Genomic DNA, 57,671 nt, shown 5'->3' with positions numbered 1-57,671 from the left:
TTACCCTGAGCGTGGTAATCCAGCCCCCACAACTCGCAACCAAGCGACTCCACTACAGGCTTTAACAATTCATCTAATTGTGAGTACTTACTTGCCACGTTTGTATTTGCCTCAGTCACACAATCCAGAAATAAAAAATGGGCACTAAGCCCACCTCACAACATTCGGTTTTGAAACAACGTCAAATCCCGGCAAGCATTTTAGACTATTTCCAGAGCCAGCCCCACATCAAGTGCCGCAACTAATGCTCCAGATACGAAAAAACCCCATATAGGGGCTTATCGAATAGCGTAACAAACGCCAACTGCTGTCCGCTGACACCCTATATAGTGTTCAGCTTAATGCCGAAAGATGACGACACTAATCAACTTTGCAGAACGAATAGAAATTCATTTCTTTCTGCCGACACCGAGCAACAAAAATGTTGGTACTCAATGCCTTTTAATAAGTTGGTAGCGGGGGCTGGATTTGAACCAACGACCTTCGGGTTATGAGCCCGACGAGCTACCAGGCTGCTCCACCCCGCACCTGCTTTGTTGCCTTCTCTACTTAGCTAAGCCATAAACCCTTAGCAGCAGAGGGGGCGCATTATAGGGGCGGGCGCTTTGGGCGTCAAGGGGGTTCAACCGCTATATTCCGATATAAGCGAAATAAATATTTATCCGCCAAACAATTTCTTTTTTAGCTCATCTTTAACTTTGTCTTTCTTTTCATCCACCGCCTGGTCAATTGCCCCACCAACAGCTCCACTTAACTTTGCACTCATCATTTCGGTCAATATATTTTCGCGCTGATCGGCGCTAGCGCTTAGACCCTGCCAGCTAGCTAGAACGGTAGTAACCTCAGCACTCGGACCGGCAGCTTTTGCATCGAGCTTTTGTCTCAGCTCAGCAAGAGCCACTTTAGCCTCACCACTAACCGAAGCTGCCACAATAGCGGCGACCTGCTCGTCAAGATTAGAGCCGAGTGATATGTGCGGCGCGTTATAACGCCCAGTCACACCCAGCTGAATCTTTATTTGCTCGAGATTATCGACTACACCAGCGATACGCTTACCGACCACCTCGGTGGAACTGGAACTCAGCCGAAGCGGACTTAGATTAACACTGCCCGCACCATCCAGTTCGCCGGCGGTCACTTCTAGCACCCCACTAGAGGCTAATTTCGCTGCGACCACATCACTCCGCAACACATCACTATTTATCAAACTAATATCACTGAGCTCGACGCCGCTCGCCTGCCAACGCTGCTCTGCATTTAAGCCGGCATCCGTAAAAGAAAAACGGCCATTGAGTTCCAAGGTTAAATCACCGCCAACTTGCGCGGACGCCAAAGTGTAGCGCGTGGCGCGGCCCAACGCTTTATGATCTCCAGTAACGTCCTGCCAGCGCGATACAAAATGCTGCTGCGAGAACTCCAAGTCAACATCCGCCTCGCGAATCAAGAAACTCGGCAGCCCTCCATCGTCAGAAAAACTCACCCAACGACCCAGGACACGCTGACGCGCAGCGTCCTGCTCGGCTCGATGCTGGAGAAGCGGGGCCACGGTTTCCAGCGCAGAGAGTGTGTAACGCCCCCAACGCCGCACGGACTCGCCGAACAGACGCTCAGTTAACGCATCCAGCGACGTCGCGCCAGTAAGCGACCTTTTAAGCTGATCATAATCGCGCCTAGGCGCCGCCTCCAGCTGAGCTAGAGCGTCTCGCCCATCACGCTGAGCGGCGAGCAAAACATCTTTCGCTTGGGCGACCTTATCGCGCTCCCGCTGCACCTCTTTTTTAAATGCATCCAAACGCTCCTTACCAGAAAGTAGCTCTGCGGGCGTACGGTAATCGGCATCGCGGATAACGCTCAAGTCTTCGGCTAAACGCTTTAACCGGGGCTCATCAGGCAGTTGCTCGTAGGCCTGCCGCACCTCTACTTTATATTTCACGGTAACCGCTTCAACACGATTAATTGCTGCCGTAGTCTGCAAATCTTCCGCAGCAATAAGTTCGTCTACACTCGGCAGCGCAAGACGCGCCTCTATATCACGTGCAACGCCGCTATCGGCGACCCGCTCAACGCGCTTCTTTAATGAGAGATCAATACTATAAAGCCTACCCGGCGCAGCGCGCTCAGTACCAAATTTTGCACCCGTCATCGCCAACTTATCGATGATAATCTTATCGCTAAAAAACGGCAGGAACTCGATGCGCGCCGCCAACTCATCAGCCTCAAACAAATTACGCTCCGGAGAGCTGGCATCCGTAACCTGCAGCCCCCGTAAGATAATGGAAAAGGGTGAAAACTGATGGTCAACCTTTGCGACGTTAACCTCAGCACCAACTACGCGTGAACCAAACGATTCCACACCCCATTTCACCGAAGTGTCAAAGAACAACTCGACAACCAGCGCAAGCAAAACCAGCGCGACACCAAACCCTAGCAGCCCCTTCCAGCGAACAATCCTCACAGACTTCCTCCTGACCCAAACCCAACTGAACTTATACTCAGTCAGCCAAGGCCTGATACCAACGATACACACCACTCGCCTTTAACAATCTCGCAATACGCAAACGATTGACCCAAGCTCGCAGACGATTACGATACTGCCCCACCAAGAAACGGGTGGCGATCAAAACAAACGGCGCAAGCAACAGAGAAACGCTCAGCGATCCCAACGTGAGAGTGTGGTTAAACTGCCCCAAACGAGCGAGATTGTTAGCGTAGAGCTGAGTCCAAAAGGGCTGCAAAGACTCACTAGCCAAGAGCCCCTCACCTACACCAATCATTGCAGGGTCAAACAGATAGGCCAATCCAGAAAACAATGTAAGCGCCGCCAAAAAGCTTCCCAAGTTGACACGAAACCCCAACACCAAGCACAGAATAATTAAATTATGAAGGCGCCAAAACGGCGTAAGGCCGACGATCAACGCAAACATCACTGCAAACGCGATTTGCCAAGGACTGGCATCAGAATTGAGCGCCTTAATAAATTTAGCGACGATGTTCACTCACAAACCTCCTTGATCAAGTCACACGACACCAGCACCGACTATATACTTCGCGACGCACTTACACGGCATCAACAGGCGAAGTTGCTACACGCATCAAGTATTTACGACCATAAAACACGCAGAGGGCATAAGCAAGCGTCGCGCCCGACGACACCTGACAAACGAACAGGCACAAAAAAGCCCCGACTAGCGGGGCTTTCAGGACGATACTGGACAGTATCGGTTTTGCTTTTGGTGCCCAAGTCCGGACTTGAACCGGAACAGCTTGCGCCACTACCCCCTCAAGATAGCGTGTCTACCAATTCCACCACTTGGGCTAAAACGTTAAATCTATTCTTTGGATTCTGAGGCTGTATCTTTGATCGAATCCACAGCGCCGTCGACAACAGCCTTCGCGTCAACTGCAGCATCTTCTAACGCTGCTGGCACATCACTAACAGACTCTGCTACCGCCGCGGGCACATCGCTTACGGCATCGCTAACAGCGGCTGGAATTTCCATCTCTTCCAAGCCCGGCAGCGAGAACTCATCTCCCACCTCTGTTTGCTGCTTAGCGGTAACCGCCAAGGTAAAACTGGTGACAAAAAAGACTGTAGCGAAAATTGCTGTCATGCGTGAGAAAAAATTACCCGCGCCAGCCGAACCAAACAGTGTTTGAGACGCGCCACCACCAAAAGATGCACCCATATCGGCACCTTTACCCTGCTGCAACATGATTAAACCAATGATGGCAAAGGCAACCAGCAGGTGTACGACTAAAAGAATGTTTTCCATTGTTTACTCACTAAAAATTCAAGAGCAAGTGCTTATTCTGCTGCGCGACAAATCGCAACAAAGTCACCCGCCTGTAGTGATGCTCCGCCAACCAGCGCACCATCAATATCTTTTTGGCTAAATAGGCCTTCTGCAGTTTCAGGCTTAACACTACCACCATACAAAATTCGAACTTGATCACCTTCAGGCCCAAGCACTTCGCGAATATACGAGTGCACATCTTGCGCCATTTCCGGTGTAGCCGTTTTGCCAGTGCCAATCGCCCAAACCGGCTCATAAGCAACTATGCCTTTTGCAACACCAGCCAAACCACAATGCTCTACTACAGCCAACAACTGCTTGCCGACGACATCATAGGTTTTTTCAGCTTCACGCTCTTCCAAGGTTTCACCAACACAAAGCACAGGGATAAGACCTGCATCAAGCGCGGCTTGGAATTTATTCGCTACCAACTCAGATGATTCAGCGTGGTATTCACGACGCTCAGAGTGGCCGACCAAAACATAACCACAACCGACATCTGTTAGCATCTGCCCAGCAACTTCACCTGTGTAGGCACCACTGCTTTGAACGCTTAAATCCTGCGCGCCCAAACCAATATTTGTATTCTCTAACTGGTCAGCACACAAACCAAGATAAGGATAAGGGGCACAAACAGCTACTTCTGCTTGATGCACTCCGCTCCACTGGCTAGTTAACCCACCAAGTAAATCGCGGATCGAAACAGAATCCCCGTTCATTTTCCAGTTGCCGATGACTATCGGACGACGCATGGCCACTCACCTTTTCGTTAGATTTTGGTTTGTCGTCACGCCTATTAAAAAGCTCGGCGCGAAGCGGGCGCAAATGGTAGCGAAGAAAGCGCCCGCTTACAACGCCAAAATGCGTGATTTTTCACTAATTCATTTCAATTGCTAACAATGCTGGCTGTATTTTAAGCAGTCGCGTCACTGACGACCTGCGCCAAATCCTGCGCCACCGCAGAAACCAAGCTAGGCTCCTGCCCCTCCACCATCACGCGAATAACCGGCTCTGTGCCAGAAGGACGCAAAAGTACGCGCCCCTTACCTTGCATGCGTTTTTCCGCCGCAACCATCGCCGCCTGAATCTCTTCATGACTGTTAACATCAACGCGATTTGTAACGGGTACATTAATCATTACCTGAGGCATCTTATGCATACGCTGCTTGAGCTCATGCAACCCCTGATCTTCGGCCATAACCGCCTGCAGAACTTGTAACGCCGCGATCACACCATCGCCAGTGGTCGTTACATCAGCGCAAACGATGTGACCAGAGGACTCGCCGCCGAGGTACCAATCGTTGTTCGACATCGCCTCAATCACATAGCGATCGCCAACCTTGGCGCGCTCAAACGATATCCCCAAGGCTTCTAGCCCCAGCTCCAAACCGAAGTTGCTCATCAAGGTACCGACAACCCCGCGACAGCCACCGCCGTGCTTGCGGCGGTAGGCTGCGATCAAGTAAAGCAGCTGATCCCCATCTACAATTTCGCCGCGCTCATCGACAAACAGAACTCGGTCACCATCACCATCGAAGGCAATACCTATATCCGCATGACTCTCAAGCACCTGCTTTTGGAGTTGGTTTAACTTGGTTGAACCGCAATCTAGGTTAATGTTTACCCCGTCTGGAGCGTTGCCTATCGCAACAACCCGCGCACCCAACTCGCTCAACACTTTCGGCGCAATGCTGTAGTTGGCCCCATTGGCGCAGTCGACAACAATCGTGAGGCCCTTTAGGTTAAAACCCCAAGGTAACGTGCCTTTACAGAATTCAATGTAACGTCCCTCAGCATCGGGGATACGGCGCGCCTTGCCCAGCTCTGGCGCCATAGTCATGGGGATGTCTATCTGCCGCTCGATCGCGAGCTCCACTTCATCTGCAAGCTTTGTACCCTGAGTATTGAATAGTTTAATGCCATTGTCGGTATAGCTATTGTGTGAGGCGCTAATAACTATTCCGGCACTAGCTTGGAAAGTACGTGTCAAGTAAGCGATGGCTGGCGTTGGCATAGGCCCCAACAAACCGACATCCACACCCGCCGCAATCAAGCCCGCCTCAAGAGCCGACTCGAACATATAGCCCGAAATTCTCGTATCTTTGCCGATCAACACCAAGCCACGGCCATTATTGGTACGGTCGTTTTCCGCCAGCACCTTGCCCACGGCCCAACCGAGCTGCATAAAAAATTGCGGGGTTATAGGCTCTTCTCCTACACAACCTCGAATACCATCGGTGCCAAAATATTTTCGCGTCATACTTTTTCGTTTCCTTTCCCGCGCAGATAGCGCGCTACTTATTCATTACACAATTGAAAATTTTCACTATATCTCGAGTTTCTGCTACATCATGGGCTCGTATTATTTTCGCGCCATTTACCAACGCCGCATAGGCTAAAGCCAAACTACCGGCTAAGCGTTGCTCGGGCTGACGACCAAGCAAGCGACCGATCATCGACTTGCGAGACACGCCAATCAACAGCGGGTAACCCAGCTCAGCGAGCTCAGATAAACGTCGCATCAACTCCAAATTATGCTCATCGGTTTTACCAAAACCAAAGCCAGGATCCAACAGCAATTGAGGAGACGAACCTACCGAAGCCTCATGTACCGCCGCTATTCTGGCCCGCAAATAATCACCAACCTCGGTTACCACATCTTGATAACTTGGGTTTTCCTGCATAGTTTGCGGCCCGCCCTGCATATGCATTAGGCAAATCGGCAAACCGCTTGCAACAGCTGCAGCTAAGGCTCCCGGTCGCTCCAGAGCACGGACATCATTGATCAAGCCAGCTCCAGCAGAAGCCGCCTCGGTAATGACCTGAGCGGTGGACGTATCGATCGAAATGACGACATCGAGATTTGCCGCTATAGCCTCCACCACGGGTACAACCCGATCGAGTTCCTGCTGCTCAGTCACCGGTGCAGCTCCAGGGCGAGTGGACTCACCGCCAATATCAATTATCGCGGCACCTTGGCCAAGCATCGCCTCTGCAGACAGCAAAGCCCGATCAACCAACAATTTACTACCGCTAGCCGTTACGCTGTAGTGCTGGCCGCCATCATAGAACGAGTCGGGGGTTACATTGAGCACCCCCATCACTTTTGGCTCGCGCAAATCTATACGTTGCGCACCGCACCGCAACACACCCTGTATGACCGGCGAAACTTGCATATCTGGAGTTACCCTAAGCTTGAACAACAATAAACGAGACTTACCGCGCCGAGATTCACGCTGGAACTAGTCACAATCACGAAAGCAAAAAGGCCAGCAAATGCTGGCCTTCAGGAATAATACGGCGCAGGTAAACACCTAAAACTAAACCTGTTTTTACAAAACCTTTGCGCTGCTAACGCTAGTGTTCGCTAGCCGGACCACCAACGGTTGACTTATCATCACCGCTCTTCTCACTGGCTTCTCCGCCAGGACTAGCGCCACCAGCATCATTGTCGTGCCAGTCACGTGGCGGACGCACTTTACGGCGTGCCATTAAGTCGTCAACCTGGTCAGCGTCGATGGTCTCGTATTCCATTAGCGCATCTTTCATCGCCACAAGAATATCGCGATTCTCTTCAAGAATTTTGTTCGCTCGACCGTAGCAGTCATCAATGATACGTCGCACCTCTTGATCAATAACTTTTGAGGTTTCGCCGGAGTAGTGCGGGCCACTAGGGCCTGCATAAGCACCACTCTCGTCTTCGCCGTAATGAAGCGGGCCGAGCTTTTCCGACAAGCCCCACTTGGTCACCATATTTCGCGCCAACTCGGTTGCACGCTCAATATCGTTGGAAGCGCCAGTCGTTACACCGTCGGCACCCAAGGTCATTTCCTCGGCAATTCGACCACCAAACAATGAACAAAGACGTGACTCCAGCCCGCGTTTACTCTGGCTGTATTTATCTTCTTCAGGCAGGTACACCGTAACACCCAAAGCACGACCGCGAGGAATAATGCTGACCTTATGGACTGGGTCGTGCTCTGGAACTAAGCGCCCCACAATTGCGTGACCAGCCTCGTGGTAAGCCGTATTTTCTTTTTCTTTCTCGCTCATCACCATGGACTTGCGCTCGGCACCCATAATGATTTTGTCGCGTGCTTTTTCAAACTCTTCCATGGTAACCACACGCTTGTTGGAGCGCGCGGCAAACAATGCAGCCTCGTTCACCAAGTTAGCGAGGTCCGCACCGGAGAAGCCGGGAGAGCCACGAGCAATGATCGACGCTTCGACTTTGTCGTCCATTGGCACTTTACGCATGTGGACCTTCAAAATTTGCTCGCGACCACGAATATCAGGCAGCCCTACAAACACCTGACGATCGAATCGACCTGGACGCAAAAGTGCGCGGTCAAGTACGTCGGGGCGGTTAGTGGCGGCAATAACGATAACGCCTTCATTGCCTTCAAAGCCATCCATCTCGACCAACAACTGATTCAGTGTTTGCTCACGCTCGTCGTGACCACCACCATGACCGCCGCCGCGATGGCGGCCAACAGCATCGATTTCATCGATAAAAATTATACAGGGTGCCTGCTTTTTCGCTTGCTCAAACATGTCGCGAACACGCGAAGCACCAACACCGACGAACATCTCAACAAAATCGGAACCCGAAATTGAGAAAAAAGGCACTTTCGCCTCGCCGGCAATCGCCTTGGCTAGTAAGGTTTTACCGGTACCGGGAGGGCCTGCCATTAACACGCCACGAGGAATACGGCCGCCTAAGCGCTGGAAGCGAGTAGGGTCTCGCAAAAACTCCACCAACTCTTGTACGTCGTCTTTAGCTTCATCTACGCCAGCCACATCGGCGAACGTGGTTTTAACTTGATCTTCACCGAGAAGACGGGCCTTGCTTTTAGCGAAGCTCATTGGGCCGCCACGGCCTCCAGCACCACCTTGCATCTGCCGCATAAAGAATACAAAAACACCGATAAATAACAGGATCGGGAAGCTGGCAACTAGCAATTGCTCCCAAATACTCGATTTCTCAGGCTGTTTACCCTGCACCTCTACATTATGATCCAGCAGGGTGTCCATCAACTTTAAGTCGACCACCTCGGGTTTAACCACTACAAAGGTAGTATTGTCCGTGCGCACACCGCGAATAAGCTGCCCCTCTACCACCACTTGACTAACGCGCTCGTCGGACACGTCCCTCATGAATTCGGAATAGCTCAACTCGTCGCGCGGTTTGGTTTCATTAAAGTTCTGAAACACTGTAAAAAGCACTGCAGCAATAACCAACCACAACACCAAATTTTTTGCCATATCGTTCAAAGGCACATACTCCTCAAAGACTACCGCACCAGTGCGGGTAGTGTGATTTCACAGGCTCTAAGAACCCATCAAGCATTACTGCAGTATAGTCTCCGCTAGACCCGAAGTTCCAGCGGCCAAAACTCAAAGTGCCACCACTTGTCGCTATGGCACAGATAAAACACATTAATAATCGGAACGTAACATTCAAATAACTCGGCTAGCCGCCTTTAAAACCTTTAGCTACTACGTAAACCTCGCGAGAACGGGGCCTAGAAGCATCCGGTTTACGGGTGACAACTCGGTCAAAACTCGTCCGGCACAGCTTAAACCATTCGTCGAAACCTTCCCCCTGAAACACCTTACACACGAAGTTTCCACCGGGTTTGAGGACTTGCTGCGCCATATCGAGAGCCAATTCAACTAAATACATAGATTTAGGCTGATCAATATTCGTCACTCCACTCATATTTGGGGCCATATCTGAAATTACAAGATCTGCCAGTTCGCCATCCATTGCCGCAATCACCTCATGCAGCACACTTTCTTCAGTAAAGTCGCCCTCAACAAAGGTTACATCAGCAATGGAATCCATCGGTAAGATGTCTGAAGCCACTACACGACCCTTAGCGCCTACAGCGGCAATAGCCACCTGTGACCAGCCCCCCGGAGCGGCACCAAGATCCACCACTGTCATGGCAGGCCGAAATAAACGATCTTTTTTATCCAGTTCCAACAGCTTGTAGCTTGCCCGAGAGCGATAACCGTCTTTTTGGGATTCTTTAACATAATGATCTTTAAAGTGCTCTTGTAGCCAACGGTGGCTGCTTTTGGAACGCGTCATTTCAATGGTAACTCTTGATTGATAAGGGGTGATGCAAGCTTGTATCGACCTACGGAACGGCATTTAGTGCCTATTTGACAGCATTAGGGTAGACCGCGAATTTGAACCGAGGTTACCCCTCCGCGACAGCTTCTAACCCGAATTGAACAGATTCTTTTTCACAAGCCGCGAAAAGCCTTTACAATAGGCGCCCATTTGATTCCACACAAGGCACAGCCTCCATGATACTCACTCCTGATCGTATTAAACAGTTCCGAACGCTGGGTCACGCCCTCAAGCCTATTGTGACTATCGCTGGAAACGGGCTTAGTGAGAACGTATTAGCCGAACTAGAGCGTGCGCTGAGCGACCATGAACTGGTTAAAGTGAAGCTGGCGATACTCGAACGCGACACTCGCAAATCGGTCGTAGAAGATATGTGTAAGCGATGTAACGCCAAGCTCATCCAAGAAATTGGCAAGGTAGCCCTTATCTTTCGTGAAGCCGAACAGCCTGACCCAAAGAAGTCCAATATTCGCTAATTTAGAGTAATCTCGACAGCTAAAACATCACACCAACCGCTCCAACTAGTTTCGACACCACCCAGAAACACCGACGTGACCCCTCTGGAATTCTTACCGTCAAAGAATTCGCAAAAATAGTGCAACTAACGGTACGCCCCTTGCTCGCTAAAGCGCGAGCAAGGATACTGCCCATCAAATACCCCAGAATACTGGGGCACGCCCAAAACATCGGCACATCAAAACCCAAAAGCGTTAGGGCATAGCCATACGAGGCGCGAGCAGGCACCCATCTAGATGATTAAAAGTATAAAATTCAAGTTGTGGCTTACCTTCTTAATAACGCTCATCCTAAGTACCAGCGGCATGCTTGCACTGACCCACGCCAGTGTGAAACAGGGGTTCCTTGATTACGTCACCAGCCAAGCGATCGACCGCTTGCAGTATTTAGAGATTGCCGTTTCCGACATTTACGCCGATCAAATGTCGCTAGCACCGCTAATCAACAACAACCGCCTCTGGCGCCGACTAAAATACCAAACCTTTCGCGAATATGTTGAACAGCAAACCCGCGAGGCTCTAACCAATAATCAACCCCCGCCAGCACCAAGCGTTAAGGCCCACGAGCGTGCCTTTATCGAGCAACTTGTCCTAACCGACCCTGACAAAAACCTCATTGTTGGCACTGCATTTCACCAAGCTGAATACTATTGGCGCGCGCTCTATCACGAGCAAACTTTAATTGGCTACATCGGCTACATAAAGCCGCGCGACTTTATGCGCTCTGTAGACCGACTGTTCGTCAGCCAGCAACTAAAGGCATTCGCCCTCTTTAGCATTGCCATTGTGCTGGCCTCATTCTTGGTGGCTTTAATCGTGTCACGCTGGCTGGTGCGCCCGCTTGGCGAGCTTTCTCGTGGCGCGAAGCAAATAGCCGCAGGTGACTTTAGCGTAAGAATCAAACCGGAGAGCGGTGACGAACTCGGCATGCTTTGCCACCACTTTAACGATCTCGCCAATACACTCTCAGCCAACGAGCAAGCCCGCAAACAATGGGTCGCCGATATTTCTCACGAAATGCGCACTCCTCTGTCGGTACTAAAAGGGCAAATCGAAGCAATGGAAGACGGTATCCGACCAAGCTCACCGGAAAACCTCGCCCTACTGCGAGACAAGGTCAACGCCCTGAGTTCGCTTATCAACGATCTCTATGAGCTTTCTCTGTCTGACCTGGGCGCCTTAAGCTATACCAAGTCACCAGTATCCTTAAAACGACTGGTCGACACCCAAGTGCGCGATTACAAACATCGTCTGGCGAGCAAGGGGCTAGAACTTCGCATTAACAACCAACTAAATCCAAAGCTAATGCTCAGCTGCGATGAAAAGCGCTTAAATCAGCTATTTCGCAATTTATTCGAAAATAACCTGCGCTACACCGATGCCCCCGGCGAAGTACAGCTTTGCGCAGAACAAATCGAGCAAACCGTGGTCATTACTTTAGACGACAGCGCACCCACTATCGCCGCAGATCAACTTGAACGAATTTTCGAACGGCTCTACCGTGTTGAAACGTCTCGAAACCGAGCAACCGGCGGGGCGGGATTAGGGCTAAGTATCTGCCGCAATATTGTTGAAGCTCACCGCGGATCCATAATCGCATCGCAATCATCACTGGGAGGGCTGCGCATTACTGTAACCCTGCCGCTAGAGGCATAAGCGCCTAACACTTTTGAGAAACGTCGATGCCCGATTCAAGCGCCACCAAGATATTGATCGTTGAAGATGAACGAGACCTCGCGACACTCCTGCAAGACTATCTAAATGCGGCACAGTTCAGCACCGAGATTCTCGCTGATGGCAACCTAGTCGAACCCTGGTTAGCCGAGCAGCACACCGATTTAATTTTGCTGGATTTAATGCTTCCAGGTAAGGATGGGCTCGATCTCTGCCGCGCCATTCGGGCCAATCCCGACACCAAGCACATTCCAATTATTATGGTTACCGCCAGAGTAGAAGAAATCGACAGGCTCCTAGGCCTCGAGCTGGGAGCCGACGACTATGTATGCAAACCCTATAGCCCTCGCGAAATTGTTGCCCGCACAAAAGCGGTGCTGCGGCGCATAGCGCCTACGCAAGCGGACATTAACAATAGCGTGCAGGTGACACTGCTAGAAAATAGCCAGCAAATTACCCTAGCCAATAAAACTATCGATCTCACCACGATAGAATTTGCGTTATTTAAACTGCTTTTTCAGGAGCCTGGCAGAATTTTTTCTCGCCACTTTATTATGGACAACATCTATTCGGACTACCGCGTGGTAAGCGATAGAACCGTCGATAGTCACATCAAAAAACTCCGTAAAAAACTCCAAGAAACCGCGCCTGCATTTGAATTAATTCACTCCGTATACGGAGCCGGCTACAAGTACGACCCAGACCAAGTAAGCAAATAAGGTATGTGTTGACTGTTAAACAATTGCTTGCACAGACGAAATACCTATACACTCGCACAGCAAAACACCCACGCAGCAAAGAAACCAACAGCAACTAATATGAAAACAAATAGCGCACCGCAGCCCATCTGCCGCAACAGTTACGACCAATTTAATATTCGCTTCAGTCGTACCTATTGCAACTTATACCGCAATTTCGCTGCCATTGTTTTCTCTTCGATATTGGTGGCCGGCTGCGCGGGGCACAAGCTGCCAAAAAATATCGACACTCGCTTTACTACTCGGATTACCAGTAGCGGATTAAAACAGTTCGAAGTGCGTTTAGTCCCCCAAGCCATTGAAGACAAACCATTGCGAACAAAAGACTTAAGCGCAATTGCTGGGAGAGACTCTGCAATTACCAATGAGCGTGTAGCGCAAAGGGTGACATACCTACTGGAGCATGAAACACTGCAACTCATGCAGGCGAAGAAGTTTTGTCGCGAAGGTTTTTGGCTGATCGACAGCAACCCTTACGGCAACACCCCCACCCTGCGCGGCGAGTGCAATGAAATTGCCAATGATGTCGACCGCCAGCGCTTTCCAGATACGATCACCTACTGGTAGCCTCCAGCTAAAGGGCGTTCTCGCTTTACCCACATAACCGCCTCCCCCTCTCGAAGCTACGCCCCCATCAAAACTTACCAATACTTACACCCAAACTTTATTCACCAACCTCACTGACCGAGCTAACGACCGAACGTCGCGACCAACCTAGTGCGCGCCACGAGAATATCCGTTGTAATTATTTCCGCTTCAGCGTCGAAATCCACATTTCATCCACATTACTTGCCCATTTGAAGTCTAGGATAAGACCTGTTGAATCAGCGACTGTCACGACCAAGCTCCGGTACATACTGAGCATTTTCTAAGGTCACAGTGACCAAAATACTTTTAATGGAGCGCTACTATGAAACGATATTTTGCAACACTACTTGCACTACCGTTTGCTATCGCACTCGCCTATGCCGGGCAGGATGGCAAAGAGCTGCACGGGTTTAACGCCGAGCTTATTGAAAAGCTGAATCTCGACAGTGAACGTCAGCAAGTAATTTCGACGATGCTGCAGGATTCCCAGATGCAGCGGCGAGCAATTATGAAAGAAGCGCGAGCCAAAATACGGGCGCTCAATGACGAAAGTCATACGCAAATATCGCAACTTCTGAGCGCGGAAGAGTTGGCTATTTTTGACAGTGAGATCGACGCGAAGCGCGCAAAGATGATGTCGAAGCATAAGCAGTGGCGTGATGCTCGCAAGCAAGAAGACTAAATTTTACTTAAACCGACAAGATAGAAAGCTTTAGTGATTTTGATACAGCAATACCCTATTTAAATCCGGTTAGTTGTCTACTTTTCTGTATCCGTTTTTTACCTGCTTATTTCAACCAGTTTTTCCAATCTATTTCGTTAGACCTCTCTGTGCAACACCGTAGTTTGCGGGCCCTCGGGCCCGCCTTTTTCTGCTAAGCCATTTCATACCGACCTCTAGCCATTACAGAGTCGACTTATCTAGTTATCGCAACGCCGCTGAATTAATCATGAATTCATCTTCGCTTATGCTAAAGTTCGCCTATTCCATTTCTTGGAGCCTAAGCGATGGCTACAGCCTATATTACTCACCCTGCTTGCAGTGACCACGATATGGGTGACGATCACCCAGAATCTCCACAGCGTTTGGCGGCAATCAACGATGCCTTAATTCAATCTGGGGTGATGGACTTTTTACAATACCACACCGCCCCTAGCGCAACGGATGAGCAACTCGCGCTTGCCCACACCATAGAACACATTAATCATGTAAAAAGCCTCGTGCCGGAACGCGGCCTTGCCGCTCTCGATCCAGACACCTATATGAACTCGCACTCGCTATCCGCTGCGCGACACGCCGCAGGCGCCGCAATACTTGGCTGCGACTTGGTTATGGCTGGCGACGTAACCTCTGCATTTTGTGCCGTACGCCCACCAGGCCACCATGCGGAAAAGCCAAAGGCAATGGGGTTTTGTATTTTTAACAATGTAGCCGTCGCTGCTCACCACCTTTTAAAGCGCTATAAACTCACGCGCATCGCGGTGTTAGACTTTGACGTTCACCACGGCAACGGCACTGAGGATATTTTCAAGAACGATACAAGAGTGCTGCTCTGTTCATCTTTTCAACACCCGCTTTATCCGCACACTGCAGTGCAAAAAGATACTGGAAATATACTTCATGTGCCACTTCCCGCCGGCACCAATAGCGCCGATTTTCGCAGCGCGATTCGCCAGCATTGGCTACCTGCTCTCGCGCATTTTCAACCGCAGTTTATTTTAATCTCCGCCGGTTTCGACGCTCACAAACTGGACCCGCTCGCAAATCTTAATTTATCGGAAGGTGATTTTGGCTGGATTACTGACGAGATAAAAACCGTCGCGGCGCGTTATGCCAATGGCCGCATAGTATCGACGCTGGAGGGTGGTTATGATTTACATGCTCTCGGTATTTCGGTCGTCGCCCATCTGCGTTCACTCGCATCACTCGGCAACGCATTTTAGAAATACCACGACGTATTTATGCTTAAACCCGTACCGTTTTGTTTCTGTACAACTCAATCCAGTATCGTTTAGAACCAGCACAATTTGCCACAGCTCTACAGCTTTTTACGCAAAGTTAGCGTGGTTGAATCATCTCGACTTTGTTTAGCAATAAAACCCAGTTTTTTCGCAAGCTGTATCATTTGTAAGTTATCCGCGAGCACATCACCCATCATATAGCGCAACCCACGCGTACGAGCACAACCTATAATCGCCTCCATTAATCGGTGCGCGACTCCTTTTCCGTGCCATGCATCTGTCACCACTATGGCAAACTCACAGCTATCCGCGTCGGCATTAATCACATAGCGACTGACTCCAATCTCTTTTTCAATACCGCGCTCTGTAACAACGGCAATAAAGGCCATCTCGCGGTCGTAATCGATCTGAGTAAACTTCGCTAGCATATCCGCGGGGATCTGACGGAAGGTGTTCATAAACCGATAGTGTTTTGAGGTGTCCGACAAGCCTTCGACAAAGGTCCGCTCAAGCTCTGCATCCTCGGGACGAATGGGTCGAATTTTACAGCGCACTCCTCCGGTCAACATAGCTTCCTCGGAGAGATGTGCAGGGTAAGGATGAATAGCGGTATGCGAATAATTACGCTGACTATTGTAGTAATGGCCAACCACAATGCGCGCATCGACGGCGATAACCCCTCGCTCATCGGCAATTAGTGGGTTGATATCTAGTTCAAGTACCGACGGTAACTCGCAGGCTATCTCAGAGATACGCAACAAGACATTTTCAACATCGCGAATCGCGGCCGCTGGCTTATCTCGGTGCGCATCTAGCATTTTTGCAACGCGGGTACGAGAAATCATGTCGGCTGCCAACAAACGATTTAGCGGCGGCAAACTAACTGAACGGTCAGCGATTAGCTCGACGGCCGTACCACCAGTACCAAAGGTAATAACAGGGCCAAAGACGGGGTCGCGGGTTATACCGACTAACAGTTCACGTCCATTCGCGCACTTAATCATGGGCTCTATTACCACACCGTCGACATGAGCGTCCGGAGAGTTTTCAGCAACGGATTCTAACAGCTCGCGGAAGGCCGTTTGCACTGCGGCAGCGTTGGTAATGTTTAAACGCACGCCGCCAATATCCGATTTATGAGTGATAGTTTTCGAATAGATTTTCATCGCTACCGGGAAGCCTATATTTTCGGCAACCACAATGGCATCGGTAATACTGTTTGCAACAACTGCAGACGCAATGGGAATGTGGAAAGCCGCCAGTATTGCCTTCGACTCTATCTCGGTTAACACGCTGCGCTTTTCCGCCAGCACGCTATCGATTATAAGTTGTGCTCCTTCCGTATCCGGCGCTTGCGCCTCGGAAAGTGGGCCGGGAATTTGTAACAGCAATTTTTGGTTGCGATAAAAATTAGTGAGAAAGCCGAAACCTTGGACTGCATTTTCAGGTAAGCGATAGGTGGGAATGCCATGATCAGTAAATAATTTACGCGCGCTCTTCACCTGCTTTTCGCCCATCCAGCAAGTTACGATAGGTTTGGTCGCCGTGCTATTTAGTGCGACGACACGCTCGGCTACCGCCAGAGGATCAGTCATAGCTTGCGGCGTTAGCAACAACACCACGCCGTCGATATTGGCATCACCTAAAATGGTCTGCGTGACTTTTTCGTAGGTGTCTGCGGTAGCATCACCAAGAATATCGATCGGATTGCCGTGGGACCACATGCTCGGTAACTGGTTATTAAGCTCCGCCAGTGTTGACTCACTTAATTCCGCTAATGGGATATCTAAGTCGCTCGCCTTGTCACAGGCCATGGCAGCTGGGCCACCACCGTTGGTGACTATGGCTAAACGTTCACCTTTAGCCCGCAGCCCGTGGGAGAGTACCGTCGCCGCGGAAAACAAGTCCCCCACATGCATGCCTCGTACAACCCCTGCGCGGCGCAGTGCCGCATCGAATACGTCGTCGGCACCAACCATTGCACCGGTATGCGAAACCGTCGCCTTAACACTCGCTTCGTGGCGTCCCGCCTTCACCACGACTACCGGTTTAACCCGCGCAGCCGCGCGCAAGCCGCTCATAAACGCGCGCGCGTCACGAACACCTTCTATGTACATCAAAATACTGTGGGTTTTGGGGTCGGTAATTAAATAGTCGAGGATTTCACCGAAGTCGATATCAACGGAAATCCCTAGAGAAACAACTGCGGAAAAACCAATATCCTGGCTTTCGGCCCAATCGAGGATCGCCGTACAAAGTGCCCCAGATTGAGAGATAAGCGCTAAATTGCCCGGCGCGACATCACCGCTTGCAAATGTCGCATTAAAACCCGCATCTGGACGAATTAGCCCGAGACAATTGGGGCCGATAAAGCGAATGCCATAGCGTCGCGCTACATCGATTGCCTGCTGCTCAAGCCTTGCGCCTTCGGCACCGGCCTCACGAAAGCCAGCCGAAAGAATAATCGCAGCCTCCACTCCCTGCATGCCGCACTGCTCCAAAATTGCAGGGACAGATTTCGCCGGAGTGGCGATAACCGCAAGCTGTACCGCTGAGGGAACCTCCGCCAACGATGGGTAACAGGGTAACGACGCAATCTGCGTGTACTTCGGGTTGATAGGATAAACACGGCCAGCAAAACCCGCATTTATTATGTTGTTCAGCACCAATGTTGCAACCGCCTGAGGCTTTTCACTAGCCCCAAAGATAGCGACACTACTTGGGTTAAAAAGTGGAGCTAAATAGTGGCGGTCGCGCATGTGAATACCTCAAGAGTTAATAGATTCGGATAACTACTGCTGTACAAACCAGCAAATCCAAAAGCTGCTTCGCAAATCCATTTTAGGCCGACTTAACCACCGGAACATGAAGCTAATGACTTTATTTGGCGAACAGTCGAGGAAGATCAAATAATTAGGGGAATTAGGGGAATTAGGGGAATTAGGGAAATTATGGCTCTAGCCGCATTAACGCTCTCGATGCAAACGCTATCAACGCTGACAGACTGATTTAAACTCGTAGTGCTAACGACGCACCAATAACCGTCGCAAGTAACGACAATACTTGTGCAGCTATCTATTTTCGATTAATTTGGCCACACCAGCCTCCTAACGACTTGCGACCGCCGTGACCCTATACTCCTCCGTACTTGCACTCATTGAATCTATGTTTGAATTTTGTTGCGAAAGCATGCGACGCCGTTACGCGATTCAGCTCCAGCGCCGCCCTAGTTTTCAAGCGTGGTTTTACCCCCTATCTCTGGCGTTAATGGCCTTAACTCTCCTGCTCTCGGCACCTGCAGCGTTCGCTGAACCTCTCTCGCTCACCCCAATCGACCCAGCCGACCCAAGTAGCCTGTATAACCGCTGCCTGTTTGACGCGATTGTTAGTGCACCGGCAGACACCCCTGTAAGTCAGCTACAAGCACAATGTCAGCACAAACTTGCCGAAGATGTCGCTCGCGCACAGCGCCAAGGTCCCATTACCACGCGAATTCTAGAGGAGCGGAAATATCAATGGGGACGCCACACAATAACGGCGCACAATCAAAATTACCTGCTGTTCTACAGCTATAGCGACAACCCCAACAAAGACGTCTATTCGGGTATAAATGAATGGGCAGGCAAGATGCGTAACGACGAGGCAAAGTTTCAAATCAGCCTCAAAATACCGCTTACCAAGCACAATATATTTCGCAGCTACGACGGCTTTTATTTCGGCCTAACCATCGCCTCATGGTGGCAAGTCTACGGCACGGAATTCTCCGCGCCCTTTCGTGAAAGTAACTACGAACCAGAATTTTTCTATATGGCGCCCACCAACTGGAAACCCTTTAACGGAAATAGCGGTTTCCGGATTGGGCTTTCACACCAATCTAACGGCCGTTCACAGGCGCTATCGCGCAGCTGGAATAGAGTCTACGCCAGCTTCCTGTATGAAAAAGCCAATTTTGCATTTGAATTACGGCCTTGGTATCGAATCCCCGAAAAGGCCAAAGAGACGCCGTTCGACCCAGAAGGTGACGACAATCCTGACATCCACGATTATTTGGGGTACTTCGATTTAAAAAGTGCCGCGGTATTTGGCGATACTCAAGTTACCCTTTTACTACGCAACAACTTGCAGTCCAGCAATAACAAAGGTGCCTTTGAAATCGGCGTGAGCTTTCCGCTGTCGGGCCATCTTAAAGGGTTTGTCCAATATTTTAATGGCTACGGCGAAAGCCTGATTGACTACGACCATCAACAGCAACGCATCGGCATTGGCCTACTGCTTACCGACTGGCTGTAGCCTGTTAAATGACCTATAAATGATTAGCGACATAATACTGTAAAGATAGGCATCTAAGTGCTGGCTTAGCAGCGCTTAGACTTTTATTGCAAAGTACCACTACTATTACAAAGTACCACTACCAAGCTTTTGGCAGTGGCTTGTTAATCTGAATATAACCGGGCTGCTGCTCAATATACTGACCAATCACCAGCTGACGCATAATTCGGCTCACCATTTCTCGCGATGAACCCACCATATTGCCTATATCTTGGTGGGTAAGCTTGGGCTGATGGATGCGATTATTCTCATCACTAAGCTTCTCCAATACCGCACTGACCCGCCCGTAAACGTCCAGAAGGGCCAGATCGCGCACGCTATCGGTTAGGCTGCGCACCTTGCGAGTTAACTCGGCAATCATCACCAGCGCGAAATCAGGGTCCTCACGCAGCAACTGTTGAAACTGCGCTCTAGAGACAGAAATGATTTCACAGGGGGTAAGCGTTTGTACCGACGCCGAGCGCGGCTTGTTATCCAATAACGACAGCTCGCCAAAATATTCGCCAGGGCCCATGTAATTTAAAATCACCTGGCGACCTTCCTCATCGCTCAGGAATACACTGACCTTACCGGTTACGATGATAAAAAGATGACTGGTGTCATCCCCCTCTGATACCAAAATAGTATTTTTGGGGTACTTACGCGTGACACTGAGCCTTTCAAGCTCGGCAATGTAGTTACTTGGCACATCGGCAAACAAAGCGACGTCTTTTAGCATTTTGAACCCTGTATTCAGAAAGGAGCGATGAAACTCTAAACATACCCTTTAGCGCTACGGATGTGAATATCTCACATATTCAATGTTACTGGCGCACAGACTCACATTTACTCAAAGCCTATAGTGTCCTCAGCAGAGCACTTCAGGACAGAAGACTTATCAGGCAAGGACGCCACGGAAACAGGATGTTTCTGAAGGATATCGGTACAAGGACTATACCACTATACAGGGATGTAATAGGCAGACTAGCCCCGAAATCACGTCTCCGATGGGTTGTGGCTAGCGCAAAGGAACTCACTCACTGCCTTTACCCTCTGTTAGCAGGGCCGAAAAGAAGATATAAGGTGGATAAAACCATAAACGGACTGAAGCCTGGCAAGGAAGCCAACGACCCCTAGTAGTTTCACTGCAAACACGTATTTACAGCCCCCCAGATCAGCCCCCATCCCCGTAGCTACGCAACTACCGAACAATCATTCGGCGCTACAACGACACCCTCAAGTTAAAATCTGCACAATAAAAAGGCGACTAAACCTATTGATCTAGTCGCCGTTTAGCCCGCCTACTCTCAGCGAAATTTATAATCAGCTCTCGTCACCGCAAAAACTACAAACGGCTAACAGATGATTACTTCTTAATAATTTTAACCTTCGGATCCAGCTCTTTACCGTCGATTACAATCGAGTACTGGATGGTCACGTACTTTTTAGTCTCAGTGCTCTTTTTATCAGCGGGAACGACGATCTTTTTAGCGGCATACAACTCTTTCAAAGCACGCTCAGTTTCACCAGGATCGGAAATAATATAATCTTCGTCAACCACCAAGATCAATTCACCATCACTACTTGGGAAGCTTGGGTTCCCCACTGAATCCGCTTTTTCAGGATCGCGTTCATAGAAGGTGAGAGTGAAATCTTCCTTCGAGAAAAATAGGAGTTCCTGACCTGGGTAGGCGATAATTTCTTTTGGCGTTACTTGAGGAGTACCATTTTCCGCTTTGGTAATTAGCGCCAAAGCAGGCTCATCAGGGCTACACTTACAATAGTTTTGACAGCCACTAAGAATTGTTGCCGAGAGGACTACTGTAAATATCAGTTTCAACCACTTCATAATAAAACTCCTGTAATAATTTAGGGGGTTACAGCTTGGAGGGTCTATCCTCTAGCAAAACAATGTCTACATCAACCAATAAAAACAGCAATAAACGATTACTTCGCGTTAATACTGCGCCAGCAGATACTTAAATTCAGACAATGAGTGGAGGAAACTTAAATCTGGGTCTGTGCTAATCAGCTGCTTCGAATACCCCTGCTTCAACATATATTCAACAGTATCAATACTGCCGTCGACAACCTGCATACGGGATTGATAACGCAATTTAGTATGAAGAAAGTCACTATCGTTGGGGCGCAGCGCCAAAGCTTGGTCGAGATGATACTTCGCATTAACATCGTCGCCGGTAAAAAGATAACAAATTGCTAGTGATATATTTACATCTGGGTTTTTAGGGTTGAGATGGTAACCAGCTAGAGCTAACTGAATTGCCGTTTTATACTCCTGCTCGGCTTCGACTATCGCCCAACGTGCGGCGGGTTTGCGGTGTTCGCCCAGTTGTCGCAAAGCATCTGCCAAATTCATATGGTATTCAAAATCGTCCGGAGAAAGCCTTATCGCCAGACGAAACTCCATAATGGCTTTACCGTAATCACCAGCGTAATAGTGCATGTACCCAGTGTTTGAATAGCCCCAAGCATTCGGCGAGATTCGTGTTGCCTCATCGTAAGCGCCGGCCGCTTTACCAAACTCGCCCAAATAGAAATACGCCGCCCCCAAATTATTAAAAGCCGTACTGTTTTGGGGAGTAATATCCAGCACTTTTTGGTAGGTGGTAACAGCTTGCTTAAGGTGGCCACTGCGCAAATAAAGCCAGCCAAGCATATGATAGCCCTCCCAGTTTTTCGGCTGTCGTTTAATCGCGCCGGTTAATAAGGTTTCGGCTCTAGCAAATTTATCGTTAGTTGCGTAAATACTGGCAAGTGCAGTGATTGCCTGCATGTTATCGGGATTTTTCGCCACCACACCTTCGAGTAGTTGCTCCGCCTCCTGATAACGCCCCTGCTCTGAGTAAATAATCCCCATCGATTCAATAGCTTTAGGTAGCAAGCTGTCAATTTCCAATGCGCGTAAACAATGGTGTTCTGCGCGTTCGATCCAATTCGGCTCATTGCTTTTTAAATACTTTTTCCAATACGCCTGACACAAACCCGCTTCAGCTTCAGCAAATGCAGAATCATGCACTAATGCGGTTGTAAAAAACTTAATAGCCTCATCGGAGTTTACGTGTGACGTTGGGCTGTTGAGGAAGCCCAAGCCTCGCATATAGTAGTCGTACGCCATCACATCGGAAGTGATCTCGATTTTTGCCGGACGAAAGTTTGGCAACCGAAATTCATCCGCAAGGTGACCTGCAATTTCAGCGACTAGCCTGTCTTGTAAAATAAAGATATCGCCAAAGGCTCCATCGAGCTTGCCTCCCACTATTTGCACCATGCCGTCGCGACGAATTAAACGATAGGCAATGCGTAAGTTCTTACCAACACGTTGAACACTGCCCTGCAATATTACCGGTGCCTCGATTCCTTCGTCCGCATTCAGGACGTAAACATCATTCACGTCAGCCAGCTGCGAGCGCACGGCCGCGGTAATCCCTGCACTTAAATAATCATCACCTTGCTGTTCGCTCATAAGGTTTTGAAAGTTGGCCACCTCCAAATAATTAGCGTCGTAACCGGGCACCAACCAGCGTGGCACTAGGTAAATCGCCGCAACGACCAAAACCAGCAACGTCACCGCGATGGCGTATCGGTAGGCCCCCAGCTTTTGCTGTAATTTGCGATTTAAATAGTAACCGCGGATAGGAAGAGTTATGCCAAGCGGACGAATCAAATAGGCGCTAACTTTTGTATCAATGTTTTTTAATGGTTGCACACCCAGAGCCAGGCAGGGCTCCAACAACTCGTGCGCTACAAGCTTATAGACCTGCTCTGAAACACAAATAGCGTCGGCTACTGCAATTGGCTCTAATCGTGCGGCAATGTTGACGTTATCGCCAAACAGCGCGGAACCGCGCACAGCAACACTGCCACAATGTAAACCAATACGAGTTTGCAAGCGGGGCAATTGTTTATCACGAAAATGATTAAACGCGAATAATGCCTTCTGAATATTGACGGCTGAAGTAACCGCAGAAGCGGGATTGTCGAAACGCGCAAATACTGCATCGCCGATAAACTCAACAATGGTGCCCTGTTGGCGCTCAATTTCCTCGGTAAGGATTCGTCGATAATCGCCGAGCATGGCAATAGTTCGCGGCTGATCTCTCCCCATCAGACGCGAGTAACCAACGATATCCGTAAACATCAGGGTTAGTTCTCGATGTTCTATTTCCGCATTGGACATTGATCATCTCTGCTGAGGGAAAGCTAAATGTGAGTTTCGACACTACCTGAAAGTAGACTAATTTATACGCCATAGAAGGGAATCACAAGGAGTGACATCCACGCTCAAATAACAGCATAAAAAAAAGGGCCAAATCGGCCCTTTAATCAAGAAACATATAACAAAACTAAATATGTTTTACTTCATCAATCTCATATTCAACATCGCCACTTGGCGCGTTCACGACCACAACGTCGCCAACCTCTTTACCGATAAGCGCGCGAGCAATTGGCGAACTAACCGAAATTTTGTTCAACCGGACATTAGCTTCATCTTGGCCGACGATCTGATAAGTAATTTCTTGATCGGTATCGACATTAATAATTTTAACCGTAACACCGAAAATCACCTTGCCCGTCTCGGGTATCGACTTAACATCAATCACCTGGCAATTAGAAAGTTTACCTTCAATATCTTGAATGCGGGCTTCGCAAAAGCCCTGCTGTTCGCGAGCCGCGTGATATTCGGCATTCTCTTTCAAGTCGCCGTGTTCACGCGCTTCGGCAATGGCTTTACTAATCTTTGGACGATCTTCTTTTTTTAACTTATCTAGCTCTTCTCGCAGCGTCTTCTCACCTGCAAGCGTCATTGGATATTTTTGCATGATAGTATCCGTCGTTATTTTGCGGCAATACGTTCGTGCAAGTCTTGCAAGCGACGTACCTGTTGTTGTTTACCAAAGCGCATAGCCATACAAAGAGCCGTGGCTGCGGCCAGCGTTGTGGTGTAGTAAACATGATTGTTTTCAGCGCTGCGGCGAATTGATGCCGAGTCCTTAATTGCCTTCTTACCTTCTGTGGTGTTTATCACTAAGGCAATTTCGCGGTTCTTAATCATGTCGACAATATGTGGACGCCCCTCGTTTACTTTATTAACTAAAGTAACAGTTAAGCCGGAATCCTTAAGTTTTTGCGCTGTTCCCATGGTCGCCACCAACTCGAAGCCCATACTAGACAATTCTTTCGCGACGACAACGATGCCGTCTTTATCGAAATCACGTACCGAAATAAACGCCTTGCCACCGACTGGTAACGCCGAACCGCTACCGGCTTGAGCTTTTGCATAGGCCTCGGCAAAGGTATCGCCAACGCCCATAACCTCACCGGTAGATTTCATTTCTGGACCGAGAATCGGATCCACCGCAGGGAACTTATTAAAAGGGAATACCGCTTCTTTTACACTGTAGTAATCGGGAATAATTTCTTCTGTAAAGCCTTGCTCTGCGAGAGTTTTACCCGCTTGGCAAAGCGCTGCAACCTTGGCTAGAGAACGACCGATACATTTGGAAACAAACGGCACCGTGCGAGAACCACGTGGATTCACTTCGATCACATAGATTTCGCCGTCTTGATAGGCCAACTGCACATTCATCAAGCCTACCACACCCAGCTCGCGCGCCATCTTGCGAACCTGCTCGCGCATTTCATCTTGCACATCTTCGGCTAGAGAATAGGGAGGCAATGAACAGGCTGAATCACCAGAGTGAACACCACACTGCTCAATGTGCTCCATAATTGCACCAATAACAACATCAGTGCCATCGGAAACCGCGTCGATATCAACTTCAATCGCGTTATTCAAAAAGTGGTCGAGCAACACAGGTGCGTCGTCTGATGCCTGCACCGCTTCGCGCATATAGGTCGACAATTCTTTTTCGTTGTAGACGATATCCATCGCGCGGCCACCCAACACATAGGATGGACGGACAACTAACGGATAGCCAACGGCGCCGGCAACACGCAGGGCTTCTTCGGTGGAGCGACAAATCGCATTGGGCGGTTGCAACAAACCCAAACGCTGAATCATTTGCTGAAAACGCTCGCGATCTTCTGCGCGGTCAATGGCTTCTGGGCTAGTACCAATAATCGGTACACCTTCTGCGGCTAATGCGTTGGCAAGTTTAAGCGGCGTCTGGCCACCGAACTGTACAATCACACCCTTCGGCTTTTCTTTATGAACAATTTCCAGCACGTCTTCTAAGGTAACTGGCTCGAAATACAGGCGGTCAGAGGTGTCGTAATCCGTCGAAACTGTTTCCGGGTTACAGTTCACCATAATGGTTTCGTAACCATCTTCACGCGCAGCTAAAGCAGCGTGTACACAGCAGTAGTCAAATTCGATACCCTGCCCAATACGGTTGGGGCCGCCACCGATAACCATGATTTTATCGCGGCTGCTCGGGTTGGCTTCACACTCTTCTTCGTAGGTGGAATACATGTAGGCGGTGTCGGTAGAAAATTCTGCCGCACAGGTATCTACACGCTTGTAGGAAGGATGAATGCCCAGCTTATGACGGTGATCGCGCACAGACTTTTCGCTAACGGCCAACAAGGTAGAAAGTCGCTTATCAGAAAAGCCTTTGCGCTTTAAACGGAACATAATATTTTTATCGATATTCGACAGTGGCAGTGTCGCCAAGGCAAATTCGGTATCGATAAGGTCTTTAATTTGGGCGAGGAACCAAGGGTCGATTTTCGATTGATCGAACACTTCTTGGACAGTCATACCCGCACGGAATGCATCACCAACATACCAAATGCGCTCTGCACCCGGTGTCGACAAGTCGCGACGAATCGATGCCATAGCATCTTCAGATTCCAAATCGACTTTTGGCTCGAAGCCAGCAGAGTCCACCTCTAACCCGCGCAATGCTTTTTGCAGTGATTCTTGGAAGGTACGACCGATCGCCATCACTTCGCCAACCGACTTCATTTGCGTAGTTAAACGCGCATCGGCTTCACCGAATTTCTCAAAGGTAAAGCGTGGGATTTTAGTAACAACGTAATCGATAGACGGTTCAAATGACGCGGGTGTTGCGCCGCCGGTAATATCATTTTGCAATTCGTCTAGGGTGTAACCAATGGCTAGTTTCGCGGCAACTTTTGCAATTGGGAAGCCGGTCGCTTTTGACGCGAGTGCCGATGAACGCGACACCCGCGGATTCATTTCAATCACTACAAGGCGGCCATCTTCTGGGTTGACCGCGAACTGTACGTTCGAACCACCGGTTTCAACGCCGATCTCACGCAATACCGCAATCGAGGCATTACGCATGATTTGATATTCTTTATCGGTAAGTGTTTGCGCTGGTGCTACGGTAATCGAGTCGCCGGTATGCACACCCATCGGGTCAAAGTTTTCGATCGAACAAATAATAATGCAGTTGTCGTTTTTATCACGCACAACTTCCATTTCGTACTCTTTCCAACCCAATAACGACTCGTCAATTAACAGCTCGTTAGTTGGAGAAAGGTCGAGTCCACGGGTACAAATTTCCTCAAACTCTTCCCAGTTGTAGGCGATACCACCGCCGGAGCCTCCCATGGTAAAGCTCGGACGAATAATACAGGGGAAGCCGAACTCTTTAGGAACTTCGTTAGCCTCTTCCAAAGAGTGAACGATTTTCGCGCGAGCACATTCCAGGCCGATTTTTTTCATCGCTTGGTCAAAGCGATTGCGGTCTTCAGCTTTATCGATGGCATCTTGAGTTGCACCAATAAGCTCGACACCGTACTTCTCGAGCACGCCGTGCTTGTGCAAATCTAACGCACAGTTCAATGCGGTCTGCCCACCCATGGTTGGCAATACTGCATCTGGGCGTTCTTTTTCAATGATGAGCGCAACCGTTTCCCAGTTGATAGGCTCGATGTAGGTGGCATCGGCCATAGACGGATCGGTCATGATGGTGGCGGGGTTCGAGTTAACCAAAATAACTCGGTAGCCCTCTTCGCGCAGGGCTTTACAAGCCTGAGCACCAGAGTAGTCGAACTCACAGGCCTGTCCAATTACGATTGGGCCAGCGCCGATGATTAAGATGCTTTTTAAATCTGTACGTTTTGGCATTACGCTTTCTATTCCCGATATTGCACCACCATATATGCGGTGCTTTCGTTTTAAACCTAAATTCTCAACTAAATCTTAAACGCTCACGCTATCGAGCGTTCATCAGTTCAATAAAGTGATCAAATAACTCGGCGGCATCGTGCGGTCCAGGACTTGCCTCTGGATGCCCCTGAAAACTAAACGCCGGCTTGTCGGTGCGGTGAATCCCTTGCAGTGATCCATCAAACAGCGACTTGTGCGTGGCAACCAAACAATCTGGCAGAGTCGCTTCATCGGCCGCGAAACCGTGGTTCTGACTGGTGATCATTACTTTACCGGTTTTCAAATCCTGTACCGGATGATTGCCGCCGTGGTGACCGAATTTCATTTTCACGGTCTTAGCACCACTCGCCAAGGCCAATAGCTGATGACCTAAGCAGATTCCGAAGATTGGAATATTTTTATCTAAGAAGGTTTTAATAGCCGCAATCGCATAATCGCAAGGCTCTGGATCACCAGGGCCGTTGGATAGAAAGATTCCGTCAGGATTCATCGCCAAAACCGTTTCGGCTGGCGTCTCGGCTGGCACAACGGTTAGCTCACAGCCACGATCGACTAACATCCGCAGAATATTGCGCTTGGCGCCAAAGTCGTAAGCCACAACTTTAAAGCGCTTACCCTCTGGCAGTGAGCCGAAGCCCTCGCCCAAGGTCCAGCTGCCGGCATCCCAAGTATAGGTGCTGGCGGTGCTCACTTCTTTTGCCAAATCCAAACCTTGCAACCCGGAGAAACCCTTAGCCGCGGCTAAGGCTTCAGCCTCATCCACGTCACCGGCCATGATGCAGCCATTCTGCGCACCTTTATCTCGCAGTATTCGGGTCAAGCGGCGGGTATCAATATCGGCAATGCCGAGGATGTTTTTGGCTTTAAGATAATCGTCCAGCGTTTGCTGGTTGCGGAAATTGCTACTCAGAAGCGGAAGGTCACGAATCACCAAGCCCGCAGACCAAATAGTGCTGCATTCTTCGTCTTCGTCATTGGTACCGGTGTTGCCGATATGGGGGTATGTGAGAGTAATAATTTGGCGAGCATAAGAGGGGTCAGTCAAAATTTCTTGGTAGCCGGTAATCGCGGTATTAAAAACGACCTCACCGACCGACTTGCCCTCGGCGCCGATTGAAACGCCCTTAAATACACTGCCATCTTCTAAAACCAGAATTGCAGGGCGGCTCGCCTTACCGGTTAACTGCTGCATCACCTGATCATCTGTTAATTGCGCTACCGCCAAAAGGACGTCCTCCACCTGTAATCAGTTGCCTGATTAATTGCTAAATATACACTTTTACCTGCTTCAGGCCGCACGAAAGAGCATACTCATCAGCATCGCTGGAGCATGTTCATCTGGGCTTAACACCCTGATTCATATAGAAGTATTCGAACGGCTTATTGCAAAAAAGCGAGGTTACGACTATGCGCCAAAACCTCGCTCTTGAGAAATCATGAACCCTAGTATTTAGGGCTGGCAGCTCGTGCCTGATTTGAGGGCGGATTCTACTGCAAACCGCCTATTGCTGTCCACGAGAAGCTGCCTGAAATTGAGGCCTTAAGCCTTTGCGGCCATCGCTTTCTGCTCGCGGGCATGAACATGGGTGTGCTGCCAACGGTTTAACTTCCATCGACGCCAGTACATGATGGCGCGACAGCTTTCATCGAGAATCGCCGACAACAGTATGCCGTAAACCCCCCACTCCAACACAAACACCATAAGATAAGCTGCAGGAAGCGCCACCGTCCAGGTAAATAACGGCCCTATCATCGAGATCAGGAAGCCGTCGCCGGTAGCGCGTAACACGCCGCCAACCATGATATTCAAGGTTCGCGGCGGCTCCGAAATAGCGGCCAGCAGGAAAAACCAAAAGGCGCCGCCTAACAACCACTCATCGTCAGTATAAAGCCCCATAACCGGTCGATGTAAAAGCAGAAGAACGAATGCCACGGCCCCGGCGCCCCAAAGCGCAGCCCTTAAGCTTTGCCGCATCTGCGCCATGGCCTCGTGATATTTGCCGGCACCCACTTTCTGACAGATCAACACTTCGGTCGCCATGGTTAAGGCAAGGCTGACAATCAGCCCCATTAAAAAAGTGTTGAAGGTGTAAACCTTCGCTGCCAAGGCCGCCGCACCCAAGCTCGCGGCGAAGCTATTTAATACGATCATATTGAGGTCGAACGACAAGGGTTCGATCATGCTCGGCAGCGCAATCCGACCGATATGACCGCTCGCAGGGCGAAACTCCTGGCGCAGTCGCTGCCAGCTGATCTTCAACTTTATCCGCAGAAACACCGCCAATCCGCTGACAACTACACCAGCAGCTGAGCCGACCACACTGGCCCAGGCCACACCTTCGATCCCCATCTTCGGGAAGCCGAACAAACCAAACACTACAACGCTATTGCCCAGCAGATTAGCCAGAAAAAACACCGTATTGGCATACATATTCCACTGTGGCTGACCGTAAACGTTCAGAATACTTTGAAACACCAGCTTGCCAGCCCAGATAAACATCAGCCAACAAACGATACTCATGTAGATGTCGGCATCCAAACGCACTTCAGTCGGCAGACCCATAAACAGGGTCACGAATGGAGATGCAAAATAGACGACGGCGGTTAACAATCCGCCCAACAGGAATATCCAGAGGGCATAGGTGGCAATTGTCGCCGCAGCTTTTTCATCGCTGCCCGCACCTAGACGCTGGCTAGCGATACTCGAGCCGGAAAAGACGGTGACAAAGAGTATGTTCACGCAGAAAAAAATCACAGGCGCCATTGATCCCGCAGCCGAAGCGGCGGAATCACTGACACGACTGAGAAAGAATGTATCGAGCAGGGGCACGCTAAGCTGAAGACTCTGCTCGACAAGTAAGGGGCGACTCATCCCCCAGAGGCCTTTTCGCTCCGCTGCGGTGGACGCTGTTGAATTTGTCATTAGCGCAGATCTAGTACATCTTGCATGTCATAACGACCCGCGGCCTGAGCGGCAACCCAAATCGCGGCGCGCACAGCGCCTCGCGCGAACGACATACGACTCGACGCTTTGTGGGTAATTTCAACGCGCTCGCCATCGGCGAGAAAGGAAACCGTGTGATCACCCACAACATCGCCACCACGCACGGTGGCAAAACCAATGGTGTTGCGGTCGCGAGCACCGGTCTGACCTTCGCGCCCGTAAACGGCCACGTCGTTTAAGTCGCGACCCAACGCATTGGCCAAAACCTCACCCATGCTCAATGCAGTGCCCGAAGGCGCATCAACTTTGTGACGGTGGTGCGCCTCGTAGACTTCAATATCAACTTCGTCACCAAGAACGCGCGCCGCCATATCCAGAAGTTTAAAACAAAGATTTACACCGGTACTGAAATTTGAGGCCATACACAAAGCGATTGGTTTAACCGCCGCATCAAACGCGCTTTTCTGTTCGCTAGAAAAACCTGTAGTGCCTACCACCATACTTTTACCGGCATTGGCACACACTTGAGCATTTGCTAGTGTTGCCTCAGGCGCAGTAAAGTCGATGAGCACATCAAAATCATTTACAACATCGGCAATACTGCCAACCACACTCACACCAATACGACCAACCCCGGCAAGCTCACCGGCATCAGCGCCCAGCAAGCTACTTTCGGGGCGTTCGATTGCCGCGGCTAGCTGTGCGCCCTCGGCAAGCTGTACCGCTTCAATTAAGGTCTTTCCCATGCGCCCACCGGCGCCGGTTACTGCAATTCTGATTGTCATGAAAATGGGTTCCGAAATTAAGATTTGTGCTGTGTCATATTCGCCGTTAATACCTGCTGCATAGCCTGCTGTACCGGGATATCCAACTCTTCGCATCGATCTTTAGGCAGGTAGATTAAATAGCCACCCATCTGATAACTCATAGGCAAGTACACGGCTTGTAGATCGTTAACACTGCCGAGGCTAACCTTATCGCGAGTAACAAAGCCGATCATACGCACGTCCTGATCGAGCGTTACCATCACGACTTTTTGCATATCTTGGTTGGTGTCTCCCGCCATAAAATGCAAAAGATCTTTGGCGCTACCGTATAGGGTTTTAACCAGAGGAATGCGTCCCACCAGTATTTCTAACCAGCGAAATAAGTGGCGAATTAAATAGGCCTGTACCAGCACACCGATAACAAAAATCAGTACAACTGAAAAAAACAAACCCATTCCAGGAATATACCAACCGGACGGAAGCAACCATTGCAGCGGAATTTTTAGCAGGGATTCTGCAGAGCTAAACACCCAATATATCAAACCAAAGGTGATAACTAAGGGCAGGACAAACAACATCCCCTTGAAGAATGTATTGACTATGGATTTCATTGTCGCATCGGACCTAAAGGGATGTTGAGCGTTAAAGTAAAACAACGACACCGGCGGCGGCGCAGCTCTATTACATTTTCATATCACCGAAAAAATTTTTCATTCCATCAAACCAGCTGTGCTGCTTCGGTGAATTTGTGTCACCTTTAAAACTGGACTTTAATTCTTCGAGCAATTCTTTTTGCTTGCGAGAAAGGTTCACTGGCGTTTCTAATATAACGCGACACAACAAATCACCGCTACTGCCGCCCCTTACGGGAACAACGCCCTTGCCGCGCAAACGGAACAATTTACCGGTTTGGGTTTCAGCTGGCACTTTCAACTTAACTCTACCGTCGAGGGTAGGCACTTCAATTTCGCCGCCGATACAGGCATCAAAAATACTAATCGGCACCTCGCAATAAAGGTTGTTACCGTCACGCTGGAAAATAGCGTGATCTTTAACTGAGACCTGCACATACAAATCTCCAGCTGGGCCTCCATCGGCTCCGGCCTCACCTTCACCCGCCAAGCGAATACGATCGCCAGTATCGACACCCGGCGGCACTTTTACCGAAAGTGTTTTCGTTTCTTCGATGCGTCCTTGACCACGACAACTGGTACAGGGGTCAGAAATACTTTGCCCTTTACCGCGACACGTAGGGCATGTCTGCTGCACAGAGAAAAAGCCCTGCTGCATACGCACCTGCCCGTGGCCACCACAGGTATTACATGTGGTTGGACTGCTACCTGGCTTAGCACCACTGCCCTTACAGGGCTTACAGCTAACCAATGTCGGCACTTTAATTTTTACCGTCGTACCCTTAACTGCATCCTCAAGATTTAAGTCTAGGGTATAGCGTAAATCGGACCCCCGCGCCGGGCCACCACGACGACCACCGCCGCCCCCAGCACCACCAAAAATATCGCCGAACACGTCACCAAAAATATCGGAGAAATTACCAAACCCTTGGCCGCCGCCACCCATACCACCGGCACCTTCTACACCGGCGTGCCCGTATTGATCGTAGGCATTACGCTTTTGCGCATCGGAAAGTACTTCGTAGGCCTCGCTGGCCTCCTTAAACTTTTCTTCAGATTCTTTGTTGCCTTCGTTACGGTCTGGGTGATGCTTCATGGCCACCTTGCGATAAGCTTTCTTTAGCTCAGGGCCGGAAACATCTTTGGAGACACCTAGAATTTCGTAATAATCGCGTTTGGACATAGGATTGGTTCTGTATTTTTACGTCTGGTTAATATGGTAGGCGATGAGCCAGTCTTGGCCTTAACAACAAATTGGGCTTAGCCAACACTCGCCACCCTAGTTTTCCGCGCTCTTTTCTCAACCTCCAAGCACACAAAAACCGGACGTAAATCCGGTGTTTGCGGCAGTACGGCTGTTAGGCTACAAGGGGCTCGCCCCGTCAAATACGCCTACATCGCGGCCTGCTATCAACGAGCTAGAGACAAATGTGCCCATAGCTCGCCGGATTTCGCCTACTTGTTTTCGTCTTTAACTTCTTCGAACTCAGCGTCTACCACACCGTCATCGGCGGGCTTTTCTGCTGCAGATTCTGCACCGGCTTGAGCGCCAGCAGCCTGCTGTTCGGCGTAGAGCTTTTGCGCCAATGACCCAGAAGCGTCGGTTAGCTTTTTCGTAGCCGCTTCCATAGCTTCCTTGTCGTTGCCTTTAGCAGCCGTCTCGGCTTCAGAAATAGCTTCGTCAATGGCCGCCTTTTCCTCAGCCGTCGCCTTATCACCAGCCTCTTCAAGCGTTTTCTTGGTCGCATGAACTAAACCTTCCAAAGTGTTACGTGCAGTTACCACCTCTTCAAACTGGCGGTCAGCTTCAGCGTTAGCCTCTGCATCTTTTACCATCTTCTCGATTTCTTCATCGCTCAAACCAGAAGATGCTTTAATAACAATCGACTGCTGTTTGCCCGTAGCTTTATCCTGTGCGGACACATTCAAAATACCGTTGGCATCAATATCGAAGGTCACTTCAATTTGTGGCATGCCGCGCGGCGCGGGTGGAATATCAGCCAAGTCAAAACGTCCCAAAGATTTGTTTTGGCTAGCTTGCTTACGCTCACCCTGAACTACGTGAATAGTTACCGCAGTTTGATTGTCGTCAGCGGTCGAAAATACCTGTGATTTTTTAGTCGGGATGGTCGTGTTCTTCTCGATCAAAGCCGTCGCAACACCACCAGCAGTTTCAATACCGAGGGTTAGCGGGCTCACATCAAGTAGCAATACATCTTTAACATCACCGGACAATACCGCACCTTGAATGGCTGCACCCATGGCAACGGCTTCATCTGGGTTTACATCTTTGCGTGGCTCTTTACCGAAGAACTCAGCAACTTTCTGCTGAACCATAGGCATACGCGTTTGGCCACCTACCAAAATCACATCATCAATTTGACCTACAGATAAATCTGCGTCTTTCAAAGCAACTTTTAACGGCTCGATTGAACGCTGCACCAAATCTTCAACTAAAGATTCCAGTTTTGCGCGCGACAACTTCACCACCAAGTGCTTAGGACCGCTCGCATCAGCAGTAATATAAGGCAGGTTCACTTCAGTCTGCTGGCTAGAGCTAAGCTCGATTTTGGCTTTTTCGGCGGCTTCTTTTAAGCGTTGCAATGCTAATGGGTCACTGTGTAAATCGATCCCGCTGGTCTTTTTAAATTCAGCGGCAAAATACTCGATTAAACGCATATCGAAATCTTCACCACCCAAAAAGGTGTCACCATTGGTAGACAACACTTCAAACTGATGCTCGCCATCAACATCAGCGATTTCGATAATAGAAATATCGAAGGTACCACCACCCAAATCGTATACCGCGATAGTACGGTCGCCTTGAGCCTTATCCATACCGTAGGCCAAAGCCGCAGCCGTTGGCTCGTTGATAATACGCTTAACATCTAAGCCAGCGATCTTGCCAGCATCTTTAGTTGCCTGACGCTGCGAATCATTAAAGTAAGCCGGTACGGTAATAACCGCTTCCGTTACCGCTTCACCAAGATAATCTTCAGCGGTCTTCTTCATTTTCTTTAGCACTTCGGCAGAAATCTGCGGTGGCGCCTTGCTGTCACCTTTTACTTCCACCCATGCATCACCATTATCGGCAGCAACGATTTTGTAAGGCACCATCTTGATATCTTTTTGAACGACGTCATCTTGGAATTTACGGCCAATCAAACGCTTTACTGCGTAGAGCGTATTGGCAGGATTGGTAACCGCTTGACGCTTTGCGCTCTGGCCAACTAACACTTCATTGTCGTCGGTAAAGGCAACAATCGAAGGGGTCGTGCGATCACCCTCGGAGTTTTCAATTACTTTTGCTTTGTTACCCTCCAACACCGATACACAGGAGTTAGTGGTTCCCAAGTCAATTCCGATTATTTTACCCATTTAAAGTCTCCAGTTTGTCTTTGCGCCAGCGGGCCTAGGCACGCTGGTAAAATTCTTGTCTGATCATGGCGGGCTGATCTCTAGATGTAACACCTTGTCAGCACCGCTGCTCGCTTGTTCTTCAATATTGGTGCCGCCTGAGATTATTCAAGGGCTGCACATTATTTATTCAGGTGCTTTCGACACCACCACCATCGCCGGACGGACCAAACGGCCGTGCAAAGTGTAGCCACACTGGAACACATTGATCACGGTGTTAGGCTCTACATCTGGCTGAGGCACTGCGGTCATCGCCTGGTGCAGCTGTGGGTCGAAGGGCTCACCTTCAGGATTAACGGTTTCTACATTGTGGCGCTTAAGTCCGTCCATAAGCGATTTCAAGGTCAACTCTACGCCTTCAATTACGGCTGACATTTCAGCACCCTCAGCGCTCGCGGCGTCGACAGCGCGCACTAAGTTATCGGCAACCGGCAGCATATCGCTGACAAATTTTTCTACGCCGAACTTGTGAGCCTTTTCAACGTCCATCTCCGCACGGCGACGTACATTTTGCGCCTCTGCAGCGGTGCGTAACACCTGCTCTTTGGCGTCCTGCAGCTCTTGCTCCAAGCGCGCAATAGTTGCCAACAACTCTTCGCGATCAGAAGCTTGCTCTGACGCAGGTTGCGGTTCACCGCTCGAATCTAACTCGGCGTCGAGGGTCACCTGATCCTCGTCCAAGCCGTCGGCCGCTTCGTTTTGTGTTTGCTTATCGTCGATCACACTCATCTCCCAAGTAACAATTGTGCGAATAACCTAGTTTAGTTTGCCTGCCAATATGGGGGCGACACCGACACATTCAAGCCTAAAAGCTCATCATCTTTTGAGTAAAAAGTACGCTGATCGAACAATTCTTAAAATTTACTTGCAACCAAAACATGAACCACTGTATAAATAGCCACCAACCACTGGATATAAAAACACTAAACAGACGAAGTTACATCCCAGCCCGAAAACCGTTCGCCACGAGGACTACCTGTGCTAACTCACCTTCACATCACCGATTTCACCTTAGTCGACCAGCTCGATCTCGAGCTGCATAGCGGGCTCAGCACCATCACAGGGGAAACCGGCGCAGGTAAGTCGATTATGCTGGGTGCTCTGGGTTTAGCGCTTGGCGATCGCGCGGAAGCTGACAAGGTTCGAGTAGGTAAAAAGAAAGCTGAGATTCACGCTAGCTTTGATATAAGCCAGCTCTCCTTTGCAAAAAAATGGCTGCTAGAGCATGAGCTTGCGGCGGGTGACGAGTGTATTTTAAGGCGTATTATCGCTACCGACGGTCGCTCACGCTCTTACATTAACGGCCAGACCGTCACCCTTAGCCAGCTGCGAACGCTCGGCGACATGCTGATAGATATCCACAGCCAGCACGAACACCAGTCACTTCTCAACACCAAAACACATCAGCGCCTACTCGACGCCTTCGGCGGTTTACAACCCTTATCGAAGCAGGTCAAAGAGTCCTACCGAGAATGGCGCGACCTAAACAATACTCTTATGGAAATGCAGAGCCAAAACGACGAACTAAACGCGCGCTTTCAGCTACTGCACTATCAGGTGCAAGAGCTGGATCAACTGGGGCTGGAACCGGGCGAATTACAGCAGTTGGAAGCCGAGCAAAACCATCTCGCCAATGCCGAGACTATCGACACCCACTGCCGCCACGTTGTCAGCCTCTGCAGCGACGACGAAGGCCTGCAAGACCGAATCAATCAAGCCGTGGCACTTCTGCAAAAACTCGACTCCACACCCACTGGCGTTAGCGAAGCGGAATCACTCCTGCGCAATGCCTTGATTCATGTTCAAGAAGCTCAATCAGAACTAGATCGCTACCTAGACGGACAAGATGCCGACCCCGCACGGCTGCCCGAAGTCGAGGCCCGCCTGAGTGCGATTTACGATATTGCGCGCAAACACCGGGTTACACCAGAGGCGCTCGAAGAGCTCCACAACAACCTCAGCCAAGAATTGGCGGGGCTGCAAAGTGGAGACGAACAAATAGAAGCGCTAGAACAGCAGCGCGCCAACATCGAAAAGATATACCGACAGCTTGCCAACGAGCTCAGCGAACAACGCCAATTCGCGGCCGCACGTCTTGCTAAAGCGGTTAACGACAAGCTTGCCCAACTGGCAATGAGCAACGCAAATCTCAGTATCGCACTTAATTCCGCTAGCGATACACAACTGCACGAACCCAGCATCAATGGCAATGAAATGGTTGAATTCTTGATCAGCACAAACCCAGGGCAAGCGGCAAAGCCATTGGTCAAAGTTGCATCTGGCGGCGAATTGTCACGCGTAAGCCTAGCCATTCAAGTGGTAACCGCGCAAACATCTACAACACCTACACTCATCTTCGACGAAGTTGATGTTGGTATTGGCGGCGCTACAGGGGATGAAGTAGGCAAACTGCTGCGTGAATTGGGCCAGTCGGCACAAATTTTCTGTGTAACTCACTTGGCGCAAGTGGCGAGCAAAGCTCACCACCACTTGCTCGTGAGCAAACAGAGTAACGAAAAAGAAACCCTTTCACGGGTGGCAGAACTGTCGGACAAGGAAAAAATCGCAGAAATCGCGCGGATGATGGGCGGCCCAGCAGACTCTCAAAAGTCTCTCGCGCACGCCAAGGAAATGATGCGGCAGGGTGCCGGCGCCTAAACTATATCAACGGCGCTCATGTGAAGAAAAACAACAACAAAACCTAAGCACTCGAAATTTGACCGCTTCTGGCTGTTTTTATTTTGGCGACTTCTGGCTCTAGCTACTTTTAGCTATACCGTCCGGCGCAAGCGGCAAAGATGGCAATACTTATCTAGGCTAGCGATTTCTAGCTTTTAAGCGGTTTTACGTAAAGAACCAAACTGTGACCCGAAATTTCGTAGCCATGCTCAGCCGCTATTTCGCGCTGTAGCGATTCAATTTTCTCATTGTGAAACTCAATTACGGTTCCACTTTCGATACACACCATATGATCGTGATGATCGCCGCGATCCAGTTCGAACACCGAATGACCGCCATCAAAGTTGTGCCGCTCAACCAAACCGGCACTTTCAAACTGTGTTAAGACACGATATACCGTCGCCAAACCGACATCTTCACCGGCTTCTAACAACAATTTATAGACATCTTCTGCACTTAAATGACGATCTTCGGAATTTTCTAGCAATTGCAGAATCTTAACTCGCGGTAGAGTTACCTTCAGGCCTGCTTTGCGTAATTCCTGATTTTCCATTGCCATCTAATCGCTCCTCACGTGGGCTTAGCGTCTTATTGAATTTTCGGGTATTATCCCCGCCCTATTGAGTTTTGAAAACCGTAGATATGAAATTAACATTTAAAATCGTCATTAGCGCCCTTCTAGCCTTTCACCTCAGTGGCTGTTCCAACTTCCAATTCCCTTGGGCATATCGCATTTTCGTGCAACAAGGGAACTACGTTGAAGAAGATATGGTAGAACAGTTAGAAGTTGGCATGACCCCCGAGCAGGTACGCTTCGTAATGGGGAATGCGCTTATTACCGACTCGTTCCACCCAGATCGCTGGGATTACTACTACAACGTACGACGCGGCGAAAAGGTGATTAAGGAATACCACTTTAAGGTGTTCTTTGAAAACGAACGCGTAGTGAGCTGGGAAGGAGATTACCAACCTTCACGCAAAGCGCGCAAAAGTAGCGCCGACAAAGACAAAGCTGACTCAACAGGCAATTCTGATGATGCCGAAAGCGTTGACGATGAGTCGAGTCCGAAAAATGGCAACGAGCTGCCCCCTCAGGCACCGCGCGAACCAATCAACGACTCTGCCTAGAGAAGAGCCACAAAGCTCAAAAGGCTAGCTAAACACATAGCTAGACGACACGCATAGCTAGACGACACAAAGAGCCTCCTACAATGCCAATAGCAGGTTTTGGCAATATCGGCCCCAAAATAAGGGCTAAGATCTCGGTCTTAGCCCTTATTTTTTTCGGCACGCTTGCGCCTAACTTCTTTTGGATCACAAATTAGCGGTCGATAAATCTCAATGCGATCACCACTTTGCACTTCATATTCACGCGGTGGCTTCAAGCCCTTGGTGCCTAGCGCTTGGCCAAACAATCCCATTTTTGCATTCTCGAGATCCACGTCAGGGAATTCTTTCACTATCCCAGACTTCTCTACCGCTACATAAGCGGTGGTGCCCGGCGCTACCAGCACCTCAATAATTCTCTGCTTGTGCGGCAGAGCATAGGCGACTTCTACACTTACGGGTTCAATATCACTCACAATAATCTAAGCCTACAAAGACACTTTTAAATTTAGCTATCACTTAGCCGCCGTAAGGTACTTACACAAACATACCGGACGTGAAAGCAACTAGCCGTAAACGGTTTTCGCACGTCGACACAATGCATCAACCTGCTCACTGGCGGCCTGCTCAAATAAACGACCAGCCGCGAAGCCGAGCAGTTTATTGGAAAACTCAAACTCTAGCCAGAAGTTGACTTTACACGCAGTGGCAGAGAGAGCCTGAAAAAACCACTCTCCCTCCATATGCGTGAAGGGCCCTTCGACTAACCGTAAGCGCATGGTCGTTGGCGGAATCAGGTCATTGTGTGTCACGAATGACTGCTGGATACCCGCCTTAGACAGCTCTAGACGCGCTTCTAACCAGTCCTCACCTCGCGACAACAGTTCAGCTCCTACACAGCCTTTCATAAATTGCGGGTAGGATTCAAAATCGTTAACCAGCTGATACATTTGTTCGGCGGAATAACCCACCAGCGCAGATCGCTCTATTCGTTTCATTCCCGCTCCTAGCCGAACAATTTACTGTAAAGGCTAAGTCCCATAACTAACGCCACCAATACCGGCGAAATATAGCGCAAAACGAAACGCCAAATTTCGAATAACGGATGTTCTTCGCCGTCCATCTCCTTGGCAACCACGTCTCGTTTCATTAACCAGCCGACAAACACCGCGATAAACAAACCGCCAAGCGGCAACATAATTTGCGCAGTAAGAAAATCGAGCGCATTAAAGATCGCACCGTTCCAAATAGAAGCCAAACCACCACACCAAGCAACAAACGCCAACAGGAACGTCGCTTTGATTCGGTTGAACTTACCGGTTTCCACTAGCCAAGCCACACCCGGCTCAATGAGCGATACGGCCGAGCTCCACGCGGCGACCGTCACCAGCATGAAAAACAGTGTGCCAAATATTAGCCCCAGTGGCATTGAGCCAAAGGCTACGGGCAAGCTAACAAACATCAACCCAGGGCCAGAGCCAGGCTCAATCCCCGGCGTTGCAAAAACGATAGGGAATATAGCCAAACCAGCGACCAAAGCCACCACCGTATCTAATAGCCCTACAGTAATAATGGTACGGCCGATTGATGAATGGTCTGGCATATAGGCGCCGTAGGCCATGATTGCTCCCATCCCCAAGCTCAAGGTAAAGAAGGCGTGACCAAGTGCGACTAGCACACCATTCCAAGTAAGCTTTTCAAAATGAAATTCGAACAAAAAACGAAACGCCGCCGCAAAGTCACCTTCAACCACGCCATAGCCGAGCAGCAAAATCAAAACAACAAACAAAAATGGCATCAACACTCTCGCCACCATACCCAAACCTCGGGTAACACCCGCCGCGACCACCGCAAAGGTCATAAAGCTAAAAATGCTGTGCCACATGGCTTGCTTACCGTTATTGGCAAGTAGCGCATCAAAATAACCTGTACTGACCGTCCCCACAGCGCTGCTAAACTCACCCGAAGCCAGCGCAAAAATGTAGTTAACCGCCCAGCCGGCTACAACACTATAAAAAGCCATTATCATTAATCCGGCGACCACCCCCATCCAGCCAATCGCCGTCCAGCCGCCGTGCAAACCGGCCTCACTGGTAACGTAGCGCATGGCGTTGATGGGGCTCATTCTACCGCGGCGGCCAATTAACACCTCCGCCATCATTACCGGAATACCGATGAGCGCGATACACAGCAGGTAGATCAGAACAAAAGCACCGCCACCATTTTCGCCTGCAATATAAGGGAATTTCCAAATATTCCCCAAGCCAACAGCAGACCCAGTGGCTGCAAGGATAAAGGTCCAGCGACTTGCCCATACCCCATGCATTTTGCGTTTATCCATGGATGCTCTCCCCAAGCGATATTAAAAATCGTTATGTTTGCGGCGATTGTAGCGGTTATTACAGGAAGAAGACTAGGATATGACGGACGCAGGCCCTATAATCCGCCGCCATGGCTTCTAAAAAGAAAAAACCTGGCGATAACACCATCGCCCAAAATCGACGCGCGCGGCACGACTATTTTATTGAAGATAGATTCGAGGCTGGACTTGCGCTCACCGGTTGGGAAGTAAAAGCACTGCGCGCACAGCGTGGCCAGCTAACCGAAAGTTACGTGGTATTCCACCGCGACGAAGCCTGGCTCCACGGCGTACAGATTCAGCCATTACCCCAAGCCTCAACGCATTTCGTTACCGAACCCACTCGCACTCGCAAGCTGCTGTTGCACCGTCGCGAGCTCAATAAACTGCGTGAAGCAACCGAGCAAAAAGGCTACACCATTGTGGCCACCGCTCTTTACTGGAAGCAGCACTTGGTAAAATGCGAAATCGCCATTGCCAAGGGTAAACAGCTTCACGACAAGCGCGAATCTGCCAAGGAACGCGACTGGGACCGTGAAAAACAACGCTCTATGCGGGTAGACGCTAAATAGCACTTCCCGCCCCCTTCTTTATCCAGCGCAACCTTTAATGCCTTTCCCCAGGGCTGCTACGCTTGTATTTTCAACTATCAATAAATAGCCCAAGCCATACATTTGCTGGGTATATATTTATCTAGCCTGCTGGGAAATAGTCATTTTTACTATTACCATAGAGGTTACGTCTTTCCTGCACTTACAAAGCGAGATCCCATGTTCCTTGTAAAATCCGTCGCCCGCTGGCTAGCTTTCACCACCTTATGTTCAACAATCGGCTTTACGACTGCTAGCGCAAACGCCAATACAGCAGAAAGCACCTCTGAGGTTCCCTATTTAAATACTGCGCTAAGCATCGAGAAACGGGTCGACGACCTCGTTGCACGCATGACCACTAGCGAAAAAATCGCCCAAATGTACAACGAGGCTCCAGCGATTGAGCGTTTAGGCATTCCCGAATACAACTGGTGGAACGAAGCACTACACGGTGTGGCTCGCGCCGGGAAAGCCACGGTATTCCCGCAGGCTATCGGCTTAGCGGCCATGTGGGATCGCGAACTTCACCATGAAATCGCCACCGCCATTTCCGACGAAGGCCGCGCGAAGTATCACAACTTTATCGACAACGATGTGGTGTTTCGTTATACCGGCTTAACCTTTTGGTCGCCGAATATTAATATTTTCCGCGATCCACGCTGGGGGCGCGGACAAGAAACCTACGGCGAAGACCCCTACCTAACCGGCGAACTCGCCGTGGAATTTATTCAGGGCTTACAAGGCGACGACCCGAAATATCTTAAAACTGCGGCGATGGCCAAACACTTTGCAGTACACAGCGGCCCAGAAAAATCTCGCCACTCCGACGATTATCACCCAAGCGACAAAGACCTCTACGAAACCTACCTCCCCGCGTTTGAAAAAGCCGTGGTCGAAGCCAATGTCGAATCGGTTATGTGCGCCTACAACCGTGTAAATGGCGAGCCAGCCTGCGGCAACTCAAAGTTGCTCAAAGATATTCTGCGCGACCGCTATCAATTCGATGGCCATGTTGTCTCTGACTGCGGCGCCATTTGGGATTTTTATCGGTTCGACGGCCATAGAGTGGTCAAGTCGCCAGCGGCGGCGGCAGCGCGCGCCGTACGTACCGGTACCGACCTTAATTGCGGCACCGACCACCTCAGTGTGTTTAGCAATTTACATTTTGCGCTACAGCGCGGCCTAATAACCGAACAAGAAATCGATACCGCCGTCAAAAGATTATTCCACACGCGCTTTAAGCTGGGCATGTTCGACCCGCAAGACGCCGTGCCTTTTAGCAAACTAAGCCTCGACCAAGTCGGCAGTACACAACATTTAACACTAACCGAAACAGCTGCAGAAAAATCATTTGTTCTATTAAAAAATGATGGCGTTCTGCCGTTAGACAAAAACATATCAGTTGCGGTAATTGGCCCCAATGCCACCAACCCAACAGTCCTAATCGGCAACTACAACGGCGAACCCATTAATCCGGTTACGCCACTCGCGGGGATTCAATCCTACCTAGGTGAGAACAACGTTAGCTACGCTCCGGGTTCTGCCCTAGCGCAGCAGCAATACAGCCACTTTGATGTCGTCGGGCCAGAAAATTTTTTCCACGATAACAATGGCATACTCGAACCCGGCTTAATCGCCAACTACTACGCCATAAATTCAGATGGCCCGCATGAAAGCAGCAAGCGCACCACCGAAACAACCGCTAGCATCAGCCGCGTTGATGCCAACATTGATTTCTATTGGTCGCGTTCGCCGCTCGACAACAGCCTGCGCGATGAATTTACGGTGCAGTGGCGCGGCGTGCTAGTTCCGCAAAACAGCGGCGAATACGAATTTAAAACCCGCGAAACCCTCACCATTAACGGCAAGGAAGTACGGGGGCCAATAACATTAAACGCAGGTGAACATTATGCCTTTAGCGCCGAACAAACTTTCTTGCGCACCTGGTGGGGCAATCCAATCGACGCCTATGCACAACTGCGCTGGATTAATCACTCGCGCGACCTCCAAACCGAAGCCATTGCCGCTGGCAAAAAAGCCGATGTCATTATTTTTATGGGCGGAATTTCGGCGGACTTAGAAGGCGAAGAAATGCCGGTATCGATTAAAGGCTTCGACCACGGCGACCGCACCGATATCGAACTACCCAAAGCGCAAAAGAAACTACTGCGCAAACTTCGCAAGCTTGGGAAACCAATTGTACTGGTAAATTTTAGCGGTAGCGCCATGGCTTTAAATTGGGAAGACAAAAATCTTAATGCCATTGTGCAGGGGTTTTACCCAGGCGAAGCCACCGGCACAGCGCTGGCAAAACTTTTATGGGGAGACACCAATCCATCGGGACGACTTCCGATCACCTTTTACAAAGGGCTAAATGACCTACCCGGTTTTAAAGATTACACCATGGAAAATCGCACCTATCGCTATTATCGCGGCACGCCACTTTACCCCTTTGGCTACGGCTTAAGTTACAGTAACTTCGGCTATAGCCAACTCGTTATCAATGGTGAAGCCGCACAACAAAAACCGATCACGATTGTCGAAAATACCGATATAGAACTTACCGTAAAGCTTACCAATAGCAGCGAACGTGCCGGGGAAGAGGTTAGCCAAGTCTACCTAAGCTTGCTAGATGCACCGATTGCAACACCGCAGCGACAGCTGGTGGAATTTAACCGCAGCGAGCTTAACGGCGGCGACACCAAGCAACTACAGTTTACGATTCCTGCCAGCGCCATGACCTATATTGATAACCAAGGCAACACACAAAACTATTTTGGCCGCGCCAAACTAACCGTTGGCTCAGGGCAAGCGCCCTACTTAGCGGCCACGCAATATCGCGAACAAATTATTTCTATCGTTCGCAGCAATTGATTTTGAGTGTTTTTATACGAGAAAATTTTTAGTAGAGAAAATAATAATGAATATTAGATTCAGAAAACTGGGCGCGGTGGCGTTTTTAAAGCGCTATAGCCTAATCATTGCCACCGTATTTTTTGCATCAGCAAGCCAAGCTCAACCAATATTAAGTGGCGAAGATGGCTATCGCCTCTGGCTCAAGTACGACCTGATTAGCGACGCAGAATTGCGCTCAAACTACGTGAAAGCAATTGGCAGCTGGCGTGTCGATGGCAACTCGATCACAAGTGATCGAATACGCAGTGAACTTGATTACGCACTACCCAGCCTGCTCGGCGAAAAGGTTCGTGAGCAGCACCTAAACAACCTAACGGCCAATAAAGGCGATTCAACCCATGTCCCAACCTTAATAATTGGCACCCCAAGCTCATCGAAAACCATAGCTACAGCCATTCGCAGCGCAAAATTAACTCGCCAGTTAAAGGCCGTGGGTGACGAAGGCTACCTAATCAAAACCGTGCAGTTAAAAAATGGCCGCCAGCTTTTGGTCGCAGCCAATACCGACGTTGGTGCTCTTTACGGTAGCTTCCATCTACTGCGTTTAGTGCAAACCCACAGCTCGATTGTCGACCTCGATATACAGCAACAACCGGCATTAGATATTCGTATTCTCAACCATTGGGACAATCCCGATCGTCATGTAGAACGCGGCTACGCGGGGCAAAGTATTTGGGACTGGCACAAGCTGCCCGACTACCAATACCAGCGCTACTATGATTATGCGCGCGCGAATGCTTCGATTGGCATTAATGGCACCGTGCTGAATAACGTCAACGCCAACCCGATTATGCTAACACCGGAATATCTCGCCAAGGTCGCTAGCCTCGCGGATATTTTTCGGCCCTACGGTATTAAGGTTTATCTCTCGATTAAATTTAGCTCACCGCAATTATTAGGCGGCCTGGAAACATCCGACCCACTCAACAAAAATGTACAAAAATGGTGGGACGAAAAAGTAAAAGAGATTTACACCACCATTCCAGATTTCGGCGGATTTTTAGTTAAAGCTAATTCCGAAGGCCAACCCGGCCCCGGCGACTTCGGTCGCACTCACGCCGAGGGCGCCAATATGCTAGCCGACGCACTCGCCCCCTATAAAGGTGTGGTGATGTGGCGAGCCTTTGTTTACGCCAACGAAAAAAATGAAGAGCGTTCAAAACAAGCCTATTCGGAATTTAAACCGCTTGATGGAAAGTTTCGCGATAACGTTTTAGTGCAGGTCAAAAATGGCCCCATCGACTTCCAGCCGCGCGAACCGTTTAGCCCACTATTTGGCGCCACACCCAAGACGCCGCTAATGATGGAGTTTCAAATCACCCAAGAGTACTTGGGCTTTAGTACCCATCTCGCGTATTTAGGGCCGCTGTACGAGGAGGTGTTGCGCAGTGACACCTACGCCAAAGGCGAAGGCTCTAGCGTTGCCAAGGTGATTGATGGCTCGCTGTTTAACAACAGCATTTCCGGTATGGCAGGCGTTGCCAATATCGGCAGCGATAGAAACTGGACGGGGCATATTATTCTGCAGGCCAACTGGTACGTATTCGGCCGGCTTTCATGGGATCACAGCCTAAGCTCGCAGCACATTGCCGAAGAATGGGTACGTATGACACTCTCGACCGACTCCCTTGTTGTAGAAAAAGTGACCGCCATGATGATGGCATCCCGCGAGCAGGTGGTTAACTATATGACCCCCCTCGGGCTTCACCACTTAATGGATACCGGCCACCACTACGGCCCTGGCCCCTGGGTCGACAACCTTGGTCGCGCCGATTGGACACCGGTGTATTATCATCGTGCCGATGCAAACGGCATTGGTTTCGACCGCTCACCGACCGGTGTGGATGCCGTAAGCCAATACCACGCCCCCTTAAAAGAGCGCTTTAGTAAGCCGGAAACCACCCCCGAAAACCTTCTACTTTGGTTCCATCACCTTGCCTGGGATTACACCATGCAATCCGGCCACAGCCTTTGGGATGAGCTGGTGCGGCACTACTACAAAGGTGCGGAAGATGTCGCCGCTATGCAGGAGCAATGGCTGAACCTCGAAGGCAAAATAGACCCACTTCAATTCAACCAGGTAAAGATGGCCTTAGAGATTCAGGTAAAAGAGGCCAATTGGTGGCGAGACGCGTCGGTATTGTATTTTCAAACATTCTCAAAACGGCCCATTCCAACTGGGCTGACACCACCAAGTGGGACACTCGACGAATTCAAAACACGTAAATTCCCCTACGCCCCCGGCTCTGGCTAATAATGGGCTATGATGTATACGTAAGTGATGGCTAGGTACTTTTTGGTTCAGTACTTTTACAGCAAACAGCGTGTTGCGAGAAAAGTTGTGATTTTTAATTCGTCGTTAAAACTACGTCAAGTAGCTACACGCTGTTGCAACCCTTATTGTTGCAACAGCTTTTGTTTAACTGTTCTCTACTTAACTGCCTTCTATTTCGCTTCGCTGACCCTGGTTTTATCATCAGCACCAGTCGAAGCCGGTGCCACGTTTATTATTCCCAAATCCAGCTCTAATAATGTCGATCACGAAGACTACTATTTCACTCGGCTATTACAATTAGCCCTCAACAAAACCGTTGCCGAATACGGCCCCTACACACTACAAGAGTACGACTCTTTTACGGTAGATAACCGTCTTCGGCAAACATTAAAAACAGGGCCCATTGATATTATTTGGAGCAATACCAACCCGCTGTACGAATGTGAAATGCGCCCAATTGGCGTTTCGCTTTTAAAAGACCTTACTAATTATCGACTACTTTTAATTAGAGAAGACGATCAGCCGCGCTTTAGTAAGCTTACCAACTTAGATCAACTCAGAAAATTTAAAGGTGGAATGGGTGCGCAATGGCCGGATACCAAGGTGATGAAATCCAACAATCTACCGGTTGTTACAGCTCCCGGTTACGGCAAAATTTTCCATATGTTGGCGGCCAAACGTTTCGACTACTTTTCCCGTGGTGTTTTTCAAGTTCAGTCTGAAGTAAACCTATACCCTGAGCTTAATTTAAAAATAGAAGACCACCTTCAACTCTACTACCCCAGTGCGTTTTATTTTTTTGTAAAACGGGAAAATACTCTACTCGCCCAGCGCATAGAGACCGGATTACTCGCCGCGCAAAAAGACGGCTCTTTTGATACGTTATTTAACAGCATCCCACGCTATCAATGGGCAATGCGTGAGCTAACCACAAAGAAACGCACGCAAATCAATTTGCGCCCCATCGACCAACGCGGCGTAAGCCTAGCCGAGTGCAACCCCAATCCCCCGTTAACAGCAGCCAATAACAGCCATTGAAAATGTGATTGCTGACTCTCGCGCCAAGTTCGTCTAGTATTTAGTCTTAAGCCGCTATACTGGCAATATGATTTTTTGTAACCAGCCGTCCGTTCGATACTAGAGTTTTGCTATGGGCAATTCGAAAAACAGATCTAATCGCTATATAACAGTGAAATTACTTTATTTCCTGCTGTTGTGGCAGCTGCCGCTAGTAGCAGCTGCAGCTAATGACACTAGCGATATAGACACTAACGAAATCGACACTATCGTTGTGCCCCTTACAGAGTCTGACGACATAAACCACGAAGGCTACTACTTCATTCGTCTCCTCAAGCTTGCACTATCCAAAACCATCGCTACTAACGGGTCTTTTCAGGTAAAGGAGTATCATACCGTCGTTGTCGATGACCTTTTACGTCAAACCCTACAAAGTGGCGATATTGACGTTATTTGGAGCAACACAAGTTCTCATTACGACTGCGACCTTCAGCCTGTTGGCTACTCCCTGTTAAAAGATCTTAGTAATTATCGACTACTACTTATTCGTGGGGATGATCAACCACGTTTTGATCAGGTAAATTCCCGCTCCGACTTAGCAAAACTTACCGGTGGAATGGGCGAGCAATGGCCAGATATAGCGATAATGAAACAAAATAAATTACCTTTGGTAACCGCGCCCGGTTATGAAGAAATTTTTAAAATGCTGTCGGCTAAGCGCTTCGATTACTTTTCCCGGGGGATTTATCAAATACAAACAGAATCCGAGCGTCGCCCTCACCTACGTCTAGTCATAGAGAAAAATCTTTTACTGCACTACCCAAATACCTTCCGGTTTTTTGTCCATCGCCACAACAGTGCTTTAGCCGACCGACTTAGCGAAGGCTTACGCCTAGCGCAACTCGACGGTTCGTTTGATATGTTATTTAACAGTATTCCTCGCTATCGCTGGGGAATTGACGAACTTCGCAACGGCAGCCGTAAACTTATTGAGTTAACGTCTCCCAAAAGCGCCACTGAACTAGGCCCCTGTAAAAAAGGCAACCTTGCCAAGCATAAAATATTGCCGCAATAAAAAAGCCAGCGTTTATGGCTTCCCATATAAGCTGGCTTTTCTAATTGCGCGAACCACTTGCTTGCGTCGCTAGAGCGCATCTAACATTTAGCTACGACTAAACTCAGTCTAGCAATTCCACCACCACAACCGACTTGGCTGGCAAATCAAGTATTAGCTTTCCGTCTTTGGCTTTTTGCTTGTAGGCCTTAGGCTGCAAATTATTTGGCTGCTTAAACGTATTGTGTGCGTCCATTGCATCGGCGGTTAACACTTGGCCCTTTACCCGACTAAAGGTTTTATCGGCTTCGATTGCAAGCTTACGGCTCTCACTTGGGTGGGCATTTACCAAGGCGAGGTAATACTTGCCAGACGTTGAAATAGCCGCAGATGCACTCACCATCGGGATTTCTTTGTCGCCAAGCACATAGCTGTTTTCGCCCTTAATACTAATGGGTAGCGAGGTCGCATCCTGAAACGGGATATACATTTTAAAAACGTGGTAGGTAGGTGTTAGCAGCATTTTTTCCTTATCGGTAAGAATCATCGCCTGCAACACATTGACCATTTGCGCAATATTCGACATACGCACGCGTTCGGCATAGGCATGAAAAATATTCAAATTCAAACCGGCTAACACGGCATCGCGCAAACTGTTTTGCTGATATAAAAAGCCGGGGTTATCACCCTCGGCAACGTCGTACCATGTACCCCATTCGTCCACATAAAAGCCGACTTTTTTCTCGGGGTCGTGCTTATCCATAATGGCCGTATTGGTTTTAATAAAATCTTCAATACGCAAGGTATTAAACATAGTGTCGAACCATTCGCTTTCATTAAAACCTAACGCTGCGCCATGCTTTGCCCAATCGCCGGTAGGCAAGGTGTAGTAGTGATGGCTAATTGCATCCATCCGCATGCTCCAGGTTTCTGGAACGTTCTCCATTAGCGTTGTAGTCCACTCGGTTTGATCTGTATGGCCGCCACTGGCAATTAAAATTGGACGATTGTCTTCTGGCGTTTTTAAGAAGGTCGCGTAGTGTTTGTAAAGATTGGTGTAATACTCTGGCGTCATAGTGCCGCCGCAGCCCCACGCCTCGTTACCGATGGCAAAGTAATCAACCTTCCAAGGCTTGTCGCGACCATTAGCCCGGCGCATATTCGCCAGCGTAGATTGGCTGTCTGAGGTTAGGTATTCCAACCACGCCGCCATTTCCTGTGGTGTTCCCGTACCGAGGTTGCCATTGATATACACCTCGGCACCCAGCATTTCGGCAAAGGTCATAAACTCATGAGTACCAAACGCATTGTCATCGGTAACGCCGCCCCAAGTGGTATTTACCGTTGCGGGGCGCTTATCGCGTGGGCCAATGCCATCGCGCCAGTGGTATTCATCGGCAAAGCAGCCGCCGGGCCAACGTAACAGCGGCACCTGCAACTCTTTTAATGCCGCAAGAACATCTTTGCGATAGCCCTTAGTATTAGGGATTTTTGAATCTTCACCAACCCAAACCCCCTCGTAAATACCGCGCCCAAGGTGCTCCATAAACTGGCCATAAATGGCTTTGTTTATCACCGCCCCTTGGTTTTTTGTTTCGATTTTTACGCTTGTTTGCACCGCATCGGCGGCCGTAACGGCATGAGAACCCAGCGCCATAACACCGGCAACAACGCCAAACGCCAGTGCGCGAGTAAAAGGTTTAGGTGAAAGAGTAAACATAGCAACCTCGTATAACTCCAATAGCTAACCGCAAACGCTACAAGCACGCGCGTTTAGTAGGAGTGTATTTAAATGTATGAATGTAAAGCCAAACAGATCGAGCGCTGTTTAACCTTATAGATGTAGCCCAAACCCAATTCTAGGCGATTACAGTATGATCATCAGCCTTTTTAGCGGTTTAGATTGTCAGCCAATGCCAGCGCTTAGCTTTTCCTCTCCGACTTAACACTTTTTGGGCGTAACCGAATAACATTGACCTGCCCTTCACGCATCGACTTTCATAGTGCTCTACTAACAATTTTTCAGCTCACAAATAACAATAACCTTCAAATTCGCACGTTTTTTACCAAGGCTGGCATCGCTATTCCAATGCCATTAATGAGGCTTCGTTCATGCAGCTATTTATATACGCCCGACACTTCATACAAACCGCGCTACCAGCACCCATAAAATCAATCTTGCCGTTACCGAAACAGCTAAACGCCAAGTATTTTGTTTTTATGTGGTTATGTTTTGCGAGCCTAGCTGTTAGCTCCAATGCTATCGCGCAAGTTGTTGGCCAATTTAGCGACAATGCCGATATCGGGCCTGTGAAAAATCGCGGCAGCCTTAGCTATGATGCAAAAAATCAAAGCTACACCATGACCGCCTCTGGTGCGAACATCTGGGGCCAGCATGACGAAATGCACTTTGCTTGGAACCGAATGAACGGCGACTTTATTGTGCGAGCCCGAATTCAATTCCAAGGCGAAGGCGTAGACCCGCATCGCAAAGCCGGTTGGACCGTGCGCTCCAGCCTGGCATCACAAGCAGCCCACGTTAACGCAACCGTCCACGGCGACGGCCTAACCGCACTGCAGTTTCGAGCCAAAACCGGCGGCGACACCAGCGAATACCGCTTAAACCTTACTAACACCAATGTGATTCAGTTAGAACGACGCGGCGACGTGTTTATTATGTCCGCCGCCAAACACGGCGAGCCCTTTCAAACCACACAGGTTTCCCATCTAAAGTTAGGCGACGAGGTTTATGTAGGCCTCGCCCTTAGCGCCCACAACCCCGAGGTAATCGAAACCGCAAGCTTCGACAATGTTCGAATCATCCGCCCCGCCGCGCCAGATTTTCAACCCTACCGCGACTACATTGGCAGCAACATAGAAGTGCTAAACCTCGCCAGCAAACAGCGCCGCATTCTCTACCGCTCACCCGACTCGCTACAAGCACCCAACTGGACGCACGACGGCAAAAGCCTTATCTATAATGCCAACGGCCTGATGTACAATTTCGACCTCGCCAACGCCGACAAAGCAAATTACACCCCAACCCAGATCAACACCGGCTTTGCCAACCAAAACAACAACGACCACGTACTCTCGTGGGACGGCAAAAGTCTTGCCATAAGCCACCACAACATCGACGACGAACGTCGCTCCACCATCTACACCCTGCCCATAACCGGCAGCGACAAGCCCAAACAAATCACCAAAACTGGCATTGGCCACTCGTTTTTACACGGCTACTCGCCCGACGACAAAGGTATGGTATTTACCGCCAACCGCAAGGATCAATACGACATCTACCACATCGACATCGCCAGCGGCGTTGAAACCCAACTGACCAACACCGCCACCCTAGACGATGGCTCGGAATACAGCGCCGACGGCAAATTCATCTACTTCAACTCCAACCGCACCGGCACCATGCAGCTCTGGCGCATGAACGCCGACGGCAGCAACCAAACCCAACTCACCTTCGACAGCTACAACGACTGGTTCCCACACCTATCGCCAGACGGCAAAAGCCTAGTCTTCCTCTCCTATATGAGCGACATAGACTCCGGCGACCACCCCTTCTATCGCCACGTATACCTACGCCAAATGCCCATCGATGGCGGCGAACCCAGCATCATCGCCTACATATACGGCGGCCAAGGCACCATCAACGTTCCCAGCTGGTCGCCAGACGGCAAATCACTCGCCTTTATCAGCAACACCCAACTGCCAAGTCAATCGCCTTAGCAGAGCCAGCGCATTCCTCACTAAACTGGTATATAATCCCCTGCTGCTTTCGGCTTCAGCCAAACAGCAGGTTCACGCAAGTGAGCTCCGGGGGCGATTAGGATTCGACGCCGGTATCAAAGTCTAAGGTGCATGTCGTGATGGTAGCCAATCACGTTAATCCAAAGCTGCAAACCAATCAGTTGCCAATGATGACAACTACGGTGCCCAACTAGCTGCGTAAGCAGCCCTGTGAAGCACCATCTAGTGGTTCGCCGCTAGCGGTCTTTAGTAAGGTGTCAGTACCGCGTTAAAGACTGTCATATAGAACTGAATAGCTGTGTCATATAGATCGTGATGACATTGCGAAACTAAAGCGAACTCGCTTCCTACGTCCTGCCCGCCGGGCTGTAGATGAGCTAAATCAATAGACGGAAACTAAGCATGTAGAGCCGCAGATAGAGAGCTGGCGGACGGGGGTTCAAATCCCCCCGCCTCCACCAATACAAAACCTCAACCCGCAAGGGTTGGGGTTTTTTATTGGCTGCCGTTTGGCGTTTTAACTCGCAAAGTCGGGGTTCACAAAACGGCAGGACAGCCGTTTTAGACGACCGAAAGGTCGCCCCGAAGGGGTGAGGGCCAAGGATGGCCCGAATCAAATCCCCCCGCCTCCACCAAAAACCAAACCCCAACTGTTCTCAGTTGGGGGTTTTTTATACGGACTTAGGGAAAGGTTTGTTGGCAGCATTGGTAGGCGTGGGTACAACCTACCGAAACAGCGAGTGCATGTGGGAATTGCCATGGCGGCGGGTACCGATGTGGCAATGCAAACAGCGGGCATTACCTTAATGCAAAGCGACCCCTTGCGCGTGGTTGCTGCCATTAATATATCGAAACACACCTATAGAAAAATTCTCCAAAATCTTTTTTGGGCACTTATATACAATTTGTTAGGCATTCCGCTTGCTGCAATGGGCTTACTCAACCCAATGCTAGCCGGTGCAGCAATGGCGTTTAGTAGCCTGAGCGTTGCTTCAAATACATTGTTGCTAAAGCGGTGGAAACCATCTACCGCTCTCACAACCAGGGTTTTTCCATAGAACAAATACGAGAGCTTTTAAGCTTGTGGACTGGAATCAAAAGCAGGCAAGTAAATCAAAATGTTTCAGCGGAGTGGCTGCATGGTCAGAGTACATTATCGTGCTAAGGTCCGTTAAGTATTCACAGCACAGTTTTTGTATTCTATATCCAGCAAGCCATTCATTCTACTTACCCTTTCTTGATGTTCATTAGGGTGCAGAATAGAATGGATTACCCGAATCAAACCGTAACTGCTGTAATTATTAATCAAACGCCTTAATCACTCTATCACCCGTATAAATATCAATAACCAATAAATTTCCATGCGCAAATCCATAGATTAATTTTTTCTGCGTATTTAGCGAGTTTAGCCCAATGAGGTTTAAACCACTGCCCTTTGCTTGCGAGGCAACTAAACGTTGTTCGCCTGTATCCAAATTATACTCAATAATTTCGGATGAGCTGGAATCAGCGTGGCCTGTTTCTATATCTTCATATAAACCGGTGAAGTAAATTAGGTTGTTAGTATTATCAATAACCGGAGAATTAGTTGAATGATAGGGTGTCCCAGATTCAATCAATGTTTCAATATTGCCAGTGGCGTTGAGTGCTTTTACATATCCCTCATAAGATTTAACGAATAAAACACCGTCTAATTCCGGAGAAAAATCACTTATGGACGGCGAGGAAAAGACATTATAACCAGAAGGATAAGTATAGAAATACAAGGTATCTATTTCCCTAGTTTGAATATTTAATGAAAAAATACCGTCGTAATAATCAGCAAAGAAGCCTTCGCCTTCGGTGATAAACATAGTAAACCATATGATGTTACTATCATCAGTTGCGACTGCTTTGCCAATCGTAAACCTTGCGTCTGAAAGGTTCAGATGATTTTGTACATCATTTGTTGTGAGAAGTGGGGTGTCCGTTTGATTTTCAATATCGTAAGCTAGAAGGATTGGCTTGTCATTCGGTGGTTCGCCAGACCAGCTATGCAAGTTGGAACGAAGCAGAGTTTTATTGTCGACGTCAAAACTCGCATACTCAAACGCACTATAAGGGTAGAAAGAGGTACTTGTTAAATCATGAGATTCAACGATCTCATAATTGAGCAGATCTATCCTCTGAATGGTTTTATTAATGTAAGAGTACGTGGCGAGCTCAGTTTGAGCTTGGTTTACAGAGGAAAAGTTCGAGAGTTGGATTTTTGGATCGCTTCCAATGGCCGTTCCAACCCCGGTTATTAAATTGATACGAAACAAACCAATCGGTTGTACAGTTGGAATAATGGCATAGTCATTTCCAATATATACAACCGGACCACTAAACCCGTGATCGTTGGCTACAGACGAATCAAGTTGTAATGTAGTCTCTACCCCGGTGTCAAGATCTGTCATTAGCAGGGTCTTCCCAAGAGAAAGATAAGCAACCCCGTTTTTGGTAGACATTCGGTTGTAAGTATTAAAATTAAGTGCAGTCTCCTCCATGGCTTCAAGGGTTTCTACAGTACTGTTAATTACAGGTGAGAGTTCGAATGACGCCCATACTGATTTTACCCCAGTTGAAGGCTCGTTCCTCCTTGCGCTCAAGTAGACGGTTCGGGTATCAATTAAAAGGTTCGTATCGCTAACGTAACCACTCTGCGATTCAGAAAACAGAACGTCAAACTCCTTAACTGAACCATCAGAGACATCCACCAAGTAGAAGCGTTTTACGCCAGTGATCTTAGGGCGAATAAGTAGGTAATCGTTTTCAACCCATTCGGAAAAATAGTCGCTTGTAAAATCAAAATCAATATTGAAAAATTGTGAAGTACTATTTTCAAGATCAATCAGAACAATAACCGATCTATTTTGAATAGTGTCGGCGCACAAAGCAGACAGTTTATTTCCGTCAGGAGAGAGCAATAATCTATCAAAGAATGCGCAATTGGCATTATTTGAAGCGCTTGAGATTATTTTTGTGTCGCCATTGGTAATCGTTGTTTCTAAAAGAAAGGCGCCATCCACTGAAATGGCATAGACCGACGAGATACCATCGCTAACCCGTGCCCATATGTTTGCAACTGGCACGTTTTGCAGACTGAAAGCATCTCTGAAAACCCGCTCGTTGGCCTGCGTTACTTCTACATCAATACTATTATCGCCTAGCTGTACGGGAGTTTCGGCAATCCAATTACCAGAGTCGTCAGTTTCGAATATCGCAGTTACATCATTGACATTTATTGCAATATCACTTGGCTGACTTGTTTGCTTTACCCCATCTTTAACAAGATACCCTCGGATATTCAAATTGGACTCATTGCCACCGATATTGGAACCCGGAACCGGAAAGGTAATAAATGCCTCATATTCTTCTATGTTTTGTACGTTGATAGTGAAACTACCGGAAGCTGTTTCACCCTGTAGATCCGATACAGTGATTGATACTTCAAAGATGCCATCCAGATTAGCATCTGTGGGTGACTCGAAATCAAATACAGTGCTCGCTGATAAGAGGCCAGTGCTTGCATCAAGCGTAAAAAGAGCAACATCTGGAGATTGATTTATCGAGTAAATAAGGTCACCGTCATCATTGGCAGGAATGGTATAGGTAAATGTTTGATTTTCCGCCCAATCCAAGCTTGCAGGGAGGTTTAAAATCGGAATGCTGTTGCCAGACCCGCTGCTGGAACTAGAGCTACTACTTGTTGAGCTACTGCTAGAAGATCCGGAACCAGAACCTCCGCCGCCACACGCGTGTAAGAGTAATAAAGCAGACAATAGAAAGGTAAGATTAACGGTTGCTCCGATACGTGAGGCTGACATAACGCTCCCTGAGTGGGTTGTAGATAAATTGAACGCTCAATTATAGCCGCTTAGGTGCTGTGGCCCCAGTATCTAAGCGTTATATGGCAACAAAAACTCGTCACTATTAAAGCGAAAAAAATGGCGATTGATTTTGGCTGAGTACTACAGGACGAGACCCTAGCGTGTTGCTATCTGTTAGCACGCCATCTTATATCTTAACGGCAGAAAAAAATTTGAACCTTCTTCAGTGAGTCGACGACCCATCCATAACCTCGCTTGATAGATCTAAAATCTAACAAGGTTGCAGGTTAAACAACAGCTGTTTTTTTTCGATCAGTTGTTATGACATCACTTGTTTAAGGAGAAAATTGAAGATGATTAAAAATTTCAGAGTATAGGACGTATAAACCACCTTTTTGCCCTTCTAGTGAAGGATCGTACCCGAAATTCCCTCACTCGTTT

The 57,671-nt window shown here is 49.1% G+C and carries 44 protein-coding genes, 2 tRNA genes and 1 other RNA gene (1 of these 47 running past the window's edge); 17 read left to right on the top strand and 30 right to left on the bottom strand.

The features are described 5' to 3' along the window. The 11 genes from rimP to rlmE all read right to left on the bottom strand — a co-directional run. Window positions 1-98: the 5' end (the start) of a ribosome maturation factor RimP gene (rimP, locus tag IDZ20_RS08195; protein WP_188150937.1), read on the bottom strand. Its footprint begins 361 nt before the window's first position; the window shows 98 of its 459 coding nt (coding positions 1-98); it begins with the start codon at window positions 96-98; its stop codon lies off the left edge, out of view. Window positions 99-450: 352 nt separating this feature from the next. After that, a tRNA-Met gene (locus tag IDZ20_RS08190) sits at window positions 451-527 on the bottom strand. Between the two features lie 131 nt (window positions 528-658). Then, window positions 659-2,455, bottom strand: a complete 1,797-nt coding sequence (locus IDZ20_RS08185; RefSeq protein ID WP_188150936.1) for a TIGR03545 family protein — start codon at window positions 2,453-2,455, stop codon at window positions 659-661. Window positions 2,456-2,492: 37 nt separating this feature from the next. Beyond that, the gene (locus IDZ20_RS08180) at window positions 2,493-2,996 is read right to left on the bottom strand and encodes a TIGR03546 family protein (protein WP_188150935.1); all 504 of its coding nucleotides are present in this window, start codon (window positions 2,994-2,996) and stop codon (window positions 2,493-2,495) included. 235 nt (window positions 2,997-3,231) lie between these two features. Continuing rightward, a tRNA-Leu gene (locus IDZ20_RS08175) sits at window positions 3,232-3,316 on the bottom strand. Between the two features lie 13 nt (window positions 3,317-3,329). Beyond that, window positions 3,330-3,773, bottom strand: coding sequence for a preprotein translocase subunit SecG (gene secG / locus IDZ20_RS08170; RefSeq protein ID WP_188150934.1), 444 nt, complete (start codon window positions 3,771-3,773; stop codon window positions 3,330-3,332). 32 nt (window positions 3,774-3,805) lie between these two features. Further along, window positions 3,806-4,546: a triose-phosphate isomerase gene (gene tpiA, locus IDZ20_RS08165; RefSeq protein ID WP_188150933.1), complete on the bottom strand. Its 741-nt coding sequence runs from the start codon at window positions 4,544-4,546 to the stop codon at window positions 3,806-3,808. Between the two features lie 161 nt (window positions 4,547-4,707). After that, complete coding sequence (gene glmM / locus IDZ20_RS08160) at window positions 4,708-6,054, bottom strand: phosphoglucosamine mutase (RefSeq protein WP_188150932.1); 1,347 nt, start codon at window positions 6,052-6,054, stop codon at window positions 4,708-4,710. A gap of 34 nt (window positions 6,055-6,088) precedes the next feature. Continuing rightward, complete coding sequence (gene folP / locus IDZ20_RS08155; protein ID WP_188150931.1) at window positions 6,089-6,970, bottom strand: dihydropteroate synthase; 882 nt, start codon at window positions 6,968-6,970, stop codon at window positions 6,089-6,091. Between the two features lie 181 nt (window positions 6,971-7,151). Then, the gene (ftsH, locus tag IDZ20_RS08150; protein ID WP_483887638.1) at window positions 7,152-9,068 is read right to left on the bottom strand and encodes an ATP-dependent zinc metalloprotease FtsH; all 1,917 of its coding nucleotides are present in this window, start codon (window positions 9,066-9,068) and stop codon (window positions 7,152-7,154) included. Between the two features lie 199 nt (window positions 9,069-9,267). Beyond that, the gene (gene rlmE, locus IDZ20_RS08145; RefSeq protein WP_188150930.1) at window positions 9,268-9,891 is read right to left on the bottom strand and encodes a 23S rRNA (uridine(2552)-2'-O)-methyltransferase RlmE; all 624 of its coding nucleotides are present in this window, start codon (window positions 9,889-9,891) and stop codon (window positions 9,268-9,270) included. A 221-nt stretch (window positions 9,892-10,112) separates the two neighbouring features. On the opposite strand from rlmE, the gene IDZ20_RS08140 reads away from it, so the two are divergent. The 6 genes from IDZ20_RS08140 to IDZ20_RS08115 all read left to right on the top strand — a co-directional run bounded on the left by IDZ20_RS08140 (window position 10,113) and on the right by IDZ20_RS08115 (window position 15,415). Further along, a complete protein-coding gene (locus tag IDZ20_RS08140) occupies window positions 10,113-10,412 on the top strand; it encodes a YhbY family RNA-binding protein (RefSeq protein ID WP_188150929.1) in 300 nt (99 codons plus the stop codon). A gap of 276 nt (window positions 10,413-10,688) precedes the next feature. Then, the gene (locus IDZ20_RS08135; RefSeq protein WP_188150928.1) at window positions 10,689-12,107 is read left to right on the top strand and encodes an ATP-binding protein; all 1,419 of its coding nucleotides are present in this window, start codon (window positions 10,689-10,691) and stop codon (window positions 12,105-12,107) included. A 26-nt stretch (window positions 12,108-12,133) separates the two neighbouring features. Next, the gene (locus IDZ20_RS08130) at window positions 12,134-12,844 is read left to right on the top strand and encodes a response regulator (protein ID WP_188150927.1); all 711 of its coding nucleotides are present in this window, start codon (window positions 12,134-12,136) and stop codon (window positions 12,842-12,844) included. Window positions 12,845-12,943: 99 nt separating this feature from the next. After that, window positions 12,944-13,450, top strand: coding sequence for a hypothetical protein (locus IDZ20_RS08125; RefSeq protein ID WP_188150926.1), 507 nt, complete (start codon window positions 12,944-12,946; stop codon window positions 13,448-13,450). Between the two features lie 343 nt (window positions 13,451-13,793). After that, window positions 13,794-14,153, top strand: coding sequence for a hypothetical protein (locus IDZ20_RS08120; protein WP_188150925.1), 360 nt, complete (start codon window positions 13,794-13,796; stop codon window positions 14,151-14,153). A gap of 326 nt (window positions 14,154-14,479) precedes the next feature. Further along, entirely contained in the window at window positions 14,480-15,415 is a 936-nt protein-coding gene (locus IDZ20_RS08115) for a histone deacetylase family protein (RefSeq protein ID WP_188150924.1), read from the top strand. Between the two features lie 95 nt (window positions 15,416-15,510). Here IDZ20_RS08115 and IDZ20_RS08110 read toward each other — a convergent pair whose 3' ends face one another. Then, window positions 15,511-18,192 (bottom strand): bifunctional acetate--CoA ligase family protein/GNAT family N-acetyltransferase, encoded by a 2,682-nt coding sequence (locus IDZ20_RS08110; RefSeq protein ID WP_188150923.1) that lies wholly within the window; start codon window positions 18,190-18,192, stop codon window positions 15,511-15,513. Window positions 18,193-18,559: 367 nt separating this feature from the next. On the opposite strand from IDZ20_RS08110, the gene IDZ20_RS08105 reads away from it, so the two are divergent. Next, on the top strand, window positions 18,560-19,723 hold the full coding sequence (locus IDZ20_RS08105; RefSeq protein WP_245792204.1) for a phospholipase A: 1,164 nt from the start codon (window positions 18,560-18,562) through the stop codon (window positions 19,721-19,723). 118 nt (window positions 19,724-19,841) lie between these two features. Here the strand turns inward: IDZ20_RS08105 and IDZ20_RS08100 are convergent, their stop codons facing one another. From IDZ20_RS08100 to grpE, 12 genes are all read right to left on the bottom strand, one after another. Then, window positions 19,842-20,480: a Crp/Fnr family transcriptional regulator gene (locus tag IDZ20_RS08100; RefSeq protein ID WP_188150922.1), complete on the bottom strand. Its 639-nt coding sequence runs from the start codon at window positions 20,478-20,480 to the stop codon at window positions 19,842-19,844. A 627-nt stretch (window positions 20,481-21,107) separates the two neighbouring features. Beyond that, entirely contained in the window at window positions 21,108-21,590 is a 483-nt protein-coding gene (locus IDZ20_RS08095) for a hypothetical protein (RefSeq protein WP_188150921.1), read from the bottom strand. A gap of 108 nt (window positions 21,591-21,698) precedes the next feature. After that, on the bottom strand, window positions 21,699-23,939 hold the full coding sequence (locus IDZ20_RS08090; RefSeq protein WP_245792203.1) for a tetratricopeptide repeat protein: 2,241 nt from the start codon (window positions 23,937-23,939) through the stop codon (window positions 21,699-21,701). A gap of 166 nt (window positions 23,940-24,105) precedes the next feature. Beyond that, window positions 24,106-24,582, bottom strand: coding sequence for a transcription elongation factor GreA (gene greA, locus IDZ20_RS08085; RefSeq protein ID WP_188150920.1), 477 nt, complete (start codon window positions 24,580-24,582; stop codon window positions 24,106-24,108). Window positions 24,583-24,596: 14 nt separating this feature from the next. Then, window positions 24,597-27,821: a carbamoyl-phosphate synthase large subunit gene (carB, locus tag IDZ20_RS08080; protein ID WP_188150919.1), complete on the bottom strand. Its 3,225-nt coding sequence runs from the start codon at window positions 27,819-27,821 to the stop codon at window positions 24,597-24,599. Between the two features lie 88 nt (window positions 27,822-27,909). Then, entirely contained in the window at window positions 27,910-29,055 is a 1,146-nt protein-coding gene (gene carA, locus IDZ20_RS08075) for a glutamine-hydrolyzing carbamoyl-phosphate synthase small subunit (protein WP_188150949.1), read from the bottom strand. Window positions 29,056-29,403: 348 nt separating this feature from the next. After that, on the bottom strand, window positions 29,404-30,786 hold the full coding sequence (locus IDZ20_RS08070) for an MATE family efflux transporter (RefSeq protein ID WP_188150918.1): 1,383 nt from the start codon (window positions 30,784-30,786) through the stop codon (window positions 29,404-29,406). After that, a complete protein-coding gene (gene dapB, locus IDZ20_RS08065) occupies window positions 30,786-31,592 on the bottom strand; it encodes a 4-hydroxy-tetrahydrodipicolinate reductase (protein ID WP_188150917.1) in 807 nt (268 codons plus the stop codon). Before dapB ends, IDZ20_RS08070 begins: the two co-directional genes overlap by 1 nt. Before the next feature lie 17 nt (window positions 31,593-31,609). Beyond that, window positions 31,610-32,185 carry a DUF502 domain-containing protein gene (locus IDZ20_RS08060; RefSeq protein WP_188150916.1) on the bottom strand — a complete coding sequence of 192 codons (576 nt, stop codon included), beginning with the start codon at window positions 32,183-32,185 and terminating at the stop codon, window positions 31,610-31,612. Between the two features lie 70 nt (window positions 32,186-32,255). Beyond that, on the bottom strand, window positions 32,256-33,389 hold the full coding sequence (gene dnaJ / locus IDZ20_RS08055) for a molecular chaperone DnaJ (RefSeq protein WP_188150915.1): 1,134 nt from the start codon (window positions 33,387-33,389) through the stop codon (window positions 32,256-32,258). Window positions 33,390-33,661: 272 nt separating this feature from the next. Further along, window positions 33,662-35,584, bottom strand: a complete 1,923-nt coding sequence (gene dnaK / locus IDZ20_RS08050; RefSeq protein WP_188150914.1) for a molecular chaperone DnaK — start codon at window positions 35,582-35,584, stop codon at window positions 33,662-33,664. 165 nt (window positions 35,585-35,749) lie between these two features. Next, on the bottom strand, window positions 35,750-36,352 hold the full coding sequence (gene grpE, locus IDZ20_RS08045) for a nucleotide exchange factor GrpE (protein ID WP_188150913.1): 603 nt from the start codon (window positions 36,350-36,352) through the stop codon (window positions 35,750-35,752). Between the two features lie 249 nt (window positions 36,353-36,601). Here grpE and recN point away from each other — a divergent pair, with 249 nt between their 5' ends. Then, window positions 36,602-38,281, top strand: coding sequence for a DNA repair protein RecN (gene recN / locus IDZ20_RS08040; protein WP_188150912.1), 1,680 nt, complete (start codon window positions 36,602-36,604; stop codon window positions 38,279-38,281). Between the two features lie 169 nt (window positions 38,282-38,450). Here recN and fur read toward each other — a convergent pair whose 3' ends face one another. Then, complete coding sequence (fur, locus tag IDZ20_RS08035) at window positions 38,451-38,861, bottom strand: ferric iron uptake transcriptional regulator (protein ID WP_188150911.1); 411 nt, start codon at window positions 38,859-38,861, stop codon at window positions 38,451-38,453. Window positions 38,862-38,944: 83 nt separating this feature from the next. Between fur and IDZ20_RS08030 the strand changes: the two genes are divergently transcribed. Next, window positions 38,945-39,430, top strand: coding sequence for an outer membrane protein assembly factor BamE (locus IDZ20_RS08030; RefSeq protein WP_188150910.1), 486 nt, complete (start codon window positions 38,945-38,947; stop codon window positions 39,428-39,430). A 140-nt stretch (window positions 39,431-39,570) separates the two neighbouring features. On the opposite strand, the gene IDZ20_RS08025 is transcribed toward IDZ20_RS08030, so the two are convergent. The 3 genes from IDZ20_RS08025 to IDZ20_RS08015 form a co-directional block, all read right to left on the bottom strand. Next, on the bottom strand, window positions 39,571-39,885 hold the full coding sequence (locus tag IDZ20_RS08025; RefSeq protein WP_188150909.1) for an RnfH family protein: 315 nt from the start codon (window positions 39,883-39,885) through the stop codon (window positions 39,571-39,573). 90 nt (window positions 39,886-39,975) lie between these two features. Next, window positions 39,976-40,407: a type II toxin-antitoxin system RatA family toxin gene (locus IDZ20_RS08020; protein WP_188150908.1), complete on the bottom strand. Its 432-nt coding sequence runs from the start codon at window positions 40,405-40,407 to the stop codon at window positions 39,976-39,978. A gap of 8 nt (window positions 40,408-40,415) precedes the next feature. Further along, window positions 40,416-41,750, bottom strand: coding sequence for a sodium-dependent transporter (locus tag IDZ20_RS08015; RefSeq protein WP_188150907.1), 1,335 nt, complete (start codon window positions 41,748-41,750; stop codon window positions 40,416-40,418). A 110-nt stretch (window positions 41,751-41,860) separates the two neighbouring features. On the opposite strand from IDZ20_RS08015, the gene smpB reads away from it, so the two are divergent. The 5 genes from smpB (at window position 41,861) to IDZ20_RS07990 (ending at window position 49,641) form a co-directional block, all read left to right on the top strand. Next, a complete protein-coding gene (gene smpB / locus IDZ20_RS08010; RefSeq protein WP_188150906.1) occupies window positions 41,861-42,340 on the top strand; it encodes an SsrA-binding protein SmpB in 480 nt (159 codons plus the stop codon). Between the two features lie 198 nt (window positions 42,341-42,538). Then, the gene (locus tag IDZ20_RS08005) at window positions 42,539-45,232 is read left to right on the top strand and encodes a glycoside hydrolase family 3 C-terminal domain-containing protein (RefSeq protein WP_188150905.1); all 2,694 of its coding nucleotides are present in this window, start codon (window positions 42,539-42,541) and stop codon (window positions 45,230-45,232) included. A 46-nt stretch (window positions 45,233-45,278) separates the two neighbouring features. Then, complete coding sequence (locus IDZ20_RS08000) at window positions 45,279-47,528, top strand: alpha-glucuronidase family glycosyl hydrolase (protein WP_188150904.1); 2,250 nt, start codon at window positions 45,279-45,281, stop codon at window positions 47,526-47,528. An 87-nt stretch (window positions 47,529-47,615) separates the two neighbouring features. Continuing rightward, window positions 47,616-48,587, top strand: a complete 972-nt coding sequence (locus IDZ20_RS07995; RefSeq protein ID WP_188150903.1) for a type 2 periplasmic-binding domain-containing protein — start codon at window positions 47,616-47,618, stop codon at window positions 48,585-48,587. A gap of 112 nt (window positions 48,588-48,699) precedes the next feature. Beyond that, the gene (locus IDZ20_RS07990) at window positions 48,700-49,641 is read left to right on the top strand and encodes a type 2 periplasmic-binding domain-containing protein (protein WP_188150902.1); all 942 of its coding nucleotides are present in this window, start codon (window positions 48,700-48,702) and stop codon (window positions 49,639-49,641) included. Between the two features lie 103 nt (window positions 49,642-49,744). Here IDZ20_RS07990 and IDZ20_RS07985 read toward each other — a convergent pair whose 3' ends face one another. Further along, on the bottom strand, window positions 49,745-51,277 hold the full coding sequence (locus IDZ20_RS07985) for an alpha-L-arabinofuranosidase C-terminal domain-containing protein (RefSeq protein WP_188150948.1): 1,533 nt from the start codon (window positions 51,275-51,277) through the stop codon (window positions 49,745-49,747). A 455-nt stretch (window positions 51,278-51,732) separates the two neighbouring features. Here IDZ20_RS07985 and IDZ20_RS07980 point away from each other — a divergent pair, with 455 nt between their 5' ends. From IDZ20_RS07980 to IDZ20_RS07970, 3 genes are all read left to right on the top strand, one after another. Continuing rightward, window positions 51,733-53,358 (top strand): TolB family protein, encoded by a 1,626-nt coding sequence (locus IDZ20_RS07980; RefSeq protein WP_223144935.1) that lies wholly within the window; start codon window positions 51,733-51,735, stop codon window positions 53,356-53,358. 89 nt (window positions 53,359-53,447) lie between these two features. After that, window positions 53,448-53,840: a transfer-messenger RNA gene (ssrA, locus tag IDZ20_RS07975) on the top strand. A 285-nt stretch (window positions 53,841-54,125) separates the two neighbouring features. After that, window positions 54,126-54,437 carry a hypothetical protein gene (locus IDZ20_RS07970; RefSeq protein ID WP_281250556.1) on the top strand — a complete coding sequence of 104 codons (312 nt, stop codon included), beginning with the start codon at window positions 54,126-54,128 and terminating at the stop codon, window positions 54,435-54,437. A gap of 243 nt (window positions 54,438-54,680) precedes the next feature. Here the strand turns inward: IDZ20_RS07970 and IDZ20_RS07965 are convergent, their stop codons facing one another. Then, window positions 54,681-57,227: a hypothetical protein gene (locus IDZ20_RS07965; RefSeq protein WP_188150901.1), complete on the bottom strand. Its 2,547-nt coding sequence runs from the start codon at window positions 57,225-57,227 to the stop codon at window positions 54,681-54,683. Window positions 57,228-57,671: the final 444 nt, after the last annotated feature.

It is taken from the genome of Teredinibacter waterburyi, from assembly GCF_001922985.1.
In the GTDB taxonomy this organism is placed as follows: Bacteria; Pseudomonadota; Gammaproteobacteria; order Pseudomonadales; family Cellvibrionaceae; genus Teredinibacter; species Teredinibacter waterburyi.
This window is presented reverse-complemented; position numbering and strand designations above follow the sequence as displayed.

What these genes read in the sequence shown, in the direction of transcription:
- carA (WP_188150949.1), bottom strand. Translation starts at nt 29,055, where the DNA reads ATGCAGCAGTTAACCGGTAAGGCGAGCCGCCCTGCAATTCTGGTTTTA.
- carB (WP_188150919.1), bottom strand. Translation starts at nt 27,821, where the DNA reads ATGCCAAAACGTACAGATTTAAAAAGCATCTTAATCATCGGCGCTGGC.
- IDZ20_RS08015 (WP_188150907.1), bottom strand. Translation starts at nt 41,750, where the DNA reads ATGGATAAACGCAAAATGCATGGGGTATGGGCAAGTCGCTGGACCTTT.
- rlmE (WP_188150930.1), bottom strand. Translation starts at nt 9,891, where the DNA reads ATGACGCGTTCCAAAAGCAGCCACCGTTGGCTACAAGAGCACTTTAAA.
- IDZ20_RS08090 (WP_245792203.1), bottom strand. Translation starts at nt 23,939, where the DNA reads ATGTCCAATGCGGAAATAGAACATCGAGAACTAACCCTGATGTTTACG.
- IDZ20_RS08130 (WP_188150927.1), top strand. Translation starts at nt 12,134, where the DNA reads ATGCCCGATTCAAGCGCCACCAAGATATTGATCGTTGAAGATGAACGA.
- IDZ20_RS07985 (WP_188150948.1), bottom strand. Translation starts at nt 51,277, where the DNA reads ATGGCGCTGGGTTCTCATGCCGTTACGGCCGCCGATGCGGTGCAAACA.
- dnaJ (WP_188150915.1), bottom strand. Translation starts at nt 33,389, where the DNA reads ATGTCCAAACGCGATTATTACGAAATTCTAGGTGTCTCCAAAGATGTT.
- dapB (WP_188150917.1), bottom strand. Translation starts at nt 31,592, where the DNA reads ATGACAATCAGAATTGCAGTAACCGGCGCCGGTGGGCGCATGGGAAAG.
- IDZ20_RS08135 (WP_188150928.1), top strand. Translation starts at nt 10,689, where the DNA reads ATGATTAAAAGTATAAAATTCAAGTTGTGGCTTACCTTCTTAATAACG.
- tpiA (WP_188150933.1), bottom strand. Translation starts at nt 4,546, where the DNA reads ATGCGTCGTCCGATAGTCATCGGCAACTGGAAAATGAACGGGGATTCT.
- IDZ20_RS08070 (WP_188150918.1), bottom strand. Translation starts at nt 30,786, where the DNA reads ATGACAAATTCAACAGCGTCCACCGCAGCGGAGCGAAAAGGCCTCTGG.
- greA (WP_188150920.1), bottom strand. Translation starts at nt 24,582, where the DNA reads ATGCAAAAATATCCAATGACGCTTGCAGGTGAGAAGACGCTGCGAGAA.
- smpB (WP_188150906.1), top strand. Translation starts at nt 41,861, where the DNA reads ATGGCTTCTAAAAAGAAAAAACCTGGCGATAACACCATCGCCCAAAAT.
- IDZ20_RS08000 (WP_188150904.1), top strand. Translation starts at nt 45,279, where the DNA reads ATGAATATTAGATTCAGAAAACTGGGCGCGGTGGCGTTTTTAAAGCGC.
- IDZ20_RS08120 (WP_188150925.1), top strand. Translation starts at nt 13,794, where the DNA reads ATGAAACGATATTTTGCAACACTACTTGCACTACCGTTTGCTATCGCA.
- IDZ20_RS07965 (WP_188150901.1), bottom strand. Translation starts at nt 57,227, where the DNA reads ATGTCAGCCTCACGTATCGGAGCAACCGTTAATCTTACCTTTCTATTG.
- glmM (WP_188150932.1), bottom strand. Translation starts at nt 6,054, where the DNA reads ATGACGCGAAAATATTTTGGCACCGATGGTATTCGAGGTTGTGTAGGA.
- grpE (WP_188150913.1), bottom strand. Translation starts at nt 36,352, where the DNA reads ATGAGTGTGATCGACGATAAGCAAACACAAAACGAAGCGGCCGACGGC.
- IDZ20_RS08115 (WP_188150924.1), top strand. Translation starts at nt 14,480, where the DNA reads ATGGCTACAGCCTATATTACTCACCCTGCTTGCAGTGACCACGATATG.
- IDZ20_RS08100 (WP_188150922.1), bottom strand. Translation starts at nt 20,480, where the DNA reads ATGCTAAAAGACGTCGCTTTGTTTGCCGATGTGCCAAGTAACTACATT.
- IDZ20_RS07990 (WP_188150902.1), top strand. Translation starts at nt 48,700, where the DNA reads ATGGGCAATTCGAAAAACAGATCTAATCGCTATATAACAGTGAAATTA.
- IDZ20_RS08060 (WP_188150916.1), bottom strand. Translation starts at nt 32,185, where the DNA reads ATGAAATCCATAGTCAATACATTCTTCAAGGGGATGTTGTTTGTCCTG.
- IDZ20_RS08020 (WP_188150908.1), bottom strand. Translation starts at nt 40,407, where the DNA reads ATGAAACGAATAGAGCGATCTGCGCTGGTGGGTTATTCCGCCGAACAA.
- folP (WP_188150931.1), bottom strand. Translation starts at nt 6,970, where the DNA reads ATGCAAGTTTCGCCGGTCATACAGGGTGTGTTGCGGTGCGGTGCGCAA.
- dnaK (WP_188150914.1), bottom strand. Translation starts at nt 35,584, where the DNA reads ATGGGTAAAATAATCGGAATTGACTTGGGAACCACTAACTCCTGTGTA.
- IDZ20_RS08125 (WP_188150926.1), top strand. Translation starts at nt 12,944, where the DNA reads ATGAAAACAAATAGCGCACCGCAGCCCATCTGCCGCAACAGTTACGAC.
- fur (WP_188150911.1), bottom strand. Translation starts at nt 38,861, where the DNA reads ATGGCAATGGAAAATCAGGAATTACGCAAAGCAGGCCTGAAGGTAACT.
- IDZ20_RS08140 (WP_188150929.1), top strand. Translation starts at nt 10,113, where the DNA reads ATGATACTCACTCCTGATCGTATTAAACAGTTCCGAACGCTGGGTCAC.
- IDZ20_RS07980 (WP_223144935.1), top strand. Translation starts at nt 51,733, where the DNA reads ATGCAGCTATTTATATACGCCCGACACTTCATACAAACCGCGCTACCA.
- IDZ20_RS08095 (WP_188150921.1), bottom strand. Translation starts at nt 21,590, where the DNA reads ATGAAGTGGTTGAAACTGATATTTACAGTAGTCCTCTCGGCAACAATT.
- IDZ20_RS08030 (WP_188150910.1), top strand. Translation starts at nt 38,945, where the DNA reads ATGAAATTAACATTTAAAATCGTCATTAGCGCCCTTCTAGCCTTTCAC.
- IDZ20_RS08005 (WP_188150905.1), top strand. Translation starts at nt 42,539, where the DNA reads ATGTTCCTTGTAAAATCCGTCGCCCGCTGGCTAGCTTTCACCACCTTA.
- IDZ20_RS08110 (WP_188150923.1), bottom strand. Translation starts at nt 18,192, where the DNA reads ATGCGCGACCGCCACTATTTAGCTCCACTTTTTAACCCAAGTAGTGTC.
- secG (WP_188150934.1), bottom strand. Translation starts at nt 3,773, where the DNA reads ATGGAAAACATTCTTTTAGTCGTACACCTGCTGGTTGCCTTTGCCATC.